The sequence below is a fragment of the candidate division WOR-3 bacterium genome (assembly GCA_039801725.1).
GTDB lineage: Bacteria > Hydrothermota > Tepidihabitantia > Tepidihabitantales > DTDR01 > DTDR01.
Map to the genome: position 1 here is coordinate 1 of JBDRVE010000002.1, position 57,199 is coordinate 57,199.

The window sequence follows — 57,199 nt, forward strand, 5'->3', positions numbered from 1 at the left end:
AAAGTAGTGCTCAAGAGATATTTAAAAGGACTAATTATTTACCTTTTAAAAGAAGAAAATACAACTCCTTTAATACCTCCTTTTCCAGTTTATTTCTTACCATTTCTTTCTTAATGAGATTTTCAACTTCTTGTAGTTTTCTTTTCTTTATCAATTTGTATGCTTTTCTTAGAAAGTTAAGATAACCTAAATAGAAGGTCTCTTGAATAGGATAATTCTTTAAAATTTCCTTTAACTTCTCTTCGTATTTTAAGAGTTCCTTCATCTGGTAATAATATTTATAAGTTGATTTTGGGTAATCACAACCGAAGTTGAAATAGTATTTAATAACCATTCTCTTTAATTTTCTCATAGGATAATACTAAAAAGGTCAATCCTTAATTTTTCCATAATCTCTTTATTTAAGCCTTTTGCTTCCCATTTACTTTCAGTAATCGCAACAAGTTTATAAAGCATAATACCCGAATATTTATTAGTAAGTCGCCAGATTTCCTTAACATAAGAGAAATAATATAGATATTGGGTAGGTATTGTATCTGGATGGGAATCCAAGATTGCCTTTATTTTGGTATCCAAGGAAGTGAGTTCCTGGTATTTTGGGATTACATTCTCAATCATCTGTTCTTTTAAGGCATCGTATCTTTTCTTATTAATTTCTGGTTCTAATTTAGCGATATATTTATTAATTCTTTGATAGGCGTTTCTTACCATAATATCCTCCTTTTTATATAAATTAAGTGGTGAAGGGCCATAGGCTCTTCTCCCTTACATATATATAACGGAAAAGAGTGGCAAAAGGTTACCACTTTTTTTAATTCATTTTGCGACAAATTACAAAAACCATTTATTATTTACTTTTATAATATTTTGACAAAAAGATAGAGATAATTAAAATTATAGCGAAATTGAAAGGAATTTTATATTCTATATATAAAAAGATATGGCGGAAAAGGAGATAAAGCCATTCTGGAATAAAGAACCTACGGAAGTTTTGAAAGAACTCAATACAGATAACGAAGGTCTCACGAGTGTTGAAGCAGCCCAACGTATTAAGATATATGGTCCCAATGTTTTAAAGCCTTCAAAAAGACTTACCACTCTTTCTCTTTTTCTTTCCCAATTTAAAAGTCCGATTATTATTCTTCTTATTCTTGCAGTTATTTTATCTTTTTTTCTTAAAGAATTTACCGATGCGATAATAATCCTCATAATTGTCATCGCCAGCGGTATACTTAGTTTTATTCAAGAGAAGAATGCCCAAGATGTGATTGCCAAACTTCTCGCTATTGTCCAAGTAAAAACCAAAGTCTTGCGTGATAAAAAGCCGGTTGAAATTCCGGTAGAAGATGTTGTTCCTGGTGATATTGTCCTTCTTGGTGCGGGTGATATTGTTCCTGGTGACTGTTTAGTTTTGCAATCTAAAGATCTTTTTGTTAATGAAGCAATCCTAACCGGTGAAACATTTCCGGTAGAAAAGGAACCAGGTATTATTCCAGCCGATACACCGTTAGCCCACCGTACCAATTCATTATTTATGGGTACTCACATTGTTAGCGGAAGTGCCCAAGCATTGGTTGTCTATACTGGTCGTTCCACCGAATTTGGTAAGGTTTCCGAGCGTTTAAAGCTCAAACCTCCGGAAACGGAATTTCAAAGAGGAGTTAATAGGTTTGGTTTCTTTTTAATGGAAGTAACTTCTTTGTTCGTTATTATAATCTTTGGTATGAATGTTTATTTGAAAAAACCGGTGCTCGATTCTTTTCTTTTTGCTTTGGCACTGGCAATTGGCTTTACTCCTCAACTCTTGCCGGCAATCATAAGCATCAATTTAGCGCATGGTGCCAAAGGAATGGCAAAAAAGAAGGTTATTGTCAAAAAACTTGCTTCGATAGAAAATTTTGGCAGTATGAATATTCTCTGTTCGGATAAAACTGGTACCTTGACAGAAGGGATGGTTCAAGTAAAAAAGGCAATTGATATTGAAGGTAGAGAAAGTGAAAAAGTTCTTTTTTATGCGTATCTTAACGCCTTTTATCAAACGGGATTAAAAAATCCTATTGATGAAGCCATATTGAATTTTAAAAAATTTTCTCTTGCCAGTTGTAAAAAACTGGATGAAGTTCCTTATGATTTTACTCGCAAACGGTTAAGTATCTTGGTACAAATAGAAAATGAAGTGATAATGATTACCAAAGGAGCAATTTCTAATATTTTAGAAATTTGCTCAAAAGCGGAGATGTCGGATGGAAAGATTGTTGAGATTAGCACGGTTTATCCCCTTATTGAAGAACGTCTAAATGAATTTAACAGAAATAGTTTTCGTTTTCTCGGTATTGCCTATCGGAAAATGAACGAAGATAGAACTATTTCCCAAAAAGATGAAACAGGTATGATTTTTCTTGGTTTTCTTGCTTTTTTCGATCCGCCTAAAAAGGATGTTGCCCAAACTATAAGGAAGTTAAACAGATTAGGGCTCTCTCTGAAAATTATAACTGGCGACAATAAGCAGGTGGCGATAAATGTTGCTAAACAGATTGGATTAAAAGAACCGAAGGTCCTAACCGGTAAAGAACTTCAGCAGATAGTAGATGAGGCATTGCTGGTAATAGCGCCGGATATTAACATTTTCGCCGAAGTGGAGCCCAGTCATAAAGAACGGATTGTGTTAGCTCTTAAAAAACTGGGGAATGTTGTTGGCTATATGGGCGATGGTATAAATGACATATCAGCACTGCACACTGCCGATGTTGGTATATCTGTAGATAGTGCAGTGGATGCTGCCAAGGAAGCAGCCGATATTGTTCTTTTGGAAAAAGACCTCAACGTATTATTAGAGGGTGTGCATCACGGTCGTTTAACCTTTGCCAATACACTAAAATATATTTTTATGGCAACAAGTGCTAATTTCGGTAATATGTTCAGTATGGCAGGAGTTTCTTTATTTTTACCCTTTCTTCCGCTCTTACCCAAACAGGTTTTACTTACCAATCTTTTGACCGATTTTCCCGAAATGACTATTGCTACTGATAATGTGGATAAGGAAATGATTGAAACTCCTCAACGTTGGAATATAAACTTTATCCGTCGGTTTATGATTATTTTTGGTTTGATAAGTTCAATCTTTGATTATCTCACTTTTGGAGTCCTTCTCTTTCTTCTTCACGCATCAACCGAACAATTTCGTACTGGTTGGTTTGTGAAATCGGTTGTATCAGCAGCACTTATTGTGCTTGTTATAAGGAGCCGTAGACCTTTCTTTAAAAGTTTGCCGGGAAGATATCTCTTGTTGGCAACCAGTTTAATTATGTTGCTAACCATTATCCTGCCTTGGTTGCCGATTGGGAAACTTTTTGGTTTTGTCGGTTTACCAATTTCTTTTATTTTTGTCTCATTTATTATACTGGCTCTTTATGTGATTACTGCCGAAATAACAAAATACCTTTTCTATCGAAAGATAAACAAAATTTGATATTATTACTTCTTATTGACTTTTCAATATTTTGTATTATATTTTATAAAATACAATATATTGATTATGAGATGTCCTAATTGTAATGTTGATAACGACCGGGTGATTGATTCGAGGCCGGTGTTGAATGGTGAGGCGATTAGAAGAAGGCGGGAGTGTTTGAATTGTGGCCAGCGGTTTACTACTTTTGAATATATTGAACAGATTCCGTTAATGGTAATAAAGTCGGATGGTCGAAGAGAGCCTTATAATCGAGAAAAATTAATTAAAGGAATTGTTTTGGCTTGTCGGAAGAGACCGATTTCTCAAGAGAAGATTCAGGAGATCGTTAATTTAATTGAAAAAGAAATGATTGATAATAATCAATTAGAAGTAGAATCCAAATATTTGGGCGAAAGGGTTTTAGATTATTTAAAAAGAATTGATGAGGTTGCTTATGTAAGATTTGCTTCGGTATATAAAAATTTTCAAAATATTGATGAATTTATTAAAGAAATTAAAAAGATGAAAAAGGAGGAAGAAGATGGCAAAAGTTAAAAATAGTATTATCTATGTTGAGAAAAAGGATAAGAGAAAAGAATTTTTTTCTCATAACAAAATTTTCCAAAGTATTTATAATGCTGGCTGCGAAGTTGGTCAGTTTGACAAAGAATTTTTTAAAAGATTAACAAAAGAGATTGTCAAATTATTAAGGAATGAAAACGGTGATAACGGGGTTATTGATACTGAAACGATTAGCGAAACAATAAAAAGAGTTTTGAGTCATTATGGTTATTACGAAATCCTTAAGGCTTATAATGATTTTTATAAGCGAAAACTATTTCTAAAAGAAACTGTCCAAACTGAATTTTCTTTTGTTAAAGAAGTAAAAGAGTCAACCGATTTTGCTTTATTTGTCCAAACTTCGCAAGAATTAATCGAAAAATGGGATAGAAATAAAATTGTCAAGGCATTAATTCGTGAGACCGCTTTAGATGAAGAGACAGCAAATACGATCGCTTTAGAAGTAGAGGATTTTATAAAAAAAGCCCAACCAAAGGTAATCACAAGTAATTTAATCCGAGAACTGGTCAATGCTAAATTAATTGAAAAAGGTTTGTTTGAAATTAGAAAGAGACATCAAAGATTAGGAATTCCTTTGTATGATGTTGAAAGGATTTTATTTTATCGAAATAAAGAGAACGCCAATACTCCTCATTGTCCTGAGGGGACCAATCTTACTTTAGCCGAAGCAATCAATAAACAGTATGCTTTAGAAGTTGTTTATAGTGCTGATGTTGCCGAAGCCCATATTCGTGGCGATATTCATATTCACGATTTAGGGTTTATCAACCGACCCTATTGTTCGGGGCAATCGGTAGAGTATGTGAAAAAATTTGGACTTTCTTTACCGGGTGCTTTATCTATTGCCAAACCTGCTAAACATCCGGAAACCCTTTTAGCCCATATGGTAAAATTTTCTGCTGCTTTACAAGGTCATTTTGCGGGTGCGATTGGTTGGGATGCGGTAAATATTTTTTTTGCTCCCTTTTTAGTAGGAATGTCCGATAAAGATTTATATCAACTTGCGCAAATGCTTATTTTTGAATATTCCCAACAAAATGTTGCTCGGGGAGGACAGGCAATATTTTCTGATTTAAATCTTTATTGGGAAATTCCCAAACATTTTGAAAATACACCGGCTATTGGTCCGGGTGGAGAGTATACTGGTAAAACTTACAAAGATTATTTAAAAGAAGCTCAAAGGTTTTTAAAAGCAATCTTTTATGTCTATTTAGATGGTGATGGTAGTGGTCGACCTTTCTTTTTCCCTAAGCCTCTTGTTCATATTACTGAAAGGTTTTTCCAAACGGAAGGTTATGAAGAGTTTTTATATTTAATTTCAGAAGTCGCGAGCGAAAAAGGAAATACCTATTTTGTTTTTGACCGGGGAGAAACCGCAAAAATTTCTGAATGTTGTCGCTTAGCTTTTAAATTAGATGAAAACGATCTAAAAGATGCTATGCAGCCTTGGAAAATGCGTTATTGTGCTCTTCAAAATGTTACTTTAAATTTACCAAGAATCGCTTATTTGGCTAATCATAATGATGAAATACTTTTTAACAAAATAAAAGAGTTTTTTGAATTAGCGATCAAAGCTCATATTCAAAAAAGGAATTTCTTAGAAAATCTATTAAGATTGAAAGATGAAGGACCTTTGGCTTTATTGGCAATGGAACGAGATGGAGAACCTTATCTAAGGATGTACCGAGTTACTTATCTCATTGGAATTCTGGGATTAAATGAGTTGGTCCAGTATCATTTAGGAAAAGAATTGGCAGAGGATGACGAAGCTTTTAAATTTGGTCTAAAAGTAATCGCTTATCTTAAATTCCTTTGTGATAGGTATTCTAAAATTTTTAATATGCGTTTTGTTTTGGAACAGACACCGGCCGAGAGTTGTGCCTATCGTCTTGCCAAGTTAGATATGGAATATTATCCCAACCAAGCAAAAATGGTTGTCAAGGGAAGTATTTCCAAGGATAGTGTTTACTATACTAATTCTACTTATTTAAATATCAGCGCACCAATTCCGCCAATGGAAAGAGTTTACAAAGAAGGTAAATTTCACGACCTAATTGAAGCCGGTGCTTTAACCCATATTTGGTTAGCCGATACCAAACCACCAAAAGAAAGTATTGCTAACTTTGTAATTAAAACCTTTCACTATACTCGAAACGCTCAAATTGCTTTTTCACCGGAGTTTACTACTTGTAATACCTGTTTAAAAACTTCTCGGGGATTACGTCAAGTTTGTCCTTATTGTCAATCCAAAAATGTGGACCACATAACCAGAGTAACCGGTTACTTTTCTCGGGTTTCTGCTTGGAATAAAGGCAAAAAACAGGAATTAAAAGATCGCTATAAGGGAGCAGAAATTATTTAAATAGCGAATAGCGTAAGATAAATCCCAAAAAAACAATCGAAATCATTGACATCAATTTAATTAAAATATTAAGAGAAGGACCAGCAGCATCTTTAAAGGGATCGCCGACAGTATCACCTACTACCGCGGCTTTATGAGCAGAAGAGCCTTTGCCGCCAAAATTTCCCTTTTCGATATATTTCTTGGCATTATCCCAAGAGGCACCAGCATTTGCCATCATTACCGCACAAACAAAACCAGCAGTTAAGGCACCCGCTAAAAGACCGCAAACTCCTTCGACTCCCAAAAAAATACCAACAAGAATTGGTGCGATAATTGCTAATAAAGCGGGCAAAATCATTTCTTTTTGGGCTGCTCTGGTACAGATACCTACCGCCTTGCCATAATCCGGTTTTGCTTTTCCTTCTAATAAACCGATAATTTCCCGAAATTGTCGTCTCACTTCTTCAACAATTTTCTGTGCTGCTCGGCCAACTGCTTTCATAATCAAAGAAGCAAAAGCATAAGGGAGCATTGCTCCCAAAAATAATCCGGCGATTAACCGAGGGTTTAAAAGAAATAAATCTAATATTTTTTTACCTTCGCTAACAATCTTTACTTCTTCGCGATAAGAAGCAATTAATGCTAAAGCAGTTAATGCTGCTGAACCAATAGCAAAACCTTTACCTGTCGCAGCTGTCGTATTCCCTAAAGCATCTAAAGCATCGGTTCTTTCTCTTACATAAGGTGGTTGGTGAGACATCTGGGCATTGCCACCAGCATTATCAGCTACCGGACCATAAGCATCGCTAGCCAACGTTATTCCTAAAGTAGAAAGCATACTAACTGCCGAAATTCCGATTCCGTAAAGTCCTAAAGAAAAATTATAAAAACCACCGCTTAAATAAAAACTACAGATTACTCCACAAGCAACAATAATTACAATCGCTAAAGTAGACAACATCCCTACTGAAATGCCTTCAATAATTACCGTTGCTGGCGAAGCTGTGGCTGCCGAGGCTAAACTACGAGTAGGTAAATAAGCATCGGAAGTAAAAAATTCAGTAAAGAAACCAATACCAATACCTACTAATAAACCAGCAAGAACTGCCCAATAAATATTTATATATTCATTGCCCAAAACTGATTTTACAGCAAAATAAGAGAATAAAGCAACAAGGAAAGTGGCTAAATAGATTCCTCTTCTTAAAGCACTGAGTAAAGCTAACTGATTTGCTTCTTCTCCTGTTCGGACAAGAAAATAACCAACAATCGAAGAAACGGTTCCAATTCCCGCAATAACGAGAGGTAATAACACTCCGTTCTCTTTTAATCCAGCAGCAACTGATAAAGCCATTGTTGCTACTATAGAGCCAACATAAGATTCATACAGATCGGCGCCCATTCCAGCAATATCACCAACATTATCGCCAACATTATCGGCAATTACTGCTGGATTTCTTGGATCATCTTCAGGAATTCCAGCTTCTACTTTTCCAACTAAATCAGCACCCACATCAGCAGCTTTTGTGTAAATTCCTCCACCAACCCTGGCAAAAAGTGCTTGAGAGGAAGCACCAATTCCGAATCCCAGCATAGTGGAGGTAATTTTTTCCATCCGAATTGTAATTTCTAAAGATTGATAGACTTTAGAAAGAATAAAATACCAAATCGCTAAATCTAATAAAGCAAGTCCGACGACCACTAAACCCATTACCATTCCGGCAGAAAAGGCGATCCTTAATCCAGCATTTAATGATCTTTTACAGGCATTAGTTGTTCTTGCTGAAGAACGAACACCGATTGACATTCCAATAAATCCTGATAAACCGGAGAAGAAGCCACCGGTGATAAAAGCAAAGGGAACAAATATCGGTAACATTTTATTTAAAGCCAAATAAAGCAATATAATGAAAAGAACTACGAAATAAATACTAACCACTTGATATTGTCTTTTTAAATAGGCGGTGGCACCTTCCTTTACGGCTTCGGCGATTTTGCGCATTTCGGGTTCGCCTTCGTTTTCTTTAAAGATTTTGAAAATTAAAAAAATTACAAATAAAATTGCGATAATTGAACTTATTGGTGCAAAATAGTACCAGGTATTCATAGTTTTTATTATAATAATTTATTGAATTTTTTGCAAATATTTTCTATAATTTGTTATGAAAATTTTCTTAATAATTTCATTTTTGTTTAATTTAGAATATCAAGAGTCTTCTAACGGTTTGGTTCCTCCTACCTTAGAAGGTGGCAGATTGGAAATAGAAATGGTTGACATTAATTTTGATGGCAATTTAGATTTAATTTCTATTGGTGACCATGGTTCTCCTTATATCAATACTGATCAACACGGCATTATGGTGTGGTTTGGCGATGGTCGAGGAAATTGGCAGGTTTATATGAATGGTGATTTTGGTTATGGAGGGATTGCCTATGGTGATGTGAATAATGATGGTTTTTTAGATGTTGGCTATGGGATGCATCACAATTATTCAAGGAATGATTTTGGTGACCAGTTATTAGAGGTGGCTTTGGGAGATGGAACAGGCAGAAATTGGATTCCTTGGGATGATAGTTTGGCAACCCATGGTCAAGATTGGGGAATGTTTTGTGTTGATTTTGCTGATGTTAATAATGATGGGCTTTTAGATATCGGTGCTAATTCTTTTGGTGCCGATGACGGAATTCATATTTATTTAAATTTGGGTAATGGAACTTGGCGAAGAAGTTTTGGTTTTATCGGTGGCAATTCCAATATGGATTTCGTCTTTGGTGATATTAATAAAGATGGTAATATAGATTTTGCGGTTGCTCATCAATATGGTAGTGTCTATTTTGGAGACGGAACTGGTAATTTTGTTTTAGCCCACCGTAATTTACCTTCTCCAGGGCTTGTTGGTTATTATAGTGTATCTTTAAGCGATGTAGATAATGACGGTGGTATGGATTTAGGATTTATTAATCCGCAAGGTGGTATTGAAGTTTGGATTTTTAATGAAGAAGGAGATAGTTGGGAAAATTTTTCTGGCAATTTACCATCTTCGGGTTCTTATCAGAGAATACAACTTTTTGATATGAATTGCGACGGTTTTATTGATGTTATTGCCCAAGGTAATGGAGTTTTGAAAATATATTTAGGTAATGGCAGAGGCAATTGGCAGGAAACAGTAACGATTAATACTCCCTCTCCGGGAACCGGACAAGAATTAAAAGTCGGTGGCGATTGTGACCATAATGGTTATCCGGATATAATTTTAGTAACGCGAGAAGGAACTTGGCCCAATTATCGAAATCGGGCAAGATTTTTTAAAGAGACATCAATACCAGAAAATTTAAATATCTTTCCAGTTTTTCCTAAAGGTTATGAAATATTTCAACCTAATTCAGTTAATTTTATTAGGTGGCTCTCGGCTGTACCCAATCATCCCCAAAACCCCTCTTTTGTAAAAATTGAGTTTTCTGCTAATGGATCTAATGGACCTTTTATTACTCTTACCGATTCTTTTCCTAATACTGGTTTTTATCAATGGCAAATTCCCAATATTATAAGTAATAACTGCTATCTTAAGTTTACTTTATTTACTGCCACCGATACTGTTTCGGCATTAACTAACCGACCTTTCGCCATAGGTATCACTAGCGATATTAAAGATTATAAAGATGGTAAAATAAAAAGGAAAAATTTTGAAACGGCAAAGACTTTTAATATTACAGGTCAAGAGGTTAAAAAAAATCAGAAAAAAGGAATATATTTTGTTAAGGAAAATAAAAAGTTTAAAAAATTGGTTATTATCAAATAAATTAAATATTGATTTTTAGACAATTTATTTTTAAAATTAAATTAAAATGCTAGAAGATTTTTTAAATATTTTCGGTAATTCGTTGCAATTCGGTTTTATTTATTTTAGTAAAGATGGGGTTATAAAATTTGTTAATAAAAGTTTTGTTAATCTTTCTCAACTGTCAGAAAGTGATTTGATTAATAAAAATTGGTCAGAAATAATTGCCGAAGAAGATAAAAGATGGGTAGAGGAATTTTTTCGGGAAAATAAAAATAGAAATTTCTCCTTAGATTTTCGTATTAGAAAAAATTCTTTGCCAATTCGTTGTTTTTTTTCTCCGATTGAAAAGGAGAAAGAATTGATAGGGTATGTACTCACTCTTTTCACCCTGGAGAAAGAAAAAGAATTAGAACGAGAGATTGCCATTTCAACAAATATCTATCATGAGATTATGGAAAATGCTATTGATGGAATTTGTATCTTAAAGGATAACAAAATTATTTTAGCTAATCGCCGTCTAGAAGAACTTACTGGCTATTCGGTTGAGGAACTTAAAGATATTAGTATTTTAGATTTGATTAGTTCACCTGATAAAGAGAAAATAGCTCTAATAATTGAAAAACCGGAGAATATCTTTTCTCCCCTTCATTTTGGAGTAAAAATCATTAATAAAAATAAATTTGAAATTGATACGGAATTGAGAATTGTACCAATAACAAAAAATGGTCTTAATTCTTTAATTTTCTTTTTCCGAGATATAACTTATTTAAAAGAACTGGAAAAATTAAAAACTGATTATTTTGCAATGGTCTCCCATGATTTAAGAAGTCCACTCACCACTATTAAAGAAGCTGCTACTATTTTACAAGAAATGGTGAAAGATAAATTACCTAAAGAAGGCGAAAAATTTTTCAGCATTATTTTTGAAGAATTAATACGCCTTTTTCATTTAATTGACAACTTGATTGAAGTTTCTCGTTTAGAGATGGGAAAAATAAAATTGAATTTCCAACCTACCGATATTCACCAATTAATAAATAAAGTAATAGAACGTTTTAATATTTTTATCCAAAAGAAAAATATCAAAATTGAAAAAAAATATCATTCCTATCCTATAAAAGCAGAAATTGACCCCGACCGTTTTTCTTCAGTGATTAGTAATCTTTTAGATAATGCTATTAAGTATTCGCCAGAAAATGGTAAAATCACTATTATGACACAAAAAGTTGATCCCAATTCGACAATTTTAAAAGAAAAAAAATTAAAGGCTAATCTTTCTTATTTATTGATAGGAATTACTAATGAAGGTCCTGCGATTCCTAAGGAATATCAAGAAAAGATTTTTGATAAATTCGAAAGAGTTGAATTAAAACCAGGAATAAAAGGGATCGGGTTAGGGTTAACAATTGTTAAAAATATTATTAAATTACATAAAGGAGAAATTTGGGTGGAAAGTAGCCCCGAGAAAGGAACAACTTTTTATTTTTTAATACCATTAACTCCAAAATAATATGGAAGAAAAGAAATATAAAATACTATTAGTAGAAGACGAAGAAAACTTAAGAGAACTTTTAAAATATCAATTAGAAAATGCTGGTTACCAAGTTATCACAGCAAGCGATGGTCTTGAGGCATTGGATCTTGCGAGAAAAAATAAGGTAGATCTAATTATTTTAGATTTGATGCTTCCAAAACTTGATGGTTATACGGTTTGTCGACTTTTAAAATTTAGTGAACAGTATCGAAAGATTCCGCTCATTATGGCAACTGCTCGAACAAATCCCGAAGACAAAGAACGTGGATTGGAAATGGGCGCTGATTTTTATTTAACAAAACCATTAAATAGTCAGGAATTATTGGAAAAAATTAAGGAGCTTCTAAAACCAAAAGAAATTCCTAAAGAAACTTAAACCCTTTCGCTTCCCGTTATACTTTTCTCTTTCTGATAGAAAAATTAGCAATCATTAAAAGACAATTAGAATAAAAAGTTTTTGGTATTTTACTGATTTTAACGGTAGAGATAGTTTTTGGGATAACAAAAAATAAAAAAGTAAAGAGAGAAAATACTTGTTGCAATTTAATTAAAAATAGTGAAAAATTCTTGAAAGAAAAAAAATTTTTATTACACTTATTAGGTAAAAAGGAGAAAATAATGTTTAATTTCAAAGAGAAAAGGATAATTATTACCGGTGCCGGTCAAGGGATTGGAAAAGCAATTGCTAAAAAGTTTGCAGAATTTGAAGCCTTTATTGCCGTTTGCGATATTAATGAGGAAAATGCTCAACTAACCGCTAAAGAGTTAGAAATCATTGGTGGCAGAAGTCTTCCTTATAAAGTAGATGTTAGCAATTATAAAGAAGTAAAAGAGGTAGTTAAAAAAATTGCTCAAGATTTTTCCGGTATTGATATTCTTATCAATAATGCCGGAATTGTCCGTGATATGCTTTTATTAAAAATGGAGGAAGAGGATTTTCAAAAAGTAATTGATGTGAATTTGAAAGGTACTTTTAATTTTACTAAAGCTGTCTTGCCTTATCTTTTAGAAAAGCGCTGGGGAAGAATTATAAATATTGCTTCTATAATTGGTGAAATGGGAAATGTCGGTCAAGCAAATTATGCGGCTGCGAAAGCAGGAATTATTGGTTTTACCAAAAGTGTCGCTAAAGAGGTTGCTAGTAAAAATATCACTGTGAATGCCATTGCTCCGGGTTTTATAGAAACGCCGATGACCGAGAATTTAAAACCAGAAATAAAAGAGAAATACTTATCATTAATTCCTTTAAAAAGATTTGGCAAACCGGAAGAAGTGGCTTATCTCTGCATATTTTTATGTAGCGAAATGGCCAGTTATATAACCGGCCAGGTTATCAGGATTGATGGCGGTCTTTTGATGGGATAATTTTAAAATTTATAGATATCAGAATTAAGTAGCAGAAACAGCTTTTTTACCTGGTTTAAGTTTGATAACTTCTCCCTTATATCTTATGCCCTTCCCCTTATATTTGTCGGGAGGCTTAATCTTTCTGATATTGGCGGCAACTTGCCCTACCAAATACTTATCAATTCCTTTTACTACAATTTCAGTTAAAGGAGTTTTAGGATCATCAGGATTAGGAGCCTGTCTAACATCTACTTCAATTCCTTTGGGAATAGGAAAATCTACCGGATGAGAAAAACCAACAAAAAGTTGAATACCTTCTTTTGTTTTTTGTACCCGATAACCTTGTCCTCTGACTTCTAATATTTTCTCAAATCCCTTTGTCACACCGACTATCATATTATTTATCAAAGCCCACATTAATCCTCGGAATTTTTTTGCCTTAGGAGATTTTTCTTTTACTTTAATTTGGTTATCTTCTAAAATAACATCCACTTGTGGATGGATTTTCATACTCAACTGTCCCAAAGGACCCCAAACATAAATTTCGTTGTCTTTCAATTCTAATTTTACATTTGTTGGTATCGTTATTGGTCGTTTACCAACTGGCATAGTATAAATTATATTAAAAATTATTTTAAAGTCAAATAAATAAAAACGCATTAAAATGTGTTTATCAGGGAAAGGTTAATAAAGATCTTTAAATAAAAAGAATCATAAAATTGGCAACTATTAACACTCTTTTGGAAAGCCTAAATCCTTAAGATTAACTATTGAAACTTGATTCCCAGTTGTACATGGTTTTTAACTAAATATTATTAACTTCGTTTTATAATAAAAAAGTAACCTTAAGTTTTTTACGTTATTTATATATGGGGAAAAGAAAATATTTTACTAAAGTCAAAGTATAAAGTAGGAATATTAATTAAGAAAGGGATAATAATTAAGTAAGACTGCGACGTTTTGAGACCATTCAATAGGATTGGGAAGATTAGAATATTAGCAAATATTGAAAATTTAGAAAAAAGATCTATTAAAAAGATAAATTAAAGATAGAAATAGTTAACACAGAAATTTTTTATTTAATATTTAAATAAGTTCCTTTTTGCTTATATTGTTTCTTCGGCTCTACTTTTATAAAACAAGGGGATTTTATTTTTTGTTAAAAAGGAACTGGATGGTAGAGAGTGTAAAAAATTAGAGAAAAAATGAATAGGTAAAATTGCCGATTTCATCTTTTCATTCCCAATTGATTATTTTGTTGAATAATCAGTAGCAGAATTATTTTGGAAATCGGATAACAATATAACTTAATATATAAACTTCTATAATCTCCTAGCAATTTTTGTAGCAATAGATTTTGTTCTATTTATCTTCTGAAAATAGGATTGGTATCTAAATCTATGAAATAACTTTTTATCTTCTTAATAAAATATTCCTTTTAAGATGCTAACTATTGCTTTTCTTTCATAAAAGATGAAGAAATGTTCTAAACTATTATTTCGGATTATTAAACTTCTAATTATTTATTAATCTATTGGCGGTGTTCTCTCAATTAATTAGGAGTAAATTATATTCTTGATAAAAGACTATAAAGAATATTTGGATAACTTAAGACTTTTACCTGATATTCTTTTTCATTTTCTTTAAAATCCATAACATAAGTTTTTTGATAAACTTCTTTTAAAAGATATCCTTTTTCTTTGGGAATTTTTAAGGTTTTTCTTTTTAAGAATTTTCTTATTCTTTTTTTTATTAGATTTTTTAAAGAATTTAAGTTTATTTCTTTTAAAGCGGAAATAAAAATAGCATTAGGATATTCCCTTTTTAATCTCTGTAATTGGATTTTTTCGAAAAGAAGGTCAATCTTATTAAAAACCAACACAATTTTTTCCTCTTCGCAGCCAATTTCTTTCAAAGTTTCTTTTACCACGTTAATTTTTTCTACTAAATTTTCTGAAGTAGCATCAACTAAATGAATTATTAAATCACTTCTTTTAATATCCTCTAAGGTGGCATGGAAAGCAGAAATTAATTGAGGAGGCAAATTTTTGATAAAACCTACCGTATCGGTAATCAAAATTTTAATATTAGGAAAAATTTCAAAAGCTTTTGTGTTTGCATCTAAAGTAGCAAAAAGTTCATCAGAAATATAAACATTTTCTTTGGTTAGCGCTTTGAAGAGCGTTGATTTTCCTGAATTGGTATAACCGGCTAAAGCAATTTTAAAAAAATATTCTCTCTGGGCTCTTTGAATTTCTTTGGTTTTTTTTAGTTTTTCCAAATTTTTCTTTAAAAGATAAATTCTTTCTTTAATTTTTCTTTTATCAATTTCTAATTGTTTTTCACCAGGCCCTCGTGTTCCAATTCCACCACCTAATTGAGAAAGAGTTTTACCTTTACCGGTAAGCATTGTCAATTGATAAGAAAGTTGTGCTAGTTCTACCTGTAACATTGCTTCAGCAGTTCGGGCATGCCGAGCAAAAATATCTAAAATTAAAGCTCTTCGATCAATCGTACGGACATTAACTATTTCCTCAATGTTTCTTATCTGGGAAGGGGTTAATTGGTTATCAAAAATTAATAAATCAATTTTATGTTGTTGACAGATTCGTTTTAATTCCTCTATTTTACCTTTTCCTAACAATGTTTTGGGCGAAGGATTCCTCTTTATTTGGATAAAACTACCAACAACTTCTCCACCAGCCGTTTCGGTAAGAGCTTTTAATTCTTCTAAATCATTAATTTTTTGGTATTTTTCTCGCTCATTTCTTATCAGGGCAATTAAGATTACCCTTTCTTTCATAGATTTCTTAGAGAATGAGATATTCTTTGAATAAAGGTCCCTAAGTTGCCGATTATTAAAATTACCAACAGATAAGCAAAATATTTCTTTAACAAAAAAGAGCCGATTATTAAAAATAACATTCTTGTTGGTCTTTCAAATATTCCTATTTTACATTCGATTCCCACCCCTTCTGCTCGAGCACGAGCATAACTTACAAAAAGAGAAGAGGCAAAAGCCAGAAAGGGAAGAAAGGCAACTTTAGAATTTTGATAATAAAGAAAAAGACCAAAGAAAATGAAAAATTCAGTCAAGCGATCAATAATCGAATCTAAAAAAGCACCCCTTTTAGTTACTTTTTCTCTTTTTCGCGCAAGTTCTCCATCGATAGTATCGGCTAAAGCAATTAAGATAAGAAAAATTCCTGCCTTTAAAAAATTTCCTTGGAAATAAAAATAACTAGCAAAAATAGAAAAAAAGAGTCCACTTAAAGTAATAAAGGTAGGAGATATTTTTAGATAGACTAAAAATTTGACAAGAAAATAAAGAAAACGCGTCAATTTTCTTTTGGTTGTTTCTTTCATTCTTCTTTACCCTTTACAATCAGCACTATTTCACCTTTTATTCTTTCTTGCTTTTCTAATCTTTTTTTTAAAATCTCAATTATTTCGCTAATTTTCCCTCTTAAAACCTCTTCAAATTTTTTGGTTAATTCCCGACACAAAGCAATTTCTCGATCCCCGAAAATTTCTAAAAAGGTATTTAAAGTTCTCATTATTCGATAGGGTGATTCATAAAACACCATCGTTCTTTCTTCGTTTACCAAATTTAAAAGTTTCTTTCTTTTTCTTCCTTCTCTTTTGGGCAAAAATCCTTCAAAGGCAAAACGGTCAGAGGGTAAACCAGAAACAATTAATCCTGCAATCATTGCTGCTGGTCCTGGAATTGGACTTATTTTTATTCCTTCCTTAATTACTTCTCGTACCAAATAATAACCAGGATCAGAAATTACTGGTGTACCGGCATCAGAAACAAAAGCCAAACTTTCTCCCTTTTTTAAAAGCTGAATAATCTCTGGAGTTTTATTAAATTTATTATGTTCATTATAAGAAATTAAAGGTTTTTTAATTTGATAATGATCAAGTAGAATTTTTGTCCGGCGGGTATCTTCACAAACAATGTAGGAGACTTCTTTTAATATTTCTAGAGCTCTTAACGTGATATCTTTTAAATTGCCGATAGGTGTGGCCACCAGATAAAGGATTCCGCTCATTTTTTATTATGAAAAAGCGATTTTAAAATTTCACCGGCAAGATAGAAAGAGCCGGTTATTATTAATAATTTTTTTTCCTTATTAGCTTTTTTGAAAACATAATTAAAAGCTTTTTTAACCGAAGAAAAAGCAGTATGTTTCAATTTGATTTTTTTTGCCAATTCTTTTAATTTATTTAAAGGAGTGGCTCTTTTTGTTTTTGCTTTAGTAAAAACAATCTCTTGTGACACAGGTTTTAAAAATTTCAACATTTTATAACTATCTTTATCTTTTGATACTCCAAAAAGAAAATAATATTTTTTGGAGTTATTTATTTTTGTTAACGTTTCTTTGAGAGATTTAATCGAAATTGGGTTATGAGCGGTATCAATAATGAGAAAGCCGCCATTATAAGAAATATAAGAAATTCTTCCTAAAAGAGGTACGTTATTAATTGCCCGTTTAATAGCGGAATAATTAATCAATTTATGGTTTTTACTTAAAAGGAGAAGGGTAGTAAGTACTAAACCAATATTTTCTTTTTGAAATTCGCCAATTAAATTAGTATGAATAATATCTTCTTTGAAATTATTTTCGAAAGTTTCTTTTAAAAAATTAACAAAAAAAGTTGTGCCTTTAGTGGAAATTTCTAATAAATGAAAGGAGAAATAATCATCGGAATAGAAAATTTTAGAATTTTTTTTATTACACACTTTTTGAAAAACTCTATCAACAGATTTGCGTTGGTGAAAAGTTATTAAAGGTACTTCTGTATGAATAATACCAGCTTTTTCGTAGGCAATTCTCGATAGAGTTTTTCCTAAAATTTCTGTGTGGTCGTAATCAATTCGAGTGATTATGGAAATAATTGGATTTACTACATTAGTAGCATCCAATCGGCCTCCTAAACCTACTTCTAATATCACAAAATCATGAGGTTTTCTTAAAAAGAATAAAAAAGCAATAGCAGTTAAAGATTCAAAAAAAGTTAATTTGTGCATTTTTATCAATTTCTTTAAGTAAAAAGTTAATTCAGTAAATTCTTCTTTTTCAATGGGATGATTTTGAAACTGAATTCTTTCACGTAAACTTATTAAATGAGGAGAAGTGTAAATTCCCACTTTATATCCACATTCTTTTAAACAATTTCCTAATATCGAAGCTGTAGAACCTTTGCCTTTAGTACCAGCAATTAAAATAGGATTTTTTAAAAAGCGATGGGGGTCTCCTATTTCAGAGAGAAAATTTAAAAAACGGATTAATTTAAAATCATTATAATTTGCCTTTTTTCTTTCGTAATTAATTAAACTTGATAAAAAATTAATTGCTTTTTTATACGAATTCATACAATTAAATATAATACATTTTTTTTAGAAAATTTCAATAATACTGCCATCAAGAATTTAATTATTAAAATAAAACAACTACCTTCTAATACCTTATTAAATAAATTTTTAATAAAAATACCTCTTTTGTTTATAAGTGATGAAAAATCAATAATTTATTAATAAAAAATTTAAATAAAAAATCGCTTGACATTTCGTTTAGTTTTATTATATTTTTGGTAATGAATGGTGATAAAATAAATCTTAATGGTGATAAAATAAATCTTAATGGTGAAGAAAGGGGATATAATTTTACTGGTGTTTATTTTCATACTATAGATGAAAAGGGCAGGATTGCAATTCCGTTACCTTTCCGTTTAGCCCTTCCACAAGAATCAAAAGATAGATTATTTATTAGCCCAGGCCTCAGTAAAACAATCTTTTGTTATCCCACCCCTGAATGGAAAAGGTTTCGGAATTGCGTCCTGTCCTTTTTTTCTCATTTTGAAGAAAACGAAAGAAAGATCTTATGGTGGATAAGTCTTAACACTTTTGAAGTCTCTTTGGATAACCAAGGACGAATTCTTATATCGGAAGAACTTAGAAGATGGGCAAATTTATCAAAAATTGCGGTAGTTCTTGGAGCAATTTATTATTTCGTAATTTGTAATGAGGAAAGATACGAGGAAATAAAAAAACATGGAGAAAGTAATTTTGAAGAGTTTATTAAAAAGCTTTATGAAAATGGTAGGATTCGTTGAAGAAAGTTTTCATATTCCAGTGATGCTAAAAGAAGTGATTGATTTTTTCTTTCTCAGTCCCCAAGAGCTGATGGAAAGATATTTTTCTAAAAAGAGAATCTTATTAGCCATTAAAGAAATACCGGAAATTTTCGTAGATGCTACCGCAGGAGGCGGAGGGCATTTATTTTCTATAATTAACTATTACAAAACATTCTTCCCCAAAAATTTTAAAACTGCTATTTTTATTGGTTTAGATGTGGATAAGGAAGCAATTGAATATTTGGAAAAAAAGAAAATTAAATTAGGATTGAATAATCTTTTTATTCATTGGGAAAATTATTTAAATATTAGGGAATTATTTTCTGCTTTTTATCCTCAAAAAAAACCTTGTCGAATTTTATTTGATTTAGGTATCTCTTACTATCAAGCAAAAAGTGCTCTCCGAGGTTTTTCTTACGACAGTAACGGGATAATCGACATGCGTTTTGATCAGATTCGTCAAACAAAGAAGGCCTTAGATCTTATTAGAGAATTAAATTTGAATAAACTGAAAGAAATTTTAAAAAAATTTGGCGAAGAGGTCAACGCCGAAAGAATTGCTAAGAAAATTTTTCAACAAAAGAAAGAAATTAAGACTACTTATGATTTAAAAAGAATTGTTCTTTCGGTAAGCGGAAAAAAAAGTATACCTCGGGTTTTTCAAGCCTTTAGAATATTTGTAAATAACGAATTAGAAAATTTAAAGACTGGTTTAAAAGAAGCTTTTTTACTTTTAAAAAACGAAGGAAGATTAGCGGTAATTACTTATCATTCTTTGGAAGATAGAATTGTAAAGAATTCTTTTAATCTTTGGGAAAAAGAAAAAAAAGGTAGAAAGCTCACCCCTAAACCAATCGTTGCCTCTTTTGGTGAAATCGAAAATAATAGAGCAGCCCGAAGTGGAAAGTTAAGGGTATTTCTGAAATATGAAGAGAATTAATTTAATTATTTTCTTTATTTTTCTCTCAGGATTTTTTCAATTAATTTTAGTCTATAGAAATTTTCGATTGATGAATGAAATCGCCAACTTGGAAGAGAAGAAAAAACTTCTAATTATTAGGATTAAAAAAGAGAATGTTTATCTTGATAGTTTATCTATCTTTTCCTCTTTTCTTCAAGAAAAGAGTTTAGAAATGAAATTTGCTGAGCTTTTTAGAAAAGATTCTAACTTTCCGGATATAATAGAGATAACAGAGATTGCTAAAAAAGAAAATGGCGAAGAATGATTTGTGGAAATTTAAATTGGCTAGAATTTACTTTTCTGTTATTTTTGGCGTTATAATTTGGTTATTAATAAAATATCAAATTATTGACTTCAAAAAATATCAAACAGAGGCAAATGTTTATCATTTAAAAAAATTTGTTCTTTTCCCCAAACGAGGTGAGATATATGATAAAAAAGGAAGAATATTAGCATATTCTTTACCATTCTTTAAATTGGAAATTTATTCCCAATATTTAAATGAAAAAAAAACTGCCAGCGTGTGTTCTCTGCTTTTAAAATTTTTTCCCCAATATTCCTTTACACAGATTTCTCAAAGGTTAACGAAAAGACGATTTTTTTATTTTACCAAAAATCTTGATTACGAAACAGGAAAAATTTTAGAAAAAGAAATATCCAAAAAGGGATTACGTGACGTTTTATGTTTAAAAGAAAATTTCCGGAGAATCTATCCTTACCGCGAAGTTGTTAATTTATTAGGTTTTCTTGATGATCAGCAAGAGGGAATAATAGGAATTGAGAAAAAATTTAATGAACTTCTTAAAGGAAAAGAGGGATATTGTTATTTACAGAAAGATGCTTCTGCCAATCTTTATTCTTATCCTAATTATCCGAAAATTCCACCGGTAGATGGAGAGGATGTCTATTTAACAATTGATTTAGATATTCAAAGATTGGTTTATGAAGAGTTAAAAAAAGCAGTAAAAAAGGAAGAGGCCAGAAGAGGTAGTTGTGTGGTTATTGATTGCGAAAATTTAGAAATTTTGGCTTTAGTTGATTATCCGGAGATTAATCCTGATTTTTTTTATCTTACTCCAGCGAGTCTCTGCGAATCTTTTGAGCCAGGTTCAATTTTTAAGTTAGTGATTCTAACAACCGTGTTAAGTTCTCCTGAAAAAGAGTCCTTTTTAAAAAACCGTTACGATCTACGAGGCGGCTATTTCCAGGTTGGAAAAAAGAAGATTTATGATGCTGAAAGAAAAAAATTAGGCGTTATTGATTTTTTTGATATTTTTATTTATTCTTCTAATATTGGTGTTTCTCAGTTAGCTTTAAGAATAAAAAAAGAGAATTTTTATGCCATGGTTAGGAAATTTGGTTTTGGTAAAAAAATAGATATCGGAATCCCTAACGAGGATGTTGGTGTTATTCCTTATTTTAGAAACAAAAATATTTCGGATGTTGATTATTGTAATAATGTTTTTGGCCAAGGAATTAGAGTTAATTTATTGCAGATTGCCCTAGCCTATTTAACGATTGTTCAAAATGGTTATTATGTTAAACCAATTCTTGTTAAAAAAATTGGTGGCAGAGTATGTCAACCAGAAACAATAGAAAAAGTTACTGATGAAGAAAATGTAAAAATGATAAAAGAAATTCTTTATAATGTGTGTGCGAGAGGTACCGGGCAGCTTGCTGTCTTTTCTGAAGATATTAAAATTTGCGGAAAAACAGGAACAGCACAGAAATTTGAACCAAAATTTAAAAGTTATTCAAACACCAAGTCAACAATTTCTTTTGTTGGCTTTTTCCCAATGGAAAAACCAAAATTTTTAATCGTCCTTTTATTAGACGAACCAAAAAAAAGTAGATTTGCTTCCCAAGGTGTATGTCCGATATTTCGTAAAATCGCCTACAAAATTTGGCACCTTAAAAATGACTTTGCTAATTTAAAAAATGAAATTAGTAGACTTAATTAAAAAAATAGATAATTTAGAAATCTTTGGAGAAAGGGATATCCTAATTGAAGGAATTACTTCTTTCTCTAAAGAGGTGAAGAAAAATTATCTCTTTGCGGCGATTCCTGGATTCAAGACCGATGGCTTTTTTTATTTAGAAGAAGCAAAAAAAAATGGAGCAGTGGCATTCTTGTTGCCTAAAGAGAGAAAAAAAGATTTGGAGAAAAAAGATGGTTTTACCTATATTTATACTGATGAAATAAGAAAAACTTATTCCTTAATTTGTAAAAATTTTTATAACCAAATTGATGAGAATTTAGATTTGATCGGTGTTACCGGTACGCAAGGAAAAACAACAACAACTTATTTGGTTAAACATATTTTAAATTCTTTTAATATCCCTACGGGTTTGGTTGGTACTATTCAAAATTTTGATGGCGAGAATTGGACAAAATCTTTAAATACTACACCTGCTAGCGAAATTATTTATTCATTGCTTAATAAGCTTTATATAAAAAATATCAAATATTGCGTAATGGAAATTTCTTCACATGCTTTAGCACTAGATAGAGTTTATGGTCTAAATTTTCAAATAGCTGGATTAACAAATTTAGGACACGACCATTTAGATTTTCATAGAAGTATAGAAAATTATAAAGATAGTAAGCGAAAATTGTTTGAATATCTAAAAAATGGGGGATGGGCAGTAATAAATAATGACGACAGTTTTGGAAGAGAGTTAATTAGTATAATTGACAAAAATAAAGTTAATATTATTACTTACGGGATAGATTTGCCAGCTTCAATAAAGGGTAAAATTTTAAAATTTGATTTGAGCGGAATGGAGTTTATTGTGAAAATCGATAATAAAAAAGAGGTAAAGGGAAAAGCAAAAATTTTTGGAAAATTTAATTTATACAATATTTTGTTAAGTTTAGGAATTGTAAAAAGTTTAGGATTTTGTGAAGAAGAAGTTTTAAAAAAAATAGAAAATTTTGAGGGAGTACCAGGAAGATTGGAGAAAGTTGATAATGATTTAGGTATAAACGCTTTTATCGATTTTGCTCATACGCCCGAAAGTTTAAAAGAGGTGCTAAAGGTTCTTCGTCCATTTAGTAAAAAATTAATTTTAGTTTTTGGTTGCGGTGGCGAAAGAGATAAAGAAAAAAGACCATTGATGGGTAAGGTGGCTTGTGAATTTGCTGATATTATAATTATTACCCAAGATAATAGCCGTTCAGAGAGTTTCAAAGACATTTTAGAGGATATTTTAAAAGGTGTGAATAAAAAAGTAATTATTGAAGAAGACAGAAAAAAGGCTATTGAGAAAGGAGTTTCTTTAGCAGGAAAAGAAGATACGATTCTCGTAGCGGGAAAAGGGCACGAAGAATACCAAATTATTGATAGTCAAATTTTTTATTTTAGTGATAAAGAAGAATTAAAAAAAGCTTTGAATAAATGTTGTATTTAATACTTTATCCTTTAAAAGATTTATGGTTTGGTTTTAATATTTTCCGTTACATAACTTTCCGAGCTTTTTGTGGCGGTGCTTTGGCAATTATCTTAGTATTATTATTAGGGAAAAAAACAATTAATTATTTAAAAAAGAAAAATTTTATTCAACCTATAAAAAAATTTATGCCCGAAGAACATCTTAAAAAGAATATTCCTACAATGGGTGGAATTTTAATTGTCTTTGTTTGTCTAATCTCTTTTTTGCTTTTTGCTGATATTACTAATCGATACATAATTTTAGGCATTTCTTTTTTTATTGGCTTTGCGATTATCGGGTTTTGGGACGATTATTATAAAGTTAAAAGAAAAAAGGGGTTAGAAATCAAAACAAAATTAATTTTAGAAAGTATTATGATTTTGCTGTTAGTTACATTACTTTATTTTTGGGCAGAAAATAAACAATTAAGAGGAGTTACTCAAGTGCTTTTTTTTAAAAATATTCTTCTTAATTTTAAAGGCTTTTATCCAGTAATGGCTTTTATCTTTATGTTAATTGTAAGCAACGGAATAAATTTTACTGATGGATTAGATGGTTTAGCAGCAGGTTTAATTGCTATAAGCAGTGGAGTATACGGAGTACTTGCTTATTGTGGCGGAAATTTTAAAATTGCTAATTATTTAAATCTTCTTTATATCAAAGAAGTAGGGGAATTAAGCGTTTTTGCTTTGATTTTAATGGGTGCTTGTTTGGGATTTTTATGGTTTAACGCCCATCCGGCAGAAATTTTTATGGGTGATATAGGCTCTCTGCCTTTGGGGATGATGGTGGGTTATTTAGCATTGGCTAGCAAACAAGAAATCTTATTTATTTTTGCTGGCGGGGTATTTTTATTGGAATTCTTATCGGTCTTTTTACAAGTAGTTTATTTTCGTCTTACCAAAGGTAAGAGAATTTTTTTAATGGCTCCTCTTCATCATCACTACGAGATGAAAGGAGAAAAAGAAGAGAAAATTGTAATTCGGTTTTGGATTATCGGTGTACTTTTAGGAATAATTGCTTTAGCAAGCCTAAAAATAAGATGAGATATCTCGTATTAGGGTTAGGAAGACAAGGAAAAGGGATTACAAAATTTCTTTTAGAAAATAATGAAATAGTATATGGATATGATCAAAACGAAGAAAGGAAAAAAGAATTTTTAAGATATAAAAACTTTCAATGGATAAAAGAAGAAGATATTAAAAAACTAAAAAATATTAAAAATTTAATTGTAATCGCTAGCGCTGGGATTCACGACGAAAATCCTATAATAAAGACAGCAAGTCAGTTTTGGCCAATAATTTCGGATATTGAGTTTGTTTATTCTTTTATAAAAAATACTACAATTATTGCTGTTACTGGAACAAATGGAAAATCTACGACTACCTGTTTAATTGCCGAAATTTTGTTGAAGGATAAAAAAGATGTGTTTTACGGAGGTAATTTGGCGCCTGGTCAGCCTGCTATTGAAGCAGTATGGGCTAAAAAAGAATTTAATATATTAGAAATTTCTTCTTTTCAATTAGCACGGATAAAAAATTTTAAACCACACATAGGAGTATTGCTTAATATAAGTTATGAACATTTAGATTGGCATAAAAATTTTGAAGATTATCAAAAAAGCAAAATGAGAATTTTTGAAAATCAAACAGAAAAAGATTATTGTGTAATTAACAAGAATTTGATACATAGCCCTTATTTTAAAGTTTCTCGACCTCAAATAAAAACTTTTTCGGCGGATAACCAATTTACTGATGCTTATTATGATAAGATAAAAAAAGAATTTTTCATAAATCTTGATGGATATCCAAATAAACTTATAAATATTGAAGAAATGAAATTTATTGGAAAGATTCATTACGAAAATATCTTAGCCGCTATTATCGTTGCTAAAATATTAAACATTAATGAAGAAACAATTAGGGAAGCTCTTAAAAATTTCAAAGGTTTGCCTCACCGTTTGGAACTGGTATTGGAAAAAAATGGGATTAAATATATTAATAATTCAATGTGTACTAATCCGATGGCAGGAATAAAATCTTTGCTTGCTTTTGATAAAAAAGTTATTTTAATTACGGGAGGCAAAGAGAAAAATCTGCCCATAGAAGATTATATTCACACGATTTCAAAAAAGGCAAAACATACAATTTTATTTGGTGAGAATAAAGAAAAATTAAAAAAAGAACTTTTGAATATAAATTATTATAACCTTTCTTTAGCTGAATCCTTAGCCGAGGCAGTATTAAGAGCTAAAGAAGTAAGTAAACCTGGAGATATAATTCTTTTTTCTCCTGCTTTTGCAAGTTTTGATTATTTTCAAGATTTTATTGAACGAGGAGAAAAATTTAAGAAAATCGTTTATGAAATTGAAGCAAATAAAAATTGATTTGATTTTTTTAGAAATTATTTTGCTTTTTACTTTTTTTTCTCTTTTAGTTATTTATTCTTCCACTATGATAGAAGGTCCGATTTATTTTAAAAAACATCTTTTAAGAGTACTTATTGGTATTGGAGCTCTTATCTTAGGAATACTTATTCCTTACGAATTTTGGAGCGGAAAAAGAGCAAAGATTTTGTATATTTTTTCGACAATTATTCTTTTTTTAACCGTATTGTTTTCAAAAACAATTCGGCAATTTTCTCTCTTTTCTTTAAAATTTCAACCACAAGAATTTTGTAAAATTTTTTTACTCTTTTTTGTGGCTGAGTTTTTAAGTAGAATAAGAGAAAAAAAAGAATTGGGAAAATTTCATTTAGAAATTTTTTTAATAATTTTAATAATTTCTTTAATTTTAGTCCAACCAGCAATTGGTACTACAATAATTTTATTTTTAACCGTTTTGATAATGTTTCTATTTTCCGGAATTAGGTTTTCGGTTATTTTAGTATACAGTTTGGTAGTTTTTTTGCTTGTTTTTTTGGGAATTAATACTTTTCCTCATGCAAAAAGAAGATTTGAGAAATTCCGAGAGAGAGAAATTTATCAACAATATCATTCGAGAATTGCTATTGGTTCAGGCGGGCTTTTAGGAAAAGGTTTAGGATGTGGTAAGCAAAAATTTAAATTTATTCCTAAAATCCACACTGATTTTATTTTTGCCGGAATGGCTGAAGAATTAGGATTTTTTACAATCTTGCTTTTATTATTGGGATATTATTTTGTTTTGATGAGAGGAATTACAATTGCTCAGAATGCAAATAGTGATTTCGGCAGGTTTTTTGCTATTGGTTTTACTTTTATGCTTTCTTTTTATATTTTTATTCATATTTTTTCTTCACTGGCGTTAATTCCGGTAACAGGGCAACCTTTACCCTTTATATCTTATGGCGGAAGTGCTTTAATAAGCAATCTTTTTGCTATCGGAGTAATGTTAAATATTTCTCGGGAAAGAAAGGTTCCCTATGAGATATAATATTTTTATTAGTGCCGCCGTTACAGGAGGACACATAATGCCTGGTATAAGTATTAGTCAAGAATTAAAAAAATTCAATTTTAATTGTATCTTTTTAGGTAAGAAAGGCGGGATTGAAGAGAGAATATATAAAGAGTATAATCTCAATTATTATCTATTACCAATTTATCATCCCTTTAGTAAAGGATATAAAGAAATGTTATTATTTTTTTTGACTTTGATTTATAACGTCTTAAAATTATTTTATCTTTATTGGCATTTTAAACCAAAAGCTTTAATCGCTACGGGAAATTATTTTTGTATATTACCAATTTTAATTACGAAGATATTTTCTAAACCAATCTATCTTTTAGAACAAAATGTAACTTTAGGGAGAACAGTGAAATATTTTTCAATTTTTGCTGAGAAAGTTTTTTTAGGATTCCCTTTAAGTAACAGTTATTTAAGAAAAAATTCAAAATTTGTTTATACTGGTAATCCTTTGAGAAAAGAAATCGTTGAAGAAAGTTTAAAAAATGGAGAAGAGAAATTTTGTATAGTTTTAGGGGGAAGTTTGGGAGCGAGAAAATTGGTTGAAATAGGTATAAGATTAGCAGAAGAATTTCCGGAAGAATATTTTTTAATTCAAGGGGGTCTTAAAAAAGATGAGGAAATAATTAAGCAAAAGAAATTAAAAAATGTTGAAATTTTTAATTTCAAATTAGATATTTATAAATATTTAAAAAATGCGAAAGTGGTAATAACTCGGGCAGGAGGATTAACTATTTCGGAAATTTTATGTTTTAAGGTCCCTGCGATTTTTATTCCTTATCCCTTTGCTAAAGATAACCATCAACAAAAAAACGCCCAATATCTCGCACAAAATATCGGAACTTTTTTCGCTAGTGAAAATGACTGGAAAAACATAAAAAATATGTTTTTGCAATTACTTACTAATAAGGAGCTAAGAGAAAAAATGAAAGTAAATATGGAAAAATTTGCCAAGAAAGAAGGAGCTAATTTAATTACTCAATTGATTATCGAAAAATTAAAAAAATGAAAAAAAATGATTTGGTTTTTATTAAAAAGAGGTGGCAGATTAAAAAAATTCATTTTGTAGGAATTGGTGGGAGTGGAATGTCCGGTTTAGCATTAGTTTTAAAAAATTTAGGTTTTGAAATTTCCGGTTCGGATATAAAAAAAACCTCCCTAACAGAATTTTTAGAAAAAAATGGTATAAGGGTATATTATTCTCACGATGAAGAAAATGTAAAAAATGCAGATTTAGTAGTGTTCTCTTCTGCTATTCCGCCTTCTAACCCCGAATTGGTTTATGCTAGAAGTTTAAATATCCCAGTAATTCCTCGGGCAGAAATGCTGAGTGAATTGATGCGAATGAAATATTCAATAGCTGTTTCGGGAACTCATGGGAAAACCACTACTACTTCTTTGATTGCTCATATTTTGGAATTCGCTCACAAAGACCCAACCGTAATTATTGGTGGCAGAATACTCGGTATGGATAGTGGTGCTAAGTTAGGTAAAAGTGATTATTTAGTTTGTGAGGCTGATGAATCAGACAAAAGTTTTTTAATGCTTTTTCCTACGGTTGCCGTAGTTACTAATATTGAACCAGAGCATCTCGATCATTATAAAGATTTAATTTCTTTAAAAAGTGCTTTTTTAGAATTTTTAAATAAAACTCCCTTCTTTGGGCTCTGTGTAATTAATGAGGACGACCCGAGTTTAAAAGAAATTAAAAATTCAATAAAAAGAAGGGTATTAACTTATGGTTTTTCTTCAACCGCCGATTTTCAAATTAAAAATATAAAGTTAAGAAAAAATTTTTCTTCTTTTGATTTATACTATAAAAATCAAAAATGGCTCTCTTTGAAAATTCCTTTATTAGGAGTTCATAACATTTTGAATGCTTCTGCTGCAGTAATTGTAGCAAAAGAATTAGGCGTTAAAAAAGAAAAAATAAAGAAGGCTTTAAAAATTTTTCAAGGTATTGAACGACGATTAGAGAAAAAAGGAGAAAAAGGTGGAGTAATTTTTTATGACGATTATGCCCATCATCCGACTGAGATAAGGTTTACTTTAAAAGCTTTGCGACAAAGATATCCAGAACAGCGGATAGTTGCTATCTTCCAACCTCATCGTTATACCAGAACCTTTTATCTTTGGGAAGATTTTGGAGAAGTTTTTGAAGAGGCTGATATTTTGGTGGTGACGGAGATTTATCCGGCTAACGAATCGCCAATACCAGGAGTAAGCGGTAGATTGATTTATGATGCGGTAATTTTAAAAGGAAAAAATAAAGAAGTCTATTACTTAGAAACTTTTGAAGAAATTTATAATATGATAATAAAAAAAATTAAAAAGGGAGATGTGGTAATTACCTTAGGAGCAGGAAATATTAAAGAATTATGCGAGAAATTTTTGAAGGACTAAAAGGAATTGAAGTTAAAAAGAATTTTTCTTTAAATAAAATTTCCTCTATTGGTATTGGTGGTAAAATTAGATATTTAGTTAAAATAAAAGATAAAAATTCTTTACCCCTTCTGAAAGAGGTTATCCAGAAGGAAAAAATTAAATATGTTTTTATTGGAAAACTTACTAATCTTCTTTTTCCTGATGGTTATCTAGACGGAGTGGCAATACAATATCAAGATGATTTTTTTGAAGAGTTGGGAAAAGATCCGCCTCTTTTTAAAGTGGGAGCAGGTATGGGTTTAGCAAGTTTAATTTTGAAACTTCGGAATCTTTCGGTCTCGGGTTTAGAACCACTAATTGGTATTCCAGGAACTGTTGGAGGAGCTATTAAAATGAATGCCGGAGCTTTTGGATTTTCCATCTCAGATTTTGTAAAAGAGATAGAAGTTTTCTCCTTTAAAGAAGGCTTTAAAATCTTAAAAAAGGAAAAAATTAATTTTGATTATCGCTTTTCTTCGATTGGCGATGATGAGTTAATAATTAGTGCCACATTCGAGTTAAAGAAAGATAATTATAATAATTTGATTGAAAAATACTTAAGAATAAGAAATGAAAAATTTCCTAAAGGAAAATCCTTAGGTTGTATTTTTAAAAATCCGGTAGGTCTTATTGCTGGTGAATTAATTGAGAAAGCCGGATTAAAAAATTTTCGAATCGGTGATGCGATTATTTCTGATAAACATGCTAACTTTATTATTAATATAAAAAGAGCGAAATTTTTGGATGTCTATGAGATGATTCAAATTGTTAAAGAAAAGGTGCAAAAGAAGTTTAATGTTTTATTAGAAGAGGAAATAAAAATAATGGATATTTAGTATGAAAAAAGAAATAATTACTACCATAGATTTGGGAATTACTACCATAAAATGTCTAATTAGTGAAACTGATTTACAAGAACGAATTCACATTTTAGGATTTGGTGAAGCAGAAGCAAAGGGATTTAGCAGAGGAGTGGTAATTGATAGTGATAAAGCCTGCGAATCTCTTAGATCAGCCATTACCGAAGCCGAGCAGAAAGCCAAAATTAAAGTAAAAAAAACAAAAATAGTGGCTGGTCTACAAGGAGAATATATAAAGGAATTAAGGGGTGAAAGTGGAAAGGATGATTTTACTCGGACTGTGCAAAAAGTTCAAGAAGAAGATATTATAGAAATAAAAAGAAAGATCCAAAAAATTCATCTGCCCCAAGAGTTAGTTATATGGCAGTTAATTCCCTTAGAATACACCATTGATGGAGTAGAAGGAATAACTCAACCTTTAAAAATGTCGGTTTTTAATAAATTAACTTTAAAAGCATTGTTATTGACTATTCCTCGCAGCAGTCTAAAAACGATTATTGAAATTTTTTATGAATTGGAATTAAAAAAATTCGAATTTGTCTTTCAAAACGCTGTAATTGGTTTAGGAGTATGTGAGGAAGACGAGTTAACCAAGGGAGTAGCGATTTTAGATATTGGCGGCGGAGTAAATTTTGGGATTTATAAAAATGGAGAATATCAAATTGGTTTTAATCTGCCAATTGGTGGAGTATCTATTACTAATGATATTGCTGTGGTGTTTTTGACTCCTTTTCCTTATGCTGAAAAAATTAAAAAAGAATACGGTATGGCTTCTCGGGAGAATGTAATAGAGGATCTGCCAATAGAAATAATTAATCATTCAGGTAAAACTAAAAGACGAATAACCCAAAGTCAATTATCGGAGGTTATTGAATATCGGCTACGAGAAATTTTATATTTAACAAAACAAGAATACGAAAAAATAAAAAATGGAAAAATTCTACCCTTAAGTATTGTGGTTACTGGTGGTGTAGCAAATACTCCCGGAATTGAGAGGTTAGTGGAAGAAATATTCTCTTTGCCTACGAGAGTTGGCTTTGCGCCTTCTGTGAGAGATAAGATTTTTCCCAGTGATTTTATTAATCCAAGATTTGCCACTTTAATTGGTTTAGTGGAATATAAATTAAAAAAGAAGAACTATTTACCAATTAAAGAAATGGATATTTTTGATAAAATAAAAAACTGGATAAAAAAGAGATTTACTTCCATTTTAGGAGAAGAATAAAAAGGAGGGAGATATGATTTATCCTTGTGAGAGAATCCAAAAATTAAAAATGAAAATTTTTGGAATTGGCGGTGGGGGCGGCAATATTTTGAATACTTTAATAAAATACCATCGCCAATTAAATTTTCAACTAGTGAATACTTGTTTAGAATATTTTGCATTCAATACTGATTTGATCGCATTGAAAAATTCTTTGGCAATAAATAAAGTTCAATTAGGGAAAAATTTGACCAGAGGATTTGGTTCTGGCGGCAAACCAGAGGTAGGCGAACAGGCAGCAATAGAAAGCGAAGAAGAGATTCGACAAAAGATTAGAAATACTGATTTATTAATATTGATTTCTTGTTTGGGTAAAGGTACTGGCAGCGGAGTCACGCCAAAAATTGCTGAATGGGCACGCGAAGAAAATGTTTTAACATTAGTAATAACTGTTAAACCTTTTAATTATGAAGGTCACGCAATTAATATGATTGCTCGAAATTCTTTAGAAAAAATTGAGAATTTCTCTTCTTCCGTAATTGTGGTTTCTAATACTCAGGTAAAGAAGAAATTAGGCAATATCCAGGTAGAAGAGGCTTTTCAAAGGATAAATGAGATATTGGCCATGGGACTTACTGATTTAATAAAAATTATTGATAATTCTCACTTAATAGGAATAGATTTTGCTGATATAAAAAACATAATTGAAGAAAAGGGTAGGGGTGCACTCGTTGTTGGTGAAGAAAAAGATCCTCAGAAAGTTTGTGAGGCCATATTTGATTCGCCCTTATTTGATAACAAAATTGAATATGCCAAAAATCTTTTGGTTTGGGTTTGCGGTGACGAATCAGTGACCTTAGAAACGGTTAGTGAGATTTGTGAAAAGATTTCTAAGAAAGTAAATAATAATACAAAAATTAGGTTTACCTTTTTAAAGGATAAAAGCATAGATAAAATACGGGCAGGATTTTTTGCCTCCGGACTTTTTAAAGAAGCGATTGATGAATGGGAAAAGGATCTGATTATAGAAAAATTACAAGAAGAAAAAATCGAGGAAGAGTTAAATTTAGTTATGCCCATTGAAAAAAAGGTAGATAAAAATAATTTAACCTTACCAACAATATTTAGAATGTTGTTGTGATTTATTTGTAACGATAAATAATTCGACCTCGGGTCAAATCGTAAGGTGAAAGTTCAACAGTTACGCGGTCACCTTTTACTATTTTAATAAAATGGATTCTCATTTTACCTGATACGTGAGCTAAGACAATATGGCCATTATCTAATTGTACGCGGAAGAAAGCATTTGGCAACACTTCAATAACGGTTCCGTCTACTTGGATAACATTCTTTTTTTCTTTACTCATCGATTGTTAAAATTTCTGCTTTTCTTTTGCCTACTAAAATGGTGTGTTCAAAGTGGGCTGAACAACTATTATCAGCAGTTACAATTGTCCAACCATTTTTTTTGGTGAAAACCTTTTCTGTTCCTAAATTTACCATTGGTTCAACTGCTAATGTCATTCCAGCTTTTAAGATTACCCCATTCATCTGAGGAGAATAGTAATTAGGAACAATTGGATCCTCGTGAAGTTGCAAACCGACTCCGTGACCAGATAATTCACGAACAACAAAAAAGCCATTTTTTTCTACATAGTCTTGAATTTTTTTACTGATTGCCGATAAAGGATTATTTTCATAGGCTTCCTCAATTCCTAAATAAAGTGCTTTTTCTGTCACTTCCACTAAATGTTTAATTTTTGGGGAAACTTTTTTGCAGATAAAGGTTTTGGCACCATCCGCATAATAGCCATCTTTTTTAACACCGACATCAATTTTAACAACATCACCCTCTTCTAATATTCGATCATCGGGGATTCCATGCACCACTTCTTCATTTAAACTAATACAAATAGCCGAAGGAAATCCTTTATAGCCCAGAAAAGCAGGATAAGCATTTTGAGCATAAATAAAATCGGCGCAAATTTTTTCAATTTCTTTTAAACTTATTCCTGGTCTTATTTCCTTTTCAATTAATTTCAAGGTTTTAGCAACAATTTTTCCTGCTTCTCTTATTTTGTCAATTTCTTTTTTTGATTTAATATAAATTGCCATAGTTTTTTATCATTCTTATAATTTCTGAATAAACATAGTCTCTTCCTAAATTGCCATTTATTCGATATAATTTGTTTTTTTGTTCATAATAGGCAATTAATGGTGCCGTATCTTTATAGTAAATTGTAATTCTTTCCCTTATCACTTCTTCATTATCATCTTTTCTTTGGATTAATTGGCCACCACACAGGTCACAGATATTTTCTATTTTTGGTTTTTTGAAATTCAAATTATAAATGGCCCCACAATTTTCACACACCCTTCGTGAGGTTAATCTTTTAATAATTTCCTCTTCTGCTAATTCAATAAGAAAACAGAAATTCACTTTCTGATTTTTTTCTTCGAGAAATTGGTCTAAAGAGATTGCTTGCCGAATCGTGCGGGGATAACCGTCAAAAACAATTTTTTTATCACAATTTTCTTTTAAGAAAGCCTCAACGATTTCAATCACAATTTCATCAGGCACTAATAAACCCTTTTCCAGATAATGTTGAACTTTTTTTCCTAAAGAGGTTTGGTTAGCAATTTCCTGACGAAAAAAATCACCGGTAGAAAAATGATAAAATCCTTCTTTTTCCTTTAACAATTCCGCCTGTGTACCTTTGCCACTTCCTGGCGGTCCAAATAATACTATTTTCATTAAATAATTTTAATTAAATAAAAAGATTTATCAAGATTTCTTTATTTGATTTTTAAAAAAGGTTACATAGAATTTAAACTATGGAGAAAATAATGATTAGATGGATGAGAGAAAAAGATTTGGACGAAGTTTTAAGGATTGAAAAAGAGAATTTTAAATTTCCTTGGAAAAAAAGTTATTTTGATTATGATTTAAGAAGACCTAATACTTACTGTTTAGTGGCAGAAGTGGATAATAAAATAGTAGGGTATTTGGTGGCTTGGGAAATAGTGGATGAATTACATTTAGCAAATATTTCGGTAGATAAAAATTATCAAAGAAAAGGGATTGGTACAAGATTGATGAATGAAATTATTACCATTGCTCGTTTAAGAGATATGAAAAAAATTTATTTAGAAACAAGAGTTTCCAACTTAGTTGCCCAAAAGTTTTATCAAAAATTAGGTTTTAAATATAGTTATTTAAGAAAAGGCTATTATAGTGATGGTGAAGATGCCTGGATAATGGAGAAAGACCTGTAAATTATTGATACTGATTATAGCAAACAATTTCAGAAAGAGGTTTTCTTGGTCGTGGTAGTGGCTCTTCGTTAGGGTATCCTAAAGGAGTTAAGGCAATGATTTTTACATCTTCGGGACATTTTAAAATTCTTTTTACTTCCTTTTCGTCATAAGCACCGATCCAACAGGTTCCTAAACCTTCGTTAGCAGCTGCTAAGATAATATGTTCCATAGCAATCGCACAGTCAACCGGATAGGAACTCCAATAGCCTCCCATCCTTCCCCAAGCAATTTTTTCTAAGGCAACAACACAGATAACAATTGGTGCCTCGGCAATAAATTTCTGATTCCGACAAGCAGAGACTAATTCTTCCTTAATTTTGGGATCATCAATTACAATAAATTTCCACGGTTGGATATTCTTTGCCGAAGGGGCTAAGCGGCCAGCTTCTAAAATTTTTTCTAAAACTTCTTTAGGGATTGGGTCTGGTTTGTAACTTCTAATACTTTTTCTTCTTTTGATTACTTCGTAAAATTCCATAATTTTTAATCTATTTAAGCGCCTGACGCGATTTGAACGCGCGACCTGCGGATCCGGAGTCCGCCGCTCTATCCACTGAGCTACAGGCGCTTTTGAATAATTTTAACCTCTTTTCCTAAAAAGTCAAATTTTTAAAATTACTATAAAGACTTTAAAAATAAAGTCGCGAAGAGAAATTAATTTTAACCTCTTGCTCTTTAAATCCTTCTTTTAGATAGTTAAATTCCCAGGTAAAAGAGAGATTTTGGTTGAGATTTTTGCTAAGTAAAATGGAAAAATTATAAGAAAATCCTTTGGGTTCATAATAAGCTAATTCTAAGGGCAAAATTTCTTTGGGGTAAATTCGATAGATTATTTCTAAAAAGGTAGTTAAATAGAGATTTTTTAAGATTTCGTTATTTTTTTCTAAAGTGAGACTGGTTTTTTTAATTAAATAATCTTTTCTAAATGGTAGAAAATATTGATAATAAATAAAGAAGATACCTGGTTTTAAGTTTAAATTATAATTTTCTTTTAATTCCCATAAATTAGAAAATCCATAAGTTTTTCCTTTTTGATAATAAAATTCGCCTTTTCTCTTTTCCTCCTTTTCAAATTGGAGAACCTGTGTAAGACTTAATGATTTTGATAGTTCTTTTTTAAGAGTAAGGAGATTTTGTACCCCTTTATTTTTGGGATTTTCGTATATTAGATCTTTATTTTCTTTTTGATAATAATTTATTTTGTAATTTATCAGAAAATTTTCTTTGATATAATAATCGGTCAGGAATTGGCAATCTAAATTTTTAGGATAAGTAAAATTGGAAGAAAAACTTATTTTTAACTTTTTTATTGGCAACCAACAAAAACTGTGATTAAATTCGGCTTTGGAAATTCTTTTCCCTTTTCTTAAAGGAATAATTTCTTTTAAATATTCACCAAGAGAATCAGGATAATATTCATTAGTTATCGTATCTTTTGAATAATTACCTTCCCCTTTTTTCACTTTAACAAATCTTATCTCTTTAATAACTTCTTCTTCGTTAGTAAATTTTTTAGAAAAACTAAATTGGAAAACATTTTTAAAAGAATAATTAAAATCAAAATCAGAAAAAAAGGAGTTTTCAAAAAAACCAATGATAAAAGAGGCTTTGGGATTATTTTGATTGGTGATACCCAATTTAGTAATTTTCTTTTTATTTAAATGATTTTTTTCTGTTTCCCTTTCATAAGTTAAAAAAAATTTACTTTCCTTAAAATAAAAATTGATACCCCAGCAATGGGTTAAAAAATAATTATTAGTATCCTTTCGGTAAGTAAAAGAATAGGTTGGATTAAAAGAATGGTAGGTTGGTGATGTGACAAAAGAAAAGATATTTCTATTGTAATAATCCTTCTTTAAAGAAATTTCATTGAAAAAGAAGTTAAATTTACTAACTCCAAAATAATCCCAGTTTTTTTCCTTTTTTATCAATTCTAATTTATTAAGAAAACTTAAACTTTTAACAGGCGAAAAATTTATTTGAAAAGATGTTCTATTTTTCAAAGGGAAATTAAAGAATTCTTCATTTTTTAATTGAGAAAGAATTTGGTAATTTTTAAATAGGTGAAGATTTTTAAAAGATAAAAAGATTTTTTCGCTTTGATAGGAAAAAGCAAAATTTGTTCCGTAACCATAACAATTTGTATCACCATAGGGTGAAAAAATATTTTCATCTTTTTTATTTACCATTCCACCAACTTGAATATTTAAATTTTCATTAATCGGTATTTCCAAATTAATTGAAGTAAAAAGATTTTCTTTTGGTAAATCTATTTTAGAGTAGGGAAGATATTTTCCCTTGTTTTTACCAACATAATAATAACAATTTTTTATATTATCATAATCATAATCTCCTAAACTTTCACCAACAAAGGTAAAATTTACCAGATAACTACCATTATTTTCGCCGACATAGAAAAATATCTCACCCTCTTTTTCATAATCACCCTTATTTTTGCCAACATAGCGAAAAGAATTTATGTAAGCCTTTGCTGTATCGTTGCCAATTTTGGTAAGATAGTTTTTTATTTCCTTATCAAAAAATTCTCTTTTATTCTTATCCTTTTCCCAATAATAACTTATATTAGTTTTTATTGGCAGGCGAGTAGTCAAAAGAGTTAAACAATAGTTATCTTTTTCGTAAATTTCTTCTTCGTATAAAAAATCTATTTCAATAAGATTGCGGGAGGTAATGATCCAACGATTAGTAAAACTTATAAAACCAAATTCGTAATCAATTAAATAATCTTCATTATTACCCCTTTTTAACAGTTTGCCATCTAAATATACCCTCTCACTATTTGGTAAGATTTTTATCGATTTATCCTTTTTTAGATAGTAAGGTCCTTGGATAAAATCTTTACCATAAAATTGTATCTTTTCATATTTAAAAGGAGTTGTTAAATAATGAAAATAAAGGGTTTCATAAAGATTTGTTTGAAAAAAAGATGCTCCTATACCTTGAGAAGAAAGTCTTCCAAAATGGGAAAAATCTATTTCTTTACCTTGATTTCCCCAAGTTAAAGAAAGGCTTTTTGTTTTCATTTTCAAATAAGAATTGTCCATCTCTTTTACTGATAAACCCTCTTCTTTATTTTCTTTGCCATTAAAGAAGCCTTCAAAATTTATTTCATCCACATTACCATTTAAGGAGAAATTTGTTTGCTGATTAAGATTTATCCCTTCTTTATTGTGATAATTTAATTTGATCTCTTTTTCTCCTTCTAAAATAATATCATTAAAACTGGTATTAAAAGAAGTATCAGTTATTAAAGGAGAGATAGCAGAAAGGGAATCAGATTCTATTTTCTTTATAATAGGAGGTGATAGAAAGGGGATTGAAAAAGGCAAATAAAAATAGATAATTTTAAGGGTACAGGGAAGTAAAGATGGCAACTTTTTTATCTCAATGACCCCTTTTTCATAATTAATAAAATAACCATCTTTTTTAACAAATTCTTTTTGAAAATAAAGGGTTTCTGAATTTTTTATAATTGGATAATTCTTTAGATAAATTGTTAAATAATTATTATTTATATTATTTATTATAAAAGTCTCTTCCCTTTTCAAATTGAAGAAGAGATAAAAACAGAAGAAAAAAAGGTTCATCAAATAAAATTTTAATTTTATATAACTTTAAAGTCAATTAATTAAATATATTCTACTATTTCCCTTGACATTTTAAAATTTTTGCCTATATTTGTATTAGTTATGTTTATAGAACGTTATAAATTCTTAATAGAAATATTTAAAAATGGGAAAAAATTTGCACAGAAGAAGAAAAACCTAATGAGGGGGTAATAGGGGGTAGGTGTATCATACGGGAATATTTTTAACTCTATTAGTGTTAATAATAATATTTTTATTAATGGTAATAACAATAACTTTATTAAGGCGAATAACAATAATCTTATTAATGGCCTTATAAATAAGCGGATTTTTAAGAATTTCGTAGTGCCTAAATAACTTATAGATATTAGACTATATAGATGAGTTTCCTATAAATGGAAAGAAAAGTAAAGCAAAATATAATAAATAATAAGAATAGTTAGGAGAACGATAAACCCACATAATAAAATGTTGCTTTATTCAGGATATTTTAGAAGATATTTATTTGAGCATAAGCAAAAGGTTTTTAGGGCATTTTTATCCTGACATCCTTATTACTCTGGTAAACATCTTTTAATACATTTACTATTTTTATTGACTTTTTCTAAAATTTTGGTATTATAATTTAGTGATAAATTTTAAAAGGAGGAGAGTATAGGAAATAAATGTGTTGTATGGAGAAGGAAGAAATCTATTATAAGCATAAAAGATATTTAGATTTATTGTTACTTTTTTTCGTCTTCATCACTGTCGTTCCCTTATTTCTTTTAATTTTTTTAGCAATCAAACTATCTTCCCGCGGTCCTCTCTTTTATAAACATAAAAGAGTAGGAAAAAATGGCAGACCCTTTTATGTTTATAAGTTTCGCACTATGGTGGATGGTGCTGAGGCGCTACTACCTAAAATTTTAAAGAATAATCCTCAGGCGCGAGAAGAGTTTGAAAATGGGTACAAGTTAAAAAACGATCCAAGGGTAACACCTATTGGGAAAATATTAAGAAAGACAAGTCTTGACGAGTTACCTCAATTAATAAATATCTTAAGAGGCGAAATGAGTTTTGTTGGACCAAGGCCAATTGTGGAAGAAGAAAAAGTGAAATACGGAGAATATTTACCTTTGCTTTTAAAAGAAAAACCTGGTTTGACAGGACTTTGGCAGGTTTCCGGTCGAAATAATCTTTCCTATGAAGAGCGGGTAGCCTTGGATATGGAATATATTCGCAAAAAGAGTTTACGTTTAGATATAAAAATTATTTTAAAAACTATTCCGGTACTCTTTTCGGGAAACGGAGCATATTGATAAATGATTTTCGTTACTGGTGGTGGTGGTTATATAGGCTCAGTAGTTGTTAGGTTATTGATTGAAAATGGTTATCAGGTGATCGTTTACGATAATTTATCCCGCGGACATTTATCGGCAATTGATAAAAGGGCGATTTTTATTAAAGGCGATTTGGCAGATAAGGATTTGCTTTCTAAGGTTTTTAAAAAGTATCCAATTGAAGCGGTTCTTCATTTTGCCGCCTATATTGAGGTTGGCGAATCGGTGAAATATCCTACTCTTTTCTTTGATAACAATGTGAAAAATTGTATAAATTTACTTAACTGTATGTGTGAAAATGGGTGTTATAAAATAATTTTTTCCTCTTCGGCAGCCGTGTATGGGGAACCAATTGAAATTCCAATTAAAGAAAACCATCCTTTATTACCAATAAATCCCTATGGAGAAACAAAAAGATTGATTGAAGAATTGCTTTTTTCTTATGAAAAATATTGTGGTTTGAAATTTATTTCTTTAAGATACTTTAATGTGGCGGGTGCTTACGAAAATTTAGGAGAGGATCACCGTCCAGAAACCCATCTAATTCCTTTGATTGTTAAAGCAGCATTGGGAAAGGAGAAAATTTTTAAAATCTATGGAGATGATTATCCAACACGAGATGGCACTTGTATTCGGGATTATATTCATGTGTATGATTTAGCAATTGCTCATATTTTGGCACTGAAAAAACTCTTAAAAGAAGATAAAAGCGAAGTTTATAATTTAGGAAGTGAAAATGGGTATTCGGTCAAAGAAGTTTTTGAGACAGCCTGTGAGGTTATTGGGAAAGAGATTCCTTATGAGATTGTTGATAGGAGACCTGGAGATGTGCCGATATTAATTGCCTCTTCCGAAAAAATTAAAAAAGAATTGGGTTGGAAGCGGGAAAAGGATGATTTAAAAGTAATAATTAAGGATACTTTTGAGTGGCATAAGAGATTTCCATCGGGCTATCCAGATTGAACCAAAATATTATCAATTAGACGGGCTTTGCCAAAAAAAACTGCCAAAGCGATACAAACTTTACCAGTAATTTCTTTTAGGGGTTCTAAAGTTTTCGCATCAACAATTTCAATATAATCAATTTTACCCGAACTTTCCGTAGTAATAATTTTTTCCATTTCTTTTATTATCTTTTCGGGATCTTTTTCTCCTTCCTTTATCATTTTTTTTGCTAACATTAATGACCGATAGAGCACCGTGGCTTCTTTCCTTTCCTTTTCGTTAAGATAAATATTTCTTGAACTACATGCTAATCCATCTTTTTCACGGACCGTTGGCGCCACAATAATTTTGATATCAAAATTTAGGTCTTTCGCCATTTTTTTTATAATCACTGCTTGCTGATAATCTTTTTGACCAAAAACGGCAATATGGGGTTTAACAATATTAAATAATTTAGTAACTACTGTTGCCACTCCTTCGAAATGACCAGGTCGAGAACGACCACAAAGACCTTCCGAAAGTTTTTTTACTTGGACATAGGTTAGACAAGGCTCCGGATACATTTCTTTTTCGCTGGGATAGAAAATAATATCTACCCCCAACTCCGCCAGTAACTTTTTATCTCTTTGGAAATCTCGGGGGTAAATTTGGTAGTCTTCTTTTGGACCAAATTGTAAGGGATTGACAAAAATACTAACAACGCAAACATCGCTTTTCCTTTTAGCAATTTTAACTAAACTCAAGTGTCCCTTATGAAGATAGCCCATTGTCGGTACAAAACCAATGATTTTCCCTTTTTTTCTTAACTGGTCGGCAATTTTCTGCATCTCTTTTATTTTCTTAACAACTTTCATCGGCTTTAAAACTATGTTCTTCATTAGGAAACTTTCCCTTTTTTACTTCTTCTAAATATTCGCTTACCGCCTTTTTAATTAAAGTTAATAAGTCGGCATATCTCTTAACAAACTTAAATTTCTTTTCGTTCAATCCTAACATATCATGAAGAACGAGAATTTGACCATCGCAATAGGGACCAGCACCAATTCCAATCGTCGGAATTTTTAATCTTTCCGTAACTATTTTTGCTACCTCCATTGGAACCTTTTCTAATACTATAGCAAAACAACCCGCTTCTTCTAACATCAGGGCATCTTTCAATAATTTTTCTTGTTCCTCTTTTGTTCGGGCTTGTAATTTGTAGCCGCCTAGCTGGTGAACCGATTGAGGAGTTAATCCTAAATGTCCCATAACTGGAATTCCAAATTTAACTAAATGTTCAACAATCGGCACCACCGGTTCGCCACCTTCCAATTTTACTCCTTGAGCGCCGGCTTTTAAAAATAAACCAGCATTTTTTAATGCCTCTTCTTTAGAAATTTGATAAGATAAAAAAGGCATATCACCAACAACAAAGGCTCTTTTTACCGCTCGGGCAACTGCTGAGGTAAACATTAACATCGCTGAAAGGTCAATGGGTAAAGTAGTTTCGTAACCAAAAATTACATTAGCAGCTGAATCGCCTACTAAGATTAAATCCACTCCGCTCTCGTCCAAGATTTTGGCAGTTAGATAATCATAGGCGGTTAAAGCAACAATTTTTTCTTTTTTTTCTTTCATTCTTAATAATAAATCAATAGTGACTTTCACATTAAACCAAAAATTTTCGTCCTTCCTTTAAATTTTCAATAGCAATTATTAAATCCCGAAAGGCTTTTGGATTTTCCCAATAGTTATAACTTTCCGTATTCACAATTAAGATGGGCACACGAGAATAATGGAAAAAAAATTGATTGTAGGCATTAGCAATTGCGAGCAGATATTCCCAATTAATTTTTTTTTCATATTCTCGCTCACTTCTGCGCAAACGTTCCCAAATTGTTTCTAAATTAGTTTGCAAAAAAACTATTTTAGTAGGTCTAAGAGTAAGATTTTTTTCTAAAAGTTGAAAAATTTTTTCGTAGATAAAATATTCACTTTCGGATAAATTGACACTAGCATAAATCTTATCTTTTTCCAATGTGTAATCACTTACAATTTTTTTCTCCGCAAATAAAGAAAGTTGGTTTAAACTTAGTTGTTGTTGATAACGGCTAAGAAGGAAAAAGAGTTGGGTCTGAAAGGCATAAGTTCTTTTGTTTTCGTAAAAATTTTTTAAAAAAGGATTTTCTAAATTATCTAATATCAATTCAGCACGCCAATAATTAGCTAATTTGGTAGCCAAATAAGTTTTGCCTATTCCCATAATCCCTTCTATTGCCACGTATTCGAGTTCCTTTTTTTCCATATCCGAACACCATTAGTATCTATCTTTTCGCTAAATTCTTTTAAGTTTTTTTTAACTACGGGATGATAGAAATCCGGCGCCACTTCCAATAAAGGGATTAATACAAAATTTCTTTCTAAGATTTTGGGATGAGGAATTTTAAGATATTTATCATCAATGATTTCTGAATTATAGAAAAGGATATCAATGTCTAATAAACGGGGAGCATTTTTGAACAATCTTAATCGGTAAAACCTATTTTCAATTTTTTTAATCATCTTCAAAACTTCTTTTGGTGGCAGGTTGGTTTTAAAGACGCCCACGCTATTAATAAAAGAAGGTTGAAAAGGAAAACCAACTGGTTTGGTTAGATAAAAAGAAGAAATTTTTTGGGGATAGATATTAACCTTTTCTAAAAATTTAATAGCCCTTTCAATATTTTTCACACGATTTCCGAGATTGCTACCAAAGGATAAAATTACCTCTTTCATTTATAAAAATAATGAAAATTCTAAATTTTGTCAATAAATTTATTAGCCAATTCTTCAAAACTTCTTCGCCATTTTTGAGGATCCGGAAATTCAGCGATATTTATCGCTAACCATTGGTAAAAATTTTTCTCAGATAAAAAAGGTAGATAATATTTAGTGGTTGATTCATAGATTGTTAATAAATAACCGACCACCTTTTTATTTAATAATTCAATTGTGTCAATTAAATTCCTTAAAGATTGGTTAAACTTATCTTCGGGAAAGTAATTTGGTTGGTTAAGAAAAATACCCCATTCACATTGAATCAATGCTTTTATTTCTCCTTGATAGAAGACGCCCAAGTCAATAATTTTCCCTTTTATATTCAAGCCTGCTCGAACTAACCAATGGGGTAATGTTAAGAAATATCTTCGGGCATGATAATAAGCAATTACTTTTAAATCTTCTTTGGAAAAGAGACGGAAGGAAAGTAAATCTTCTTTTATTTTAACCAAAAATTGACCGGTTAAAAATTGGTTAAAAGTTTGATAACTCATTCATGAATAAAAAAATTGGTTAAAAGAATTATTAAAAATATTCCTAAAATAAAGATTATAAAAGAGTAAATACTTTTTCTTAAATCTATTTCCCGATGGAGTTCCGGAATAATATCAGAAGAGGCGATATAAAGAAAATTACCTCCGGCTAAGGAGAGAAGAAAGGGTAAAAGGGATTGGAATTTTTCTAAGAAAAGAAAGCCGATAATTGCTCCTAAGACGGCGGCAGTAGCACTTAGAAAATTATAAAATAATGCTTTCCTTTTGGTGTAACCTCCATAAACAAGAATTGCAAAATCACCAATCTCTTGCGGTATTTCGTGGACAATTGTTCCTAATGTTATTAACAGACCGGTTTTCAAAGAAGTTAAATAACCAGCAGCAATTATTAAGCCATCAATGAAATTATGAAGGGAATCACCAAGGAGATTAAGAGGACCAATCGGATGGATTTCACATTTAGGCAAATGGCAATGACGCCAACGGATAATTCTTTCTAAGATGAAAAAGATGAGAAAACCAATGGTTAAAAAAAGAGAAAAGAGATAAGGAGGGAAATGTTCAATAGTTTCTTTTAAAATATGAAAAAAGACAATACCGAAGAGAACACCACCGGCAAAAGCGACTAAATAATAAATAATTTTTTCAAATAGATTAGTTTTAAAAAATAAAAAGAAAATGCCAATAAGAGAAAGAAGGCTAACAAAAATGGAAGAAAAGAGAGTATATAGAAAAATCATAATTGGTCGATGTGATAGCCAACCATTAGGGCTCGTTCATTCATTTCTAAAAACTGGGGTGTTACTCGATGAGAGATTGCTTTTTTTAATGATTCAATCTTTACAATTTCCGTAAAACGAGCCAGAGAGCCCAAAAGAATGATATTGGCAAATAATTCCCGTCCCAATTTTTCTTTAGCAATCAATGAAAAAGGAAAGGCATAAATTTTTATATTTTCTTTATTAAAATTTCCACAGTAATAAGAGTCAATAATCAGAATACCGTTCTCTTTTAATTTTTTAATATATTCCTCCAGGGCTTGGCGGCTTAAGCAAGCCAAAATATCTAAATTCTGAGTTTGAGGAAAATAGATTGGTTTGTCACTGATAATTATATCGGCTTTAGAGGCGCCACCTCGTGCTTCTGGACCATACGATTGAGTTTGGGAAACATATTTATTTTCATAAACACCCACTGCTTCGGCTAAAACAATTGCCGCAAAAATAATTCCTTGGCCACCAGTTCCAGCAATTCTAATCTCTTTTTTCATCTATTATCCTTTTTAATTTTTCACAATACTCTTCTCTTTCTCTATCTAATAAAATACCAATCGCAATTTTATCAGCGGGTATTTCGGAAAGGTCTTTGATATGGGAAATATTAATTGCCCTATTTTTAAAATCTTCTAACATTTTTACTGCGTCGCCTAATCTATTTAAACGACCGTAAAGGGTTGGACATTGAGAAATTACTTCTACCACTGAAAACCCTTTTTTTGTTAGTGCTTTTTTAAATATATTTTTTAAATGGGCAGTATGATAGGTAGTGGAACGAGCAAAAAACACAGCACCAGCACTTTTTGAGATTTCATAAATATCAAATTCTTCTTCGGGATTGCCATAAGGGGTTGTATAAGTAAATTTTCCTTTTGGAGTTGTGGGTGAAACCTGACCACCAGTCATTCCGTAATTAAAATTATTAATAATTATTACTGTTAAATCAATATTTCTTCTTGCCGCGTGGATAAAATGGCTCAAGCCGATTGCCAAGATATCACCGTCACCACCAATAACAATCACCTTTAAATGGGGCTTTGCCAATTTTACTCCGATAGCACAAGGAATTGCCCGACCGTGAAGGGTATGAAAGGTATCACAATCAATATATCCAGGAATACGAGAAGAACAGCCAATTCCTGATACCAAACAGATATTATTTTTATCTAAATTTAATTCGTTAAAAGTTCTTATAAGAATATTAGTAATTGTTCCGATACCACAACCAGGGCATAAAATATGGGGAAATCTTTCGTCTAATCTTAAATAATTTTTTATCTCTTCTTTCATATTACCGCTAATATTTCTTCCGGAGTTATTATTTCACCGTCATATCTCTGAACACCAACAATTTCAATTTCCGGACTTATTGCCCTTTCAATTTCATTGATTAATTGTCCTTGGTTCATTTCAACAACAATTACCTTCTTAGCACTTTTTAATAAAGATTTTAAGGGTTTATCTGGAAAAGGCCAGATTGTTTTAAGGCGAATATAACCTAAGGCTCTTTTTTCTTCTTTTTCAAAGATATATTTTGCTTCTAACGCAGTGCGGGCAGATATTCCGTAAGAGATAAGACAAATTTCGGCACCAATATCTTGATATTCTAAATCCCATAATTTTTCTTTATTATCTTCAATTTTTCTTTTTAGCCTATCTAATTTTCTCTTAATCTCTTCTGGGTTATTAGTAGGAAACCCATCTTCCCGATGAGTAAGTCCAGAAATATGGATTCGATAGCCTTCACCAAAATAGGCAACTTCCGCATCATAAATTGTCTCTTCTGAATAGAGTAAAAATTCTTCAGGGCTTTTTTTCTTTCTCTTTGGTTGGTAGATTTCAATTTCTTCGGGCAATTCAACCACTTCTCGCATATGAGCAATTATTTCATCGGTTAGCAAAATTACCGGTACCCTTAAAAAATAGGCAGTATTAACTGCTTTAACTGTTAAATAGAAACTTTCCAAGACACTGTAAGGATAAAAAACAACAATCGGATGGTCGCCGTGGGTTCCCCATCTTGCTTGCATTACATCGCTTTGGGAAGGTTTTGTCGGCAAGCCGGTAGCCGGACCACCTCTTTGGACATTTACAATAAGACAAGGTATTTCTGCCATACAAGCATAACCAATCCCTTCTTGCATCAAAGAGAAACCAGGTCCAGAAGTGGCGGTCATTGCTTTCATACCAGCAGCACTAGCACCAATCACCGCATTTATTGAAGCAATTTCGTCTTCCATTTGGATAAAAACTCCGCCAATTTTTGGTAATTCCCTTGCCATATATTCAGCAATTTCGGTAGATGGAGTAATTGGGTAGCCAGCAAAAAATCTTATTCCGGCTTTTATCGCTCCAATCGCAACCGCTTCATTTCCCGATAATAACTGACGCATTATTTCTCTTTTTCAATAAAAATAGCAAAATCTGGACACATCAACTCACAAAGATAACAGGCGATACATTCATCAGGATTTTTGGCAAATACCTTAAAATCCTTATCCCAATCTAAAACCTTTTTCGGACAGAAATTTATACAAATACCACAACCTTTACAAAAATATTTTATAACTTTTATCTTTTTATTATCTTTAGAAAGATAAACCTTTGGTTCTTCTTTTAAGAATTTTTTCACAGATTTAACTTTGCTAATAAATTAACTATCTCTTGTGGCTCTTCAAAAACTTCGATACCAGCACTTATAAAGGCTTCAATTTTACTTTGGGCAGTTCCTTTTCCCTGCTCAATAATTGCTCCGGCATGTCCCATTCTCTTTTCCGGTGGAGCAGTTTTTCCAGCAATGAAACCAAATATTGGTTTTTTGATGTTTCTTTTTACAAACTTTGCTGCCTCTTCTTCATCCAAACCGCCAATCTCACCAATAATGACAATCGCTTTTGTTTCTTCATCTTTATTAAAAAGTTTTAAAATATCAACAAAATCCATTCCTTTAATTGGGTCACCACCAATACCAACAATTGTTGATAATCCATATTTGGTTTGCGAGATATGATAAGATATTTCATAAGTCAAAGTTCCGCTTCTGGAGACAACACCAATAACACCCCTTTTAAAATATTCGTGAGGGATAATACCAATTTTTACCTCTTCCGGAACCAATATTCCTGGGCAGTTTGGTCCCAATAGTTTAGATTTTTTATTTTTTAGATAGGCATTAATTTTCATCATATCATGAACTGGTATTCCTTCGGTGATTACGACAATCAAAGGGATGTTTTCATCTATTGCTTCGTAAATAGCATCAGTAGCAAAGGCAGCAGGAACAAATATAATACTGGCATCAAATTCAAAATATTTCTTTGCTTCATAAATAGAATTAAAGACCGGTATTGGTTCACTATTTTGAAAATCAATCTTCTGGCTACCTTTTCCTGGTGTCACACCGGCAAGGATTTTTGTGCCAAAATTAATCATTCTCTGGGTATGGAACTGTCCGTCCCTGCCGGTAATTCCTTGAACCAAAACCTTTGTATCTTTATTAATTAAAATACTCATAATTTTACGGCAATTTCCACTGCCTTTTTAATCGCCTCTTTCATATCATCAATTAAAATTACTTTGGTATCTTTTAATATTTCATAAGCCTTATCCTGATTAGTGCCAATCAGACGGGCAACAATTGGAATATCTATCTCTTTGATGACCGACAATAATCCCTGAGCCACATCATCGCAACGGGTAATTCCACCAAAAATATTTACTAAAATTACTTTTATATCTTTATCTTGGATTAATAATCTCAATGCCTTTTCTATTCTTTCTTTATTTGTTGAGCCACCAATATCCAAAAAATTTGCTGGGTTTTCGCCATATTTTTTTATCAAATCTAATGTTGCCATTGCCAAACCAGCACCATTCACAATACAGCCAACCTTTCCTTCTAATTTTATATAAGAAAATCCCAATGTCTTTGCCTCTTCTTCAATCTTATTCCTGATTTCCTGCTTTTCATAAGTTTTCAATTCGGGATGGCGAAAGAGGGCATTATCATCAATAATCATTTTCGCATCAATCGCACAGAAATTATTATCAGAAGTTAATGCCAAAGGATTAATCTCTACCAATTGGGCTTCATAAAGAAAGAAAATAGTTGTCAATTTTTGCAAAAGTTCACTAAATTGATTAACCAGAGATAAATCACCAAACAAATCTAAACAGAGGTTTCTTGCTTGGTAATTTTTTAAACCTAATAATGGGTCAATGTTTATTTTTAAGATACTTTCTGGTCTTTCTCTTGCCAACTCTTCAATTTCAATTCCACCTTCTTTTGAAGCAATAATAATTGGGCTTTTTTCCTGTCGGTCAATAGTTACTGAAAGATATAGTTCTTTTTTTATATCAACAAAACTACTTACCAATACTTTTTCAACAGGTATATCTTTTATTTTTAACGAGAATATTTCTTTTGCTAATTTTTTGGCTTCATTTTCATTTTCTATCTTTTTAATTCCACCTGCTTTACCTCTGCCACCAACCAAAACCTGTGCCTTAAATATACAAGGAAAACCAATCTCTTTAGCAAAAATCATTGCCTCATATTCATTATTTGCCAATTTTTCTTTGGGAGTAAAAATATTAAATCTTCTAAATATCTCCTTTGCTTGATATTCAAACAACTTCATAGATTTTTAATTTTAGTAAAAATTGAGATAAAATCAATAAAATCAATAAAATAACTTTTCATAAAAAATTAAGGCATAGGGGAGGGGGTATATATCTATAAGTCCTTATAAATCAAAGACTTATATAGGTATAGGGTTATCCCTATATCAGTATACTATATAGTCCTTTTAATAATATGAAATAAACTTTTTGATTAAAAATTTTGGGTTGAGTAAAGATTTTTTTAATCTGAGCAATCAAAGGTTAAAATTGTTAATTTAAGATATTTTTAATTTGATTGCCTTTTTGGGGCATTGGTAATAGCATTCTAAACATCTAATACAGTCGGTTTGGTTAGCATTTTCATAGACATTTATATCGGTGGGGCAGACTTTTATACAGATATTACATTTACCACATTTTTCTTTATCAACTTCTAAATGGAAGAGGCTTATCTTATTAAAGAGAGAATAAATCGCACCAATAGGACATATTACTTTGCAAAATATTCTTTTTATAAAGATTGCCAGGATAAAGATAATTATTAATATCAAAATCTTTAGATAGAAAAATAACCCAACCATTGTTTTTAAACTATTCTCTGGGTCGTATAATACTAAAGGGATTCCTGCTTCTAATGTTCCTTGGGGACAAAGTTTACAAAACCAAGGTTCATTGGTAAAAAAGACAATAAAGGTTGCCAAAAATATGAGAAAGATATATTTGAGAAAAGTCAAATCAATTTCTTTTATACGGATTTTTAAGATTATATCTAAGAGAAGACCGATAATTGTTGAAGTTAAAATTATAACAATTTTAATGATTAAAGAAAGATAGTTAAATTTAAGCCAGATTAAAAAATAAGAAGAGAGAAATAGTATAATGGTAAATAAAGGGGTAATTTTAGGAAGAGAGATTTTTTTCTTACTTATTTTAAAAAGTAGGTCTTGGAAAAGACCAAAAGGACATAGCCAACCACAAGCCATTCTGCCAACAAAGGCACCAATAATAAAGAACAAACCCAAGGTATAAAAAGGAAAATCTTTAATTATTATAGAATGTTGATAGGCACCCAATGGACAAGAAAACCAAGTGGTTGGAGTTGACCAGCAGTTTAATATCGGCACCAAAAAACTTTTTAAATATCCGGTATAAATTAATGTCTTTTCAAAAAATACTAAAATATAACTGTTGATTAATATTGTAAAAATTATTTGGGAGATTCTAAAAGGTCTCATCCTAAACCCATACAAGAAAGGCAAAGTAAAATACCGGTGTTAAATACTTCTTTAATCTGTTCTAATCTTACTGCCATAATTAAAAAGATAATTCCAATAATTAAAGGAATTAGAAAGAGATATCTTCTCATTATATTCTCACTTGTAAGGAAGTTTTTATTCCGCTGAAAGGTGCCTCATAACGACAGACACCACCAGAGCAAACAAGTCCGCCCCTTTCTTGGCCAATTCTTATCCGCCAAGTTATGTTTTGGGTAATAAAGAAGGTTCCTTCTAATAATAGCCATTTGTCTTCATAGTCATATTTGGGAACCTTTTTTGTTGTTCTTTGGTAACTAATATTAAATATGAAATAGGGATTATATTCATATTCTAAATTTATTCCCCAATCCTTGTATTTTAAAGTATCATCAGAAGAAAAATTCAAAGGTATTTCTAAACCAAAGGTATGATTATTGAAAGATAATTTAGCCTCATTAGTAAATTTTAATTCTTCGGTTATATCTACTTTTGCTTCAATTCCTTTTTTCTTATGGTATTCAAAGGTGAAGGTATTATTAAAATCTTCATTCTTTTTTAGATTAATTTTATTAATAAATTCTTTTAGATATTTATCTTTTTTATTAGTTTGTAAATAGCCATAACTACCCTCATAATTTAGAAAATCAAAAGGTGTGAAATTTAGTGAGATGCCAAATCCTTTTTCGTCTCTTCCACGGTTGATTGATATTCCTTCTTTACTTGGTGTGGGCACATCGTTATAACGATATCCTTCACCACCAAAATCAATACTATCATATTTCATTCCTTCTAAACTGAGCCCAAAACCAGTAAAAGTGAAAGAGGTTACTAAATAATGGCCATATCCTTTTTTTCTACCACCAATTACTTCACGGGTAGAAAGTTTTTCAGCAAATTCATAATAAAAGTCAAAAAAATTAGAAGTAAAAGAGATACTTGGACCAAATATTTCAGTAAAGGCACGAGGAGTTATATCCTTTTCTTTATTTAACCGTACATATCTTCCACCAATTTCTAAAAAAGAGAAAGGATAGATTATAATTTCTCCACCTCTTAATTGGTCAGTGGTGTCATTTTCATATTGGTATCTATTCTCTTGGAAGATGATATTCTTCATTTTTCCGGCAAAGAGGGTGATATCAGATTTTAAAATATGAGATATTGCCCGACCACCGAATAGCACCTTATCATAACGAAAATCCTCATTAAGATAAGAACGGAAAGTAAGACTACGACCAAAGACTTGGTAAAAATTTCCAAGCAAAAATTCAATCTTCGGATGGGAATATTCAAAATTGTAATAATATTCTTTTAAACTCTTTTTAGGTAAACTTGGTTGATAAAGGAAAATACCTGCTCGTAAGTAAATATTTTCATAGTTAATTAAAAACCGCGACTTGCCCTCAAAATGGTCAGAGAGTTTGAATTCAGGTTCTTTTTTTGTCCAAAACCAATATTCGCCTTTAATTTCACCGGAAATGTTTAACTTCTTTTCAACCGGCATTTCTTCCTGGGAATAGAGATAAAAGAAAAGAAAGAAAAATAAGAAAAATTTACTTTTTCTCTTCATTTATTATTTCTTCGATAACTCTTATAAATTTCTTTTCATCGCCCTTTTTATAACCCCGAGAAACTAACCGAATATTTCCCTTTTTATCAAGAATAAAACTTGTTGGCATCGTTGAACCGACACCAAAAAGTTCTCTCACTTTTCCATCAGGGTCTAATAAGATTTCGTATTTCCATTTCTTTCCTTTCACAAAGGACTTTACATTATTTATTGCCCTTGGTCCATCTTCAGAAATAGCCAATACTTTAAGTCCTAATGTTTCATATTGGTCATAAATCTTTTTAAAGGCATCCAGTTCTTGAATACAAAGTTTACACCACAGTGCCCAGAAACTAATAAAAATTGGTCCTTTCCCCAAAAGAGAGTCAAGATAGATTTTTTCTTTATTGATGTTATAAAGAGAAAAACTTGGCGCTTTCTTATAAGATTTTAAGGTATCAGTTTTTTCTTGGGGATATATGAGGAAAAATAAAATTAAGATAAAAATTAAATTCCTTAATTTCATCTTTCACCTCCCAATTTTAGACTTTTACTTTGAATGATTTCTAAGTTATTAACATTTTGGATAAGGGCAACCACATTTAGATTTCTTTGATTTAAAGAAATATTAAAAGTAGTATCAAAGGTATCAAAAATTGTGGCATTAAAATTGATACCTTCTAAAGGAAAAAGATTTTCTCTTAAAACCCAATTGTTTTCAAAAAAAGGAGCTATTTCCGAAAATAAACTATCTTCGGTAAGAAAGACAAATAACCGATATTCTTGGGGAGTTGGATTTTCGCTATTAGAAATAATTTTAAGATTTATGGTGCTATTATTTAATGGATTTAAAAGAATTTGATAATAAGTACTTTCTGAAAGGGCATTTAAAATATAGTAATTATAGACTGAGTCAATATTTGTTATTTCTTCTAAGAAGACTTTATATCTTCCATTAAAAACGGCGGTTGGTATTCGGTTTATTTGGTATAAATCATAACGGTTTTCACATATTTCGTTTTGGAATTCGTCGCCTAAATGATACGCAATTATTGATAAACTATCTTGATATTCTTCTTTTAAATTTAATAAAGACTGCTCCGCAGCCATACAGAAAGGTCAACCTGCTTGAGTAAAGATTTCAACCAAAACTTTCTTATTTCCTTTTTTAAATTCAATTTTTGGTGCTTCGGAACAAGAAATTAAAAAAACAAAGTTTAACGTACTGAGTAAGAAAAATAGTCTATTCATAAAAGTTATTATAATTAAGAATAATTTTTAAATCAAGAAGTTTTATATAAAGGTGAAATTTCTCTCAGTTTTTTTACGATGGATGGAAATACTTCTAAAAGATAGTTAATATCTTCTTCTTTATTATCAATTCCCAAGGTGAAAAGAATGGAACCTTGGGCTAAAATGGGTGGTATGCCCATTGCCAAAAGAACATGAGATGCTTTTAACTGTTTAGAAGAACAAGCCGAACCAGAGGCACAAGCAATGCCATATTGGTTTAAATATAAAACCATTGCCTCACCTTCTATATATTCTACACAGAAACTAACGTGGTTAGGTAAACGATTCTCCGGATGTCCAGTTAAGTAAACATTTTCAACCATTCTTGGCAATTCTTGTATCAACTTATTTCTTAATCTTTTTAACCTTTCGTTTCTTTCTTCCATTTCTTTTATGGCAATTTCGTAGGCCTTTGCCATACCAATAATACCAATTAAATTCTCTGTTCCTGCTCGTCGATTATTTTCTTGAATACCGCCTTCAATCAATGGTTGGATTTTTGTCCCCTTTTTGATATATAATAAAGCAACACCTTTTGGACCATAAAAGGTATGGGAAGAAATAGTATAAAGGTTAACGTCTAATTCCTTTAAATCAATTTTTAATTGACCAGCCGCTGCCACACCGTCAGAGTGGAAAATAATATTATTCTCTTTGGCTATTTCAGCAATTTCTTTTATTGGTTCAATTGTGCCTACCTCATAATTGGCATGCATTATTGAAATCAAAATTGTTTCCTTTTTTATCTTCTTTTTTAACTCATCTAAATCAACAGTGCCGTATTTATCAACGGGCAGATAAGTTATTTCAAATCCCATTTTCTCTAACCTTTTTGCTGGTTGAATTATTGAGGAATGTTCAATTGCTGAAACGATAATATGGTTGCCTTTATCTTGATTGGCAAAGGCGACTCCCTTTATTGCCCAGTTATTACTTTCGGCACCGGAAGAGGTAAAGCAGATTTCCGAAGGTGAAACATTTAAAAGAGAGGCAATTTTTTCTCTTGCTTCTTCTAATAATTTTTTTGCTTCAAAACCAAAATAATGGGAACTTTGCGGATTACCAAATACCTCCTTTTGTAGATTTTCCATTAAGGACAAAACTTCCGGATGGATAGGAGTGGTTGCTTGGTGGTCCAGATAGACTCTTTTCATGGTCCTAAATGTTCTAAGGAAAATTTTTTATATGCTTCATAAGAAGTGAAACTGGTTAATAAATCATATTCGGTCTTTATAATTTGATAATGAGACTTTTCCATAGAAGCAAGATAAATCAACAATCTTTTGCTATTTTCATCATTAATCAATATTGAATTTTCCCGATAGAATTTCTCTGAAACCTCTTCCGCTTCCATCGCTGCTTCTAAAAGAGATTCTAACGATAATTTTTCAACCATATCAATTGCTGGTAAGGGGGTAAAGCCTTTTTCGGGCAATCTGATTTTTTGTTTAGGAAATTGATTTTTAAATACGTTTCTTAATAGTTTTTCATGTTTTTTCTCTTCATTTTTTAGAAAGTTTAATTTCTTTTCTAAGACTTTATTTTCTACTATTTTTTGTAATTTATTATAAAATTGATAAGCCTCAATTTCTGATTTTATCGCCTTTTGTAATATTTCTAAGGGAGTTAAGGCTTCTTCCATATCTCCTCCTTTTTATTTTTAATATTCTTCCAAGGTAAATTCCCGAAAATCAAACCAAAAACCGGTTTTTGTTAAAGAATCGATTTCGGCTTGAATTAATTTATAATGACCCTCTTCAATCTCTTTTAATCTTTGCCAGATTTTTTTAGCAATCTCGTCACTGCTCTCTTTTTCTTGTTTTTGATAGAAATCAATACTTTTGCTTTCTAATGATAAAGCCATTTGTAAGATATTTAATTCATTCAAATCCGATACCTTTTTCTCTTTGGGTAATAAGGGTTTTAAATTGATAACCGTTTTTTCAATCTCCGTTAAAGGAATTTCTACATCCTTAAATTTTTTTTCTTTTTCAAAATATTCTAATTCTCTTTCTAAGATCTCAATATGTTCAAATTCATCCATTGCTAAACGGATAAAAAGGTTTTTCCCTTTTAGGTCTTCAATCTGGTGTCCAAAACGAAGATAGGAAGAGAGTGCTTCTTTTTCCAAATTGATTGCTAATTGAAAGATTTCTTTCATTTAATTTCTCCTTTTATAGTTTCTAATTTTTTAATATGTGCCTTTTCTTCATTAATTAACTTTAACACCACAGGTGTTTCTTCTTGGGCAACTAAATTTAATATTTCATAATAAAAGAGCAATGTCTCCTTTTCAAAAGCAATTGCCAAGTCAATCAGCTCTTTTTCGTTTTTGGCTCTTTCCATTAAATTTAAAACTTTATCTTCACCAGTAAAGAAATGGGAGTCGGTGATTACTTTTAAATACAGTTTTACTTCTTCCCAATCAAAAGGTAAGGTATAAGGTGTTGTTTTTAATCGATTTTTAATTTCATTAAAAGCTTCCATATGTCTCAACTCTTCGCCTGCTAAGAAATCAAAGAGTTGTTTCAATTTCTCTGCTTTGGTCTTTTCTTTTGATTTTGAATAAAACTGATAACCACTTTTTTCAATCTGGATTGCCATTTCTAAAACCTCGTTTATTGAATAAAAGACCATTCTTCCTCCTTTTAAAATATTTTCCTTTTATCTTTAAAAATCTTTGCTAATTTCTGGGCTTGAAAAAATTCATTAAGTAGCCGATTAACATCGGTGACGGTAGTGCCGCTACCCAGGGCAATTCTTCTTTTTCTGCTACCGTCAATAATCTTAGGGTTTCTTCTCTCCTCTTTGGTCATTGAGAGAATAATTGCCTCCATTTTTATGAGTTCCTTTTCATCAAAATTTATTCCTTTTAACTCGGGAATCGGAACCATTGCTAAAATTTTTTGGAGGCTTCCCATTTTTTTTATCATTTTTATTTGGTTGAGAAAATCTTCTAAGGTAAATTCGCCTTTTAAAAATTTTTTTGCTAATTTCTCTTGTTCTTCCCTGCTTATTGTACTTTCAACTTTTTCTATTAAGGTTTTTATGTCTCCTCGTCCTAAAATGCGGCTGGCAATTCTATCAGGATGAAATTCTTGTAAATCCTCAACTTTTTCACCAACACCAATGAAGATTATTGGTGCCTTGCTTACTGCTCTGATTGAAAGGCAAGCACCACCTTTGGCATCACCATCCATTTTGGTTACAATTACTCCATCAATGCCAATTTTCTCATTGAATTCTTTTGCTTGATTTACCGCATCCTGTCCAACCATTCCATCAACTACTAAGAGATTATAATTTGGTTTTATTTTCTCTTTGAATTCTTTTAATTCTTTCATTAACTCTTCGTCAATATGAAGACGACCAGCAGTGTCAAAAATGACTAATTGGTTATTATTCTTTTTAGCAAATTCTAAGGCAATTTTTGCTGTTTCGAAAACATCTTCTTTAACGGGAATAAAATCGGCTTTCACCTTTTCGGCTAACATCTGGAGTTGTAAAGAAGCAGCGGGTCTTTTGGGATCGCAAGCAACCAACAAAGGTTTTTTGGATCGGTAATAATAAGCTAGTTTAGCAGCAGTGGTGGTTTTCCCGGTTCCTTGTAGACCAAATAGACAGATAGTATTAAAGGGGCCGCTCAGATTAAGTTTTATTGGTTTTTCACCAAGTAATTTTACCATTTCTTTGTATAACTCAACGATCACCAAC

At 31.1% G+C, this 57,199-nt stretch carries 59 protein-coding genes and 1 tRNA gene (1 of these 60 cut by a window edge); 23 read left to right on the top strand and 37 right to left on the bottom strand.

Annotated features, from left to right (window positions below; translation table 11 throughout):
* Nucleotides 1-34: 34 nt before the first annotated feature.
* Together ABIK75_00570 and ABIK75_00575 are read right to left on the bottom strand one after the other, a co-directional pair.
* On the bottom strand, nt 35-352 hold the full coding sequence (locus ABIK75_00570; GenBank protein ID MEO0089591.1) for a hypothetical protein: 318 nt from the start codon (nt 350-352) through the stop codon (nt 35-37).
* Nucleotides 349-711 (bottom strand): hypothetical protein, encoded by a 363-nt coding sequence (locus tag ABIK75_00575; protein ID MEO0089592.1) that lies wholly within the window; start codon nt 709-711, stop codon nt 349-351. Before ABIK75_00575 ends, ABIK75_00570 begins: the two co-directional genes overlap by 4 nt.
* Nucleotides 712-940: 229 nt before the next feature.
* Between ABIK75_00575 and mgtA the strand changes: the two genes are divergently transcribed.
* The 3 genes from mgtA (at nt 941) to nrdD (ending at nt 6,395) form a co-directional block, all read left to right on the top strand.
* Nucleotides 941-3,469 carry a magnesium-translocating P-type ATPase gene (gene mgtA, locus ABIK75_00580; GenBank protein MEO0089593.1) on the top strand — a complete coding sequence of 843 codons (2,529 nt, stop codon included), beginning with the start codon at nt 941-943 and terminating at the stop codon, nt 3,467-3,469.
* A gap of 66 nt (nt 3,470-3,535) precedes the next feature.
* Nucleotides 3,536-4,006, top strand: a complete 471-nt coding sequence (nrdR, locus tag ABIK75_00585; protein MEO0089594.1) for a transcriptional regulator NrdR — start codon at nt 3,536-3,538, stop codon at nt 4,004-4,006.
* On the top strand, nt 3,993-6,395 hold the full coding sequence (nrdD, locus tag ABIK75_00590; GenBank protein ID MEO0089595.1) for an anaerobic ribonucleoside-triphosphate reductase: 2,403 nt from the start codon (nt 3,993-3,995) through the stop codon (nt 6,393-6,395). Before nrdR ends, nrdD begins: the two co-directional genes overlap by 14 nt.
* Here the strand turns inward: nrdD and ABIK75_00595 are convergent.
* Complete coding sequence (locus tag ABIK75_00595; GenBank protein ID MEO0089596.1) at nt 6,388-8,484, bottom strand: sodium-translocating pyrophosphatase; 2,097 nt, start codon at nt 8,482-8,484, stop codon at nt 6,388-6,390. The two genes, nrdD and ABIK75_00595, sit on opposite strands and share 8 nt — an antisense overlap.
* Before the next feature lie 55 nt (nt 8,485-8,539).
* On the opposite strand from ABIK75_00595, the gene ABIK75_00600 reads away from it, so the two are divergent.
* From ABIK75_00600 to fabG, 4 genes are all read left to right on the top strand, one after another.
* Nucleotides 8,540-10,177, top strand: a complete 1,638-nt coding sequence (locus ABIK75_00600; protein MEO0089597.1) for a VCBS repeat-containing protein — start codon at nt 8,540-8,542, stop codon at nt 10,175-10,177.
* A 46-nt stretch (nt 10,178-10,223) separates the two neighbouring features.
* Nucleotides 10,224-11,669 carry an ATP-binding protein gene (locus ABIK75_00605; protein MEO0089598.1) on the top strand — a complete coding sequence of 482 codons (1,446 nt, stop codon included), beginning with the start codon at nt 10,224-10,226 and terminating at the stop codon, nt 11,667-11,669.
* A 1-nt stretch (nt 11,670) separates the two neighbouring features.
* A complete protein-coding gene (locus tag ABIK75_00610; protein ID MEO0089599.1) occupies nt 11,671-12,069 on the top strand; it encodes a response regulator in 399 nt (132 codons plus the stop codon).
* 242 nt (nt 12,070-12,311) lie between these two features.
* Nucleotides 12,312-13,058: a 3-oxoacyl-[acyl-carrier-protein] reductase gene (gene fabG / locus ABIK75_00615; protein MEO0089600.1), complete on the top strand. Its 747-nt coding sequence runs from the start codon at nt 12,312-12,314 to the stop codon at nt 13,056-13,058.
* A gap of 24 nt (nt 13,059-13,082) precedes the next feature.
* On the opposite strand, the gene rplF is transcribed toward fabG, so the two are convergent.
* The 5 genes from rplF to ABIK75_00640 all read right to left on the bottom strand — a co-directional run bounded on the left by rplF (nt 13,083) and on the right by ABIK75_00640 (nt 18,420).
* Nucleotides 13,083-13,649 (bottom strand): 50S ribosomal protein L6, encoded by a 567-nt coding sequence (gene rplF / locus ABIK75_00620; GenBank protein ID MEO0089601.1) that lies wholly within the window; start codon nt 13,647-13,649, stop codon nt 13,083-13,085.
* Between the two features lie 958 nt (nt 13,650-14,607).
* Nucleotides 14,608-15,843 (bottom strand): GTPase HflX, encoded by a 1,236-nt coding sequence (gene hflX, locus ABIK75_00625; protein ID MEO0089602.1) that lies wholly within the window; start codon nt 15,841-15,843, stop codon nt 14,608-14,610.
* Complete coding sequence (locus tag ABIK75_00630) at nt 15,840-16,406, bottom strand: CDP-alcohol phosphatidyltransferase family protein (GenBank protein ID MEO0089603.1); 567 nt, start codon at nt 16,404-16,406, stop codon at nt 15,840-15,842. Before ABIK75_00630 ends, hflX begins: the two co-directional genes overlap by 4 nt.
* Nucleotides 16,403-17,095: a 16S rRNA (cytidine(1402)-2'-O)-methyltransferase gene (rsmI, locus tag ABIK75_00635; GenBank protein ID MEO0089604.1), complete on the bottom strand. Its 693-nt coding sequence runs from the start codon at nt 17,093-17,095 to the stop codon at nt 16,403-16,405. The genes ABIK75_00630 and rsmI overlap by 4 nt, the downstream gene beginning before the upstream one ends.
* Nucleotides 17,092-18,420 carry a Mur ligase family protein gene (locus ABIK75_00640; protein MEO0089605.1) on the bottom strand — a complete coding sequence of 443 codons (1,329 nt, stop codon included), beginning with the start codon at nt 18,418-18,420 and terminating at the stop codon, nt 17,092-17,094. The genes rsmI and ABIK75_00640 overlap by 4 nt, the downstream gene beginning before the upstream one ends.
* 221 nt (nt 18,421-18,641) lie before the next feature.
* Between ABIK75_00640 and ABIK75_00645 the strand changes: the two genes are divergently transcribed.
* From ABIK75_00645 to ABIK75_00705, 13 genes are read left to right on the top strand one after another with little or no spacing between them, the layout of a single operon-like run.
* A complete protein-coding gene (locus ABIK75_00645) occupies nt 18,642-19,160 on the top strand; it encodes a hypothetical protein (protein ID MEO0089606.1) in 519 nt (172 codons plus the stop codon).
* Nucleotides 19,144-20,121, top strand: a complete 978-nt coding sequence (gene rsmH / locus ABIK75_00650; protein MEO0089607.1) for a 16S rRNA (cytosine(1402)-N(4))-methyltransferase RsmH — start codon at nt 19,144-19,146, stop codon at nt 20,119-20,121. The genes ABIK75_00645 and rsmH overlap by 17 nt, the downstream gene beginning before the upstream one ends.
* Complete coding sequence (locus tag ABIK75_00655; protein MEO0089608.1) at nt 20,108-20,407, top strand: hypothetical protein; 300 nt, start codon at nt 20,108-20,110, stop codon at nt 20,405-20,407. The genes rsmH and ABIK75_00655 overlap by 14 nt, the downstream gene beginning before the upstream one ends.
* Entirely contained in the window at nt 20,394-22,103 is a 1,710-nt protein-coding gene (locus ABIK75_00660) for a penicillin-binding protein 2 (GenBank protein ID MEO0089609.1), read from the top strand. The genes ABIK75_00655 and ABIK75_00660 overlap by 14 nt, the downstream gene beginning before the upstream one ends.
* Entirely contained in the window at nt 22,081-23,553 is a 1,473-nt protein-coding gene (locus ABIK75_00665; GenBank protein ID MEO0089610.1) for a UDP-N-acetylmuramoyl-L-alanyl-D-glutamate--2,6-diaminopimelate ligase, read from the top strand. The genes ABIK75_00660 and ABIK75_00665 overlap by 23 nt, the downstream gene beginning before the upstream one ends.
* Nucleotides 23,541-24,620, top strand: a complete 1,080-nt coding sequence (mraY, locus tag ABIK75_00670) for a phospho-N-acetylmuramoyl-pentapeptide-transferase (GenBank protein MEO0089611.1) — start codon at nt 23,541-23,543, stop codon at nt 24,618-24,620. The genes ABIK75_00665 and mraY overlap by 13 nt, the downstream gene beginning before the upstream one ends.
* Nucleotides 24,617-25,960: a UDP-N-acetylmuramoyl-L-alanine--D-glutamate ligase gene (gene murD, locus ABIK75_00675; GenBank protein ID MEO0089612.1), complete on the top strand. Its 1,344-nt coding sequence runs from the start codon at nt 24,617-24,619 to the stop codon at nt 25,958-25,960. Before mraY ends, murD begins: the two co-directional genes overlap by 4 nt.
* On the top strand, nt 25,935-26,987 hold the full coding sequence (locus ABIK75_00680; protein ID MEO0089613.1) for an FtsW/RodA/SpoVE family cell cycle protein: 1,053 nt from the start codon (nt 25,935-25,937) through the stop codon (nt 26,985-26,987). The genes murD and ABIK75_00680 overlap by 26 nt, the downstream gene beginning before the upstream one ends.
* On the top strand, nt 26,977-28,026 hold the full coding sequence (locus ABIK75_00685; protein MEO0089614.1) for a UDP-N-acetylglucosamine--N-acetylmuramyl-(pentapeptide) pyrophosphoryl-undecaprenol N-acetylglucosamine transferase: 1,050 nt from the start codon (nt 26,977-26,979) through the stop codon (nt 28,024-28,026). Before ABIK75_00680 ends, ABIK75_00685 begins: the two co-directional genes overlap by 11 nt.
* On the top strand, nt 28,023-29,420 hold the full coding sequence (gene murC / locus ABIK75_00690) for a UDP-N-acetylmuramate--L-alanine ligase (protein ID MEO0089615.1): 1,398 nt from the start codon (nt 28,023-28,025) through the stop codon (nt 29,418-29,420). The genes ABIK75_00685 and murC overlap by 4 nt, the downstream gene beginning before the upstream one ends.
* Nucleotides 29,396-30,277: a UDP-N-acetylmuramate dehydrogenase gene (gene murB, locus ABIK75_00695; GenBank protein MEO0089616.1), complete on the top strand. Its 882-nt coding sequence runs from the start codon at nt 29,396-29,398 to the stop codon at nt 30,275-30,277. Before murC ends, murB begins: the two co-directional genes overlap by 25 nt.
* Nucleotide 30,278: 1 nt before the next feature.
* Complete coding sequence (gene ftsA, locus ABIK75_00700; GenBank protein MEO0089617.1) at nt 30,279-31,526, top strand: cell division protein FtsA; 1,248 nt, start codon at nt 30,279-30,281, stop codon at nt 31,524-31,526.
* A gap of 13 nt (nt 31,527-31,539) precedes the next feature.
* On the top strand, nt 31,540-32,646 hold the full coding sequence (locus tag ABIK75_00705) for a cell division protein FtsZ (GenBank protein MEO0089618.1): 1,107 nt from the start codon (nt 31,540-31,542) through the stop codon (nt 32,644-32,646).
* 1 nt (nt 32,647) lies between these two features.
* Here the strand turns inward: ABIK75_00705 and infA are convergent, their stop codons facing one another.
* The 3 genes from infA to ABIK75_00720 are packed head-to-tail and all read right to left on the bottom strand — an operon-like array spanning nt 32,648 to nt 34,260.
* The gene (gene infA / locus ABIK75_00710) at nt 32,648-32,872 is read right to left on the bottom strand and encodes a translation initiation factor IF-1 (protein MEO0089619.1); all 225 of its coding nucleotides are present in this window, start codon (nt 32,870-32,872) and stop codon (nt 32,648-32,650) included.
* Nucleotides 32,865-33,620: a type I methionyl aminopeptidase gene (gene map, locus ABIK75_00715; GenBank protein ID MEO0089620.1), complete on the bottom strand. Its 756-nt coding sequence runs from the start codon at nt 33,618-33,620 to the stop codon at nt 32,865-32,867. Before map ends, infA begins: the two co-directional genes overlap by 8 nt.
* A complete protein-coding gene (locus tag ABIK75_00720) occupies nt 33,604-34,260 on the bottom strand; it encodes an adenylate kinase (GenBank protein ID MEO0089621.1) in 657 nt (218 codons plus the stop codon). Before ABIK75_00720 ends, map begins: the two co-directional genes overlap by 17 nt.
* 92 nt (nt 34,261-34,352) lie before the next feature.
* On the opposite strand from ABIK75_00720, the gene rimI reads away from it, so the two are divergent.
* Nucleotides 34,353-34,781: a ribosomal protein S18-alanine N-acetyltransferase gene (gene rimI, locus ABIK75_00725; GenBank protein ID MEO0089622.1), complete on the top strand. Its 429-nt coding sequence runs from the start codon at nt 34,353-34,355 to the stop codon at nt 34,779-34,781.
* Between the two features lies 1 nt (nt 34,782).
* Here rimI and ABIK75_00730 read toward each other — a convergent pair whose 3' ends face one another.
* From ABIK75_00730 to ABIK75_00740, 3 genes are all read right to left on the bottom strand, one after another.
* Complete coding sequence (locus tag ABIK75_00730) at nt 34,783-35,301, bottom strand: nitroreductase family protein (protein MEO0089623.1); 519 nt, start codon at nt 35,299-35,301, stop codon at nt 34,783-34,785.
* A 17-nt stretch (nt 35,302-35,318) separates the two neighbouring features.
* A tRNA-Arg gene (locus ABIK75_00735) sits at nt 35,319-35,391 on the bottom strand.
* A 61-nt stretch (nt 35,392-35,452) separates the two neighbouring features.
* Complete coding sequence (locus ABIK75_00740; GenBank protein ID MEO0089624.1) at nt 35,453-38,434, bottom strand: hypothetical protein; 2,982 nt, start codon at nt 38,432-38,434, stop codon at nt 35,453-35,455.
* A gap of 671 nt (nt 38,435-39,105) precedes the next feature.
* On the opposite strand from ABIK75_00740, the gene ABIK75_00745 reads away from it, so the two are divergent.
* Nucleotides 39,106-39,732 (top strand): sugar transferase, encoded by a 627-nt coding sequence (locus ABIK75_00745; protein MEO0089625.1) that lies wholly within the window; start codon nt 39,106-39,108, stop codon nt 39,730-39,732.
* Between the two features lie 3 nt (nt 39,733-39,735).
* Nucleotides 39,736-40,716 (top strand): UDP-glucose 4-epimerase GalE, encoded by a 981-nt coding sequence (galE, locus tag ABIK75_00750; GenBank protein ID MEO0089626.1) that lies wholly within the window; start codon nt 39,736-39,738, stop codon nt 40,714-40,716.
* Here the strand turns inward: galE and panC are convergent.
* From panC to ffh, 23 genes are all read right to left on the bottom strand, one after another.
* Nucleotides 40,704-41,552, bottom strand: a complete 849-nt coding sequence (panC, locus tag ABIK75_00755) for a pantoate--beta-alanine ligase (GenBank protein MEO0089627.1) — start codon at nt 41,550-41,552, stop codon at nt 40,704-40,706. The two genes, galE and panC, sit on opposite strands and share 13 nt — an antisense overlap.
* The gene (gene panB, locus ABIK75_00760; GenBank protein ID MEO0089628.1) at nt 41,539-42,315 is read right to left on the bottom strand and encodes a 3-methyl-2-oxobutanoate hydroxymethyltransferase; all 777 of its coding nucleotides are present in this window, start codon (nt 42,313-42,315) and stop codon (nt 41,539-41,541) included. Before panB ends, panC begins: the two co-directional genes overlap by 14 nt.
* Before the next feature lie 31 nt (nt 42,316-42,346).
* Nucleotides 42,347-42,940 (bottom strand): deoxynucleoside kinase, encoded by a 594-nt coding sequence (locus ABIK75_00765; protein MEO0089629.1) that lies wholly within the window; start codon nt 42,938-42,940, stop codon nt 42,347-42,349.
* Nucleotides 42,941-42,948: 8 nt separating this feature from the next.
* Nucleotides 42,949-43,452, bottom strand: coding sequence for a 2-amino-4-hydroxy-6-hydroxymethyldihydropteridine diphosphokinase (gene folK, locus ABIK75_00770; GenBank protein ID MEO0089630.1), 504 nt, complete (start codon nt 43,450-43,452; stop codon nt 42,949-42,951).
* 20 nt (nt 43,453-43,472) lie between these two features.
* The gene (locus ABIK75_00775; GenBank protein ID MEO0089631.1) at nt 43,473-43,988 is read right to left on the bottom strand and encodes a hypothetical protein; all 516 of its coding nucleotides are present in this window, start codon (nt 43,986-43,988) and stop codon (nt 43,473-43,475) included.
* Nucleotides 43,985-44,728, bottom strand: a complete 744-nt coding sequence (locus tag ABIK75_00780; GenBank protein MEO0089632.1) for a ZIP family metal transporter — start codon at nt 44,726-44,728, stop codon at nt 43,985-43,987. The genes ABIK75_00775 and ABIK75_00780 overlap by 4 nt, the downstream gene beginning before the upstream one ends.
* Nucleotides 44,725-45,258 (bottom strand): 2-oxoacid:acceptor oxidoreductase family protein, encoded by a 534-nt coding sequence (locus ABIK75_00785; GenBank protein ID MEO0089633.1) that lies wholly within the window; start codon nt 45,256-45,258, stop codon nt 44,725-44,727. Before ABIK75_00785 ends, ABIK75_00780 begins: the two co-directional genes overlap by 4 nt.
* Nucleotides 45,242-46,054 carry a thiamine pyrophosphate-dependent enzyme gene (locus ABIK75_00790; protein MEO0089634.1) on the bottom strand — a complete coding sequence of 271 codons (813 nt, stop codon included), beginning with the start codon at nt 46,052-46,054 and terminating at the stop codon, nt 45,242-45,244. Before ABIK75_00790 ends, ABIK75_00785 begins: the two co-directional genes overlap by 17 nt.
* A complete protein-coding gene (locus ABIK75_00795) occupies nt 46,051-47,157 on the bottom strand; it encodes a 2-oxoacid:acceptor oxidoreductase subunit alpha (GenBank protein MEO0089635.1) in 1,107 nt (368 codons plus the stop codon). Before ABIK75_00795 ends, ABIK75_00790 begins: the two co-directional genes overlap by 4 nt.
* Entirely contained in the window at nt 47,157-47,396 is a 240-nt protein-coding gene (locus ABIK75_00800; GenBank protein ID MEO0089636.1) for a ferredoxin family protein, read from the bottom strand. The genes ABIK75_00795 and ABIK75_00800 overlap by 1 nt, the downstream gene beginning before the upstream one ends.
* On the bottom strand, nt 47,393-48,277 hold the full coding sequence (gene sucD, locus ABIK75_00805; GenBank protein MEO0089637.1) for a succinate--CoA ligase subunit alpha: 885 nt from the start codon (nt 48,275-48,277) through the stop codon (nt 47,393-47,395). Before sucD ends, ABIK75_00800 begins: the two co-directional genes overlap by 4 nt.
* Nucleotides 48,274-49,404: an ADP-forming succinate--CoA ligase subunit beta gene (gene sucC / locus ABIK75_00810; GenBank protein MEO0089638.1), complete on the bottom strand. Its 1,131-nt coding sequence runs from the start codon at nt 49,402-49,404 to the stop codon at nt 48,274-48,276. The genes sucD and sucC overlap by 4 nt, the downstream gene beginning before the upstream one ends.
* Before the next feature lie 258 nt (nt 49,405-49,662).
* Nucleotides 49,663-50,622, bottom strand: coding sequence for a 4Fe-4S binding protein (locus ABIK75_00815; GenBank protein MEO0089639.1), 960 nt, complete (start codon nt 50,620-50,622; stop codon nt 49,663-49,665).
* Complete coding sequence (locus ABIK75_00820) at nt 50,619-50,753, bottom strand: hypothetical protein (protein ID MEO0089640.1); 135 nt, start codon at nt 50,751-50,753, stop codon at nt 50,619-50,621. Before ABIK75_00820 ends, ABIK75_00815 begins: the two co-directional genes overlap by 4 nt.
* Nucleotides 50,753-52,213 carry a DUF6029 family protein gene (locus ABIK75_00825; GenBank protein ID MEO0089641.1) on the bottom strand — a complete coding sequence of 487 codons (1,461 nt, stop codon included), beginning with the start codon at nt 52,211-52,213 and terminating at the stop codon, nt 50,753-50,755. Before ABIK75_00825 ends, ABIK75_00820 begins: the two co-directional genes overlap by 1 nt.
* A complete protein-coding gene (locus ABIK75_00830; GenBank protein MEO0089642.1) occupies nt 52,197-52,718 on the bottom strand; it encodes a TlpA disulfide reductase family protein in 522 nt (173 codons plus the stop codon). Before ABIK75_00830 ends, ABIK75_00825 begins: the two co-directional genes overlap by 17 nt.
* Nucleotides 52,715-53,302 carry a hypothetical protein gene (locus tag ABIK75_00835; GenBank protein MEO0089643.1) on the bottom strand — a complete coding sequence of 196 codons (588 nt, stop codon included), beginning with the start codon at nt 53,300-53,302 and terminating at the stop codon, nt 52,715-52,717. Before ABIK75_00835 ends, ABIK75_00830 begins: the two co-directional genes overlap by 4 nt.
* Nucleotides 53,303-53,311: 9 nt before the next feature.
* Nucleotides 53,312-53,443, bottom strand: a complete 132-nt coding sequence (locus ABIK75_00840) for a hypothetical protein (GenBank protein MEO0089644.1) — start codon at nt 53,441-53,443, stop codon at nt 53,312-53,314.
* Nucleotides 53,444-53,475: 32 nt separating this feature from the next.
* On the bottom strand, nt 53,476-54,639 hold the full coding sequence (locus tag ABIK75_00845) for a cysteine desulfurase family protein (GenBank protein ID MEO0089645.1): 1,164 nt from the start codon (nt 54,637-54,639) through the stop codon (nt 53,476-53,478).
* A complete protein-coding gene (locus tag ABIK75_00850; protein MEO0089646.1) occupies nt 54,636-55,127 on the bottom strand; it encodes a ferritin family protein in 492 nt (163 codons plus the stop codon). The genes ABIK75_00845 and ABIK75_00850 overlap by 4 nt, the downstream gene beginning before the upstream one ends.
* 18 nt (nt 55,128-55,145) lie before the next feature.
* Entirely contained in the window at nt 55,146-55,646 is a 501-nt protein-coding gene (locus tag ABIK75_00855) for a ferritin family protein (GenBank protein ID MEO0089647.1), read from the bottom strand.
* The gene (locus ABIK75_00860; protein MEO0089648.1) at nt 55,643-56,122 is read right to left on the bottom strand and encodes a ferritin family protein; all 480 of its coding nucleotides are present in this window, start codon (nt 56,120-56,122) and stop codon (nt 55,643-55,645) included. Before ABIK75_00860 ends, ABIK75_00855 begins: the two co-directional genes overlap by 4 nt.
* Nucleotides 56,123-56,133: 11 nt before the next feature.
* Nucleotides 56,134-57,199, bottom strand: partial view of a signal recognition particle protein gene (gene ffh / locus ABIK75_00865; protein MEO0089649.1) — the 3' portion only. It continues 215 nt past the right edge of the window; only the last 1,066 of its 1,281 coding nucleotides appear in the window; its start codon lies beyond the right edge, outside the window; the stop codon is at nt 56,134-56,136.

Excerpts from the sequence above, each read along its gene's own strand:
- nrdD (MEO0089595.1), top strand. The coding sequence starts at position 3,993 with ATGGCAAAAGTTAAAAATAGTATTATCTATGTTGAGAAAAAGGATAAG.
- ABIK75_00790 (MEO0089634.1), bottom strand. The coding sequence starts at position 46,054 with ATGAAAGAAGAGATAAAAAATTATTTAAGATTAGACGAAAGATTTCCC.
- sucC (MEO0089638.1), bottom strand. The coding sequence starts at position 49,404 with ATGAAGTTGTTTGAATATCAAGCAAAGGAGATATTTAGAAGATTTAAT.
- ABIK75_00660 (MEO0089609.1), top strand. The coding sequence starts at position 20,394 with ATGGCGAAGAATGATTTGTGGAAATTTAAATTGGCTAGAATTTACTTT.
- ABIK75_00855 (MEO0089647.1), bottom strand. The coding sequence starts at position 55,646 with ATGAAAGAAATCTTTCAATTAGCAATCAATTTGGAAAAAGAAGCACTC.
- ABIK75_00720 (MEO0089621.1), bottom strand. The coding sequence starts at position 34,260 with ATGAAAATAGTATTATTTGGACCGCCAGGAAGTGGCAAAGGTACACAG.
- sucD (MEO0089637.1), bottom strand. The coding sequence starts at position 48,277 with ATGAGTATTTTAATTAATAAAGATACAAAGGTTTTGGTTCAAGGAATT.
- ABIK75_00785 (MEO0089633.1), bottom strand. The coding sequence starts at position 45,258 with ATGAAAAAAGAGATTAGAATTGCTGGAACTGGTGGCCAAGGAATTATT.
- rsmI (MEO0089604.1), bottom strand. The coding sequence starts at position 17,095 with ATGAGCGGAATCCTTTATCTGGTGGCCACACCTATCGGCAATTTAAAA.
- ABIK75_00775 (MEO0089631.1), bottom strand. The coding sequence starts at position 43,988 with ATGAGTTATCAAACTTTTAACCAATTTTTAACCGGTCAATTTTTGGTT.
- mraY (MEO0089611.1), top strand. The coding sequence starts at position 23,541 with ATGTTGTATTTAATACTTTATCCTTTAAAAGATTTATGGTTTGGTTTT.
- ABIK75_00610 (MEO0089599.1), top strand. The coding sequence starts at position 11,671 with ATGGAAGAAAAGAAATATAAAATACTATTAGTAGAAGACGAAGAAAAC.
- ftsA (MEO0089617.1), top strand. The coding sequence starts at position 30,279 with ATGAAAAAAGAAATAATTACTACCATAGATTTGGGAATTACTACCATA.
- ABIK75_00845 (MEO0089645.1), bottom strand. The coding sequence starts at position 54,639 with ATGAAAAGAGTCTATCTGGACCACCAAGCAACCACTCCTATCCATCCG.
- murC (MEO0089615.1), top strand. The coding sequence starts at position 28,023 with ATGAAAAAAAATGATTTGGTTTTTATTAAAAAGAGGTGGCAGATTAAA.
- ABIK75_00835 (MEO0089643.1), bottom strand. The coding sequence starts at position 53,302 with ATGGCTGCGGAGCAGTCTTTATTAAATTTAAAAGAAGAATATCAAGAT.
- ABIK75_00830 (MEO0089642.1), bottom strand. The coding sequence starts at position 52,718 with ATGAAATTAAGGAATTTAATTTTTATCTTAATTTTATTTTTCCTCATA.
- ABIK75_00655 (MEO0089608.1), top strand. The coding sequence starts at position 20,108 with ATGAAGAGAATTAATTTAATTATTTTCTTTATTTTTCTCTCAGGATTT.
- rplF (MEO0089601.1), bottom strand. The coding sequence starts at position 13,649 with ATGCCAGTTGGTAAACGACCAATAACGATACCAACAAATGTAAAATTA.
- mgtA (MEO0089593.1), top strand. The coding sequence starts at position 941 with ATGGCGGAAAAGGAGATAAAGCCATTCTGGAATAAAGAACCTACGGAA.
- folK (MEO0089630.1), bottom strand. The coding sequence starts at position 43,452 with ATGAAAGAGGTAATTTTATCCTTTGGTAGCAATCTCGGAAATCGTGTG.
- map (MEO0089620.1), bottom strand. The coding sequence starts at position 33,620 with ATGGCAATTTATATTAAATCAAAAAAAGAAATTGACAAAATAAGAGAA.
- rsmH (MEO0089607.1), top strand. The coding sequence starts at position 19,144 with ATGGTAGGATTCGTTGAAGAAAGTTTTCATATTCCAGTGATGCTAAAA.
- ABIK75_00860 (MEO0089648.1), bottom strand. The coding sequence starts at position 56,122 with ATGGTCTTTTATTCAATAAACGAGGTTTTAGAAATGGCAATCCAGATT.
- ABIK75_00780 (MEO0089632.1), bottom strand. The coding sequence starts at position 44,728 with ATGATTTTTCTATATACTCTCTTTTCTTCCATTTTTGTTAGCCTTCTT.
- ABIK75_00820 (MEO0089640.1), bottom strand. The coding sequence starts at position 50,753 with ATGAGAAGATATCTCTTTCTAATTCCTTTAATTATTGGAATTATCTTT.
- ABIK75_00570 (MEO0089591.1), bottom strand. The coding sequence starts at position 352 with ATGAGAAAATTAAAGAGAATGGTTATTAAATACTATTTCAACTTCGGT.
- infA (MEO0089619.1), bottom strand. The coding sequence starts at position 32,872 with ATGAGTAAAGAAAAAAAGAATGTTATCCAAGTAGACGGAACCGTTATT.
- fabG (MEO0089600.1), top strand. The coding sequence starts at position 12,312 with ATGTTTAATTTCAAAGAGAAAAGGATAATTATTACCGGTGCCGGTCAA.
- rimI (MEO0089622.1), top strand. The coding sequence starts at position 34,353 with ATGATTAGATGGATGAGAGAAAAAGATTTGGACGAAGTTTTAAGGATT.
- ABIK75_00600 (MEO0089597.1), top strand. The coding sequence starts at position 8,540 with ATGAAAATTTTCTTAATAATTTCATTTTTGTTTAATTTAGAATATCAA.
- murD (MEO0089612.1), top strand. The coding sequence starts at position 24,617 with ATGAGATATCTCGTATTAGGGTTAGGAAGACAAGGAAAAGGGATTACA.
- nrdR (MEO0089594.1), top strand. The coding sequence starts at position 3,536 with ATGAGATGTCCTAATTGTAATGTTGATAACGACCGGGTGATTGATTCG.
- ABIK75_00630 (MEO0089603.1), bottom strand. The coding sequence starts at position 16,406 with ATGAAAGAAACAACCAAAAGAAAATTGACGCGTTTTCTTTATTTTCTT.
- ABIK75_00825 (MEO0089641.1), bottom strand. The coding sequence starts at position 52,213 with ATGAAGAGAAAAAGTAAATTTTTCTTATTTTTCTTTCTTTTCTTTTAT.
- ABIK75_00795 (MEO0089635.1), bottom strand. The coding sequence starts at position 47,157 with ATGCGTCAGTTATTATCGGGAAATGAAGCGGTTGCGATTGGAGCGATA.
- ABIK75_00685 (MEO0089614.1), top strand. The coding sequence starts at position 26,977 with ATGAGATATAATATTTTTATTAGTGCCGCCGTTACAGGAGGACACATA.
- ABIK75_00640 (MEO0089605.1), bottom strand. The coding sequence starts at position 18,420 with ATGAATTCGTATAAAAAAGCAATTAATTTTTTATCAAGTTTAATTAAT.
- ABIK75_00705 (MEO0089618.1), top strand. The coding sequence starts at position 31,540 with ATGATTTATCCTTGTGAGAGAATCCAAAAATTAAAAATGAAAATTTTT.
- ABIK75_00605 (MEO0089598.1), top strand. The coding sequence starts at position 10,224 with ATGCTAGAAGATTTTTTAAATATTTTCGGTAATTCGTTGCAATTCGGT.
- ABIK75_00680 (MEO0089613.1), top strand. The coding sequence starts at position 25,935 with ATGAAATTGAAGCAAATAAAAATTGATTTGATTTTTTTAGAAATTATT.
- ABIK75_00575 (MEO0089592.1), bottom strand. The coding sequence starts at position 711 with ATGGTAAGAAACGCCTATCAAAGAATTAATAAATATATCGCTAAATTA.
- galE (MEO0089626.1), top strand. The coding sequence starts at position 39,736 with ATGATTTTCGTTACTGGTGGTGGTGGTTATATAGGCTCAGTAGTTGTT.
- ABIK75_00665 (MEO0089610.1), top strand. The coding sequence starts at position 22,081 with ATGAAATTAGTAGACTTAATTAAAAAAATAGATAATTTAGAAATCTTT.
- ABIK75_00850 (MEO0089646.1), bottom strand. The coding sequence starts at position 55,127 with ATGGAAGAAGCCTTAACTCCCTTAGAAATATTACAAAAGGCGATAAAA.
- hflX (MEO0089602.1), bottom strand. The coding sequence starts at position 15,843 with ATGAAAGAAAGGGTAATCTTAATTGCCCTGATAAGAAATGAGCGAGAA.
- ABIK75_00595 (MEO0089596.1), bottom strand. The coding sequence starts at position 8,484 with ATGAATACCTGGTACTATTTTGCACCAATAAGTTCAATTATCGCAATT.
- ABIK75_00815 (MEO0089639.1), bottom strand. The coding sequence starts at position 50,622 with ATGAGACCTTTTAGAATCTCCCAAATAATTTTTACAATATTAATCAAC.
- ABIK75_00645 (MEO0089606.1), top strand. The coding sequence starts at position 18,642 with ATGAATGGTGATAAAATAAATCTTAATGGTGATAAAATAAATCTTAAT.
- ABIK75_00765 (MEO0089629.1), bottom strand. The coding sequence starts at position 42,940 with ATGGGAATAGGCAAAACTTATTTGGCTACCAAATTAGCTAATTATTGG.
- ABIK75_00730 (MEO0089623.1), bottom strand. The coding sequence starts at position 35,301 with ATGGAATTTTACGAAGTAATCAAAAGAAGAAAAAGTATTAGAAGTTAC.
- ABIK75_00840 (MEO0089644.1), bottom strand. The coding sequence starts at position 53,443 with ATGAATAGACTATTTTTCTTACTCAGTACGTTAAACTTTGTTTTTTTA.
- murB (MEO0089616.1), top strand. The coding sequence starts at position 29,396 with ATGCGAGAAATTTTTGAAGGACTAAAAGGAATTGAAGTTAAAAAGAAT.
- panC (MEO0089627.1), bottom strand. The coding sequence starts at position 41,552 with ATGAAAGTTGTTAAGAAAATAAAAGAGATGCAGAAAATTGCCGACCAG.
- ABIK75_00745 (MEO0089625.1), top strand. The coding sequence starts at position 39,106 with ATGGAGAAGGAAGAAATCTATTATAAGCATAAAAGATATTTAGATTTA.
- panB (MEO0089628.1), bottom strand. The coding sequence starts at position 42,315 with ATGAAAGAAAAAAAAGAAAAAATTGTTGCTTTAACCGCCTATGATTAT.